The 52,331-nt window shown below is 67.7% G+C and carries 56 protein-coding genes, 1 pseudogene and 2 riboswitches (1 of these 59 cut by a window edge); of the genes and pseudogenes, 28 read left to right on the top strand and 29 right to left on the bottom strand.

Annotation, left to right across the window (positions count from 1 at the left end; genetic code table 11):
* Positions 1 to 22: 22 nt before the first annotated feature.
* Complete coding sequence (locus AC1RSI_RS06945) at positions 23 to 727, bottom strand: Coq4 family protein (RefSeq protein WP_447941441.1); 705 nt, start codon at positions 725 to 727, stop codon at positions 23 to 25.
* Positions 728 to 802: 75 nt separating this feature from the next.
* On the opposite strand from AC1RSI_RS06945, the gene AC1RSI_RS06940 reads away from it, so the two are divergent.
* Together AC1RSI_RS06940 and AC1RSI_RS06935 are read left to right on the top strand one after the other, a co-directional pair.
* On the top strand, positions 803 to 1,417 hold the full coding sequence (locus AC1RSI_RS06940) for a TetR/AcrR family transcriptional regulator (RefSeq protein WP_008261603.1): 615 nt from the start codon (positions 803 to 805) through the stop codon (positions 1,415 to 1,417).
* Positions 1,418 to 1,497: 80 nt separating this feature from the next.
* Positions 1,498 to 2,472 carry a bile acid:sodium symporter family protein gene (locus tag AC1RSI_RS06935; RefSeq protein ID WP_154726669.1) on the top strand — a complete coding sequence of 325 codons (975 nt, stop codon included), beginning with the start codon at positions 1,498 to 1,500 and terminating at the stop codon, positions 2,470 to 2,472.
* On the opposite strand, the gene AC1RSI_RS06930 is transcribed toward AC1RSI_RS06935, so the two are convergent.
* Complete coding sequence (locus tag AC1RSI_RS06930; RefSeq protein WP_154726670.1) at positions 2,465 to 2,875, bottom strand: hypothetical protein; 411 nt, start codon at positions 2,873 to 2,875, stop codon at positions 2,465 to 2,467. The genes AC1RSI_RS06935 and AC1RSI_RS06930 overlap by 8 nt on opposite strands.
* Before the next feature lie 178 nt (positions 2,876 to 3,053).
* Here AC1RSI_RS06930 and AC1RSI_RS06925 point away from each other — a divergent pair, with 178 nt between their 5' ends.
* The gene (locus AC1RSI_RS06925) at positions 3,054 to 3,704 is read left to right on the top strand and encodes a cyclic nucleotide-binding domain-containing protein (RefSeq protein ID WP_154726673.1); all 651 of its coding nucleotides are present in this window, start codon (positions 3,054 to 3,056) and stop codon (positions 3,702 to 3,704) included.
* Between the two features lie 31 nt (positions 3,705 to 3,735).
* On the opposite strand, the gene AC1RSI_RS06920 is transcribed toward AC1RSI_RS06925, so the two are convergent.
* Entirely contained in the window at positions 3,736 to 5,394 is a 1,659-nt protein-coding gene (locus AC1RSI_RS06920; protein WP_372705451.1) for an amino acid ABC transporter ATP-binding/permease protein, read from the bottom strand.
* Positions 5,395 to 5,396: 2 nt separating this feature from the next.
* Entirely contained in the window at positions 5,397 to 7,001 is a 1,605-nt protein-coding gene (cydD, locus tag AC1RSI_RS06915) for a thiol reductant ABC exporter subunit CydD (protein ID WP_154726666.1), read from the bottom strand.
* Between the two features lie 198 nt (positions 7,002 to 7,199).
* Here cydD and AC1RSI_RS06910 point away from each other — a divergent pair, with 198 nt between their 5' ends.
* The 10 genes from AC1RSI_RS06910 to AC1RSI_RS06865 all read left to right on the top strand — a co-directional run bounded on the left by AC1RSI_RS06910 (position 7,200) and on the right by AC1RSI_RS06865 (position 18,247).
* The gene (locus tag AC1RSI_RS06910; protein ID WP_035308384.1) at positions 7,200 to 8,792 is read left to right on the top strand and encodes a cytochrome ubiquinol oxidase subunit I; all 1,593 of its coding nucleotides are present in this window, start codon (positions 7,200 to 7,202) and stop codon (positions 8,790 to 8,792) included.
* A gap of 27 nt (positions 8,793 to 8,819) precedes the next feature.
* On the top strand, positions 8,820 to 9,968 hold the full coding sequence (gene cydB / locus AC1RSI_RS06905) for a cytochrome d ubiquinol oxidase subunit II (RefSeq protein WP_035308352.1): 1,149 nt from the start codon (positions 8,820 to 8,822) through the stop codon (positions 9,966 to 9,968).
* 19 nt (positions 9,969 to 9,987) lie between these two features.
* Positions 9,988 to 10,134 carry a cytochrome bd-I oxidase subunit CydX gene (cydX, locus tag AC1RSI_RS06900; RefSeq protein WP_008259678.1) on the top strand — a complete coding sequence of 49 codons (147 nt, stop codon included), beginning with the start codon at positions 9,988 to 9,990 and terminating at the stop codon, positions 10,132 to 10,134.
* Positions 10,121 to 11,500: an oxygen-independent coproporphyrinogen III oxidase gene (gene hemN, locus AC1RSI_RS06895; protein WP_154726665.1), complete on the top strand. Its 1,380-nt coding sequence runs from the start codon at positions 10,121 to 10,123 to the stop codon at positions 11,498 to 11,500. Before cydX ends, hemN begins: the two co-directional genes overlap by 14 nt.
* Before the next feature lie 122 nt (positions 11,501 to 11,622).
* Complete coding sequence (locus AC1RSI_RS06890; RefSeq protein ID WP_154726664.1) at positions 11,623 to 12,288, top strand: OmpW/AlkL family protein; 666 nt, start codon at positions 11,623 to 11,625, stop codon at positions 12,286 to 12,288.
* A gap of 152 nt (positions 12,289 to 12,440) precedes the next feature.
* Positions 12,441 to 13,385, top strand: a complete 945-nt coding sequence (locus AC1RSI_RS06885) for a DUF808 domain-containing protein (RefSeq protein WP_008264144.1) — start codon at positions 12,441 to 12,443, stop codon at positions 13,383 to 13,385.
* A 77-nt stretch (positions 13,386 to 13,462) separates the two neighbouring features.
* The gene (locus tag AC1RSI_RS06880) at positions 13,463 to 15,172 is read left to right on the top strand and encodes an alkaline phosphatase family protein (RefSeq protein ID WP_154726663.1); all 1,710 of its coding nucleotides are present in this window, start codon (positions 13,463 to 13,465) and stop codon (positions 15,170 to 15,172) included.
* 149 nt (positions 15,173 to 15,321) lie between these two features.
* On the top strand, positions 15,322 to 16,767 hold the full coding sequence (gene pyk / locus AC1RSI_RS06875) for a pyruvate kinase (RefSeq protein WP_035308358.1): 1,446 nt from the start codon (positions 15,322 to 15,324) through the stop codon (positions 16,765 to 16,767).
* 71 nt (positions 16,768 to 16,838) lie between these two features.
* Entirely contained in the window at positions 16,839 to 17,876 is a 1,038-nt protein-coding gene (locus tag AC1RSI_RS06870; RefSeq protein WP_008258884.1) for a DNA adenine methylase, read from the top strand.
* 62 nt (positions 17,877 to 17,938) lie between these two features.
* Positions 17,939 to 18,247, top strand: a complete 309-nt coding sequence (locus AC1RSI_RS06865; protein ID WP_291755937.1) for a hypothetical protein — start codon at positions 17,939 to 17,941, stop codon at positions 18,245 to 18,247.
* 16 nt (positions 18,248 to 18,263) lie between these two features.
* Here AC1RSI_RS06865 and rnhB read toward each other — a convergent pair whose 3' ends face one another.
* The 7 genes from rnhB to AC1RSI_RS06830 form a co-directional block, all read right to left on the bottom strand.
* Positions 18,264 to 18,905 carry a ribonuclease HII gene (rnhB, locus tag AC1RSI_RS06860; protein ID WP_154726661.1) on the bottom strand — a complete coding sequence of 214 codons (642 nt, stop codon included), beginning with the start codon at positions 18,903 to 18,905 and terminating at the stop codon, positions 18,264 to 18,266.
* The gene (locus AC1RSI_RS06855) at positions 18,898 to 19,506 is read right to left on the bottom strand and encodes a DNA-3-methyladenine glycosylase I (protein WP_154726660.1); all 609 of its coding nucleotides are present in this window, start codon (positions 19,504 to 19,506) and stop codon (positions 18,898 to 18,900) included. Before AC1RSI_RS06855 ends, rnhB begins: the two co-directional genes overlap by 8 nt.
* A 203-nt stretch (positions 19,507 to 19,709) precedes the next feature.
* Complete coding sequence (locus AC1RSI_RS06850; RefSeq protein ID WP_035308360.1) at positions 19,710 to 20,468, bottom strand: 3-oxoacyl-ACP reductase; 759 nt, start codon at positions 20,466 to 20,468, stop codon at positions 19,710 to 19,712.
* Positions 20,469 to 20,477: 9 nt separating this feature from the next.
* The gene (gene ygfZ / locus AC1RSI_RS06845; protein WP_154726659.1) at positions 20,478 to 21,281 is read right to left on the bottom strand and encodes a CAF17-like 4Fe-4S cluster assembly/insertion protein YgfZ; all 804 of its coding nucleotides are present in this window, start codon (positions 21,279 to 21,281) and stop codon (positions 20,478 to 20,480) included.
* Between the two features lie 57 nt (positions 21,282 to 21,338).
* Positions 21,339 to 22,274 carry an alpha/beta hydrolase gene (locus AC1RSI_RS06840; protein WP_291753151.1) on the bottom strand — a complete coding sequence of 312 codons (936 nt, stop codon included), beginning with the start codon at positions 22,272 to 22,274 and terminating at the stop codon, positions 21,339 to 21,341.
* A 29-nt stretch (positions 22,275 to 22,303) separates the two neighbouring features.
* The gene (locus AC1RSI_RS06835) at positions 22,304 to 22,984 is read right to left on the bottom strand and encodes an SdpI family protein (protein ID WP_035308365.1); all 681 of its coding nucleotides are present in this window, start codon (positions 22,982 to 22,984) and stop codon (positions 22,304 to 22,306) included.
* Positions 22,981 to 23,286 (bottom strand): metalloregulator ArsR/SmtB family transcription factor, encoded by a 306-nt coding sequence (locus tag AC1RSI_RS06830; RefSeq protein ID WP_035308367.1) that lies wholly within the window; start codon positions 23,284 to 23,286, stop codon positions 22,981 to 22,983. Before AC1RSI_RS06830 ends, AC1RSI_RS06835 begins: the two co-directional genes overlap by 4 nt.
* 146 nt (positions 23,287 to 23,432) lie before the next feature.
* On the opposite strand from AC1RSI_RS06830, the gene AC1RSI_RS06825 reads away from it, so the two are divergent.
* The 3 genes and pseudogenes from AC1RSI_RS06825 (at position 23,433) to AC1RSI_RS06815 (ending at position 26,882) form a co-directional block, all read left to right on the top strand.
* On the top strand, positions 23,433 to 25,607 hold the full coding sequence (locus AC1RSI_RS06825; RefSeq protein WP_035308370.1) for a TonB-dependent receptor: 2,175 nt from the start codon (positions 23,433 to 23,435) through the stop codon (positions 25,605 to 25,607).
* Positions 25,517 to 26,703 (top strand): annotated as a pseudogene (locus tag AC1RSI_RS06820) (PepSY-associated TM helix domain-containing protein). Before AC1RSI_RS06825 ends, AC1RSI_RS06820 begins: the two are co-directional and overlap by 91 nt.
* Positions 26,700 to 26,882: a hypothetical protein gene (locus AC1RSI_RS06815; protein WP_035308374.1), complete on the top strand. Its 183-nt coding sequence runs from the start codon at positions 26,700 to 26,702 to the stop codon at positions 26,880 to 26,882. The pseudogene AC1RSI_RS06820 and the gene AC1RSI_RS06815 overlap by 4 nt, the downstream one beginning before the upstream one ends.
* Positions 26,883 to 26,888: 6 nt before the next feature.
* On the opposite strand, the gene erpA is transcribed toward AC1RSI_RS06815, so the two are convergent.
* Positions 26,889 to 27,206 carry an iron-sulfur cluster insertion protein ErpA gene (gene erpA, locus AC1RSI_RS06810; protein WP_035308391.1) on the bottom strand — a complete coding sequence of 106 codons (318 nt, stop codon included), beginning with the start codon at positions 27,204 to 27,206 and terminating at the stop codon, positions 26,889 to 26,891.
* Between the two features lie 142 nt (positions 27,207 to 27,348).
* Between erpA and AC1RSI_RS06805 the strand changes: the two genes are divergently transcribed.
* The 5 genes from AC1RSI_RS06805 (at position 27,349) to scpB (ending at position 31,986) form a co-directional block, all read left to right on the top strand.
* Positions 27,349 to 28,539 (top strand): deoxyguanosinetriphosphate triphosphohydrolase, encoded by a 1,191-nt coding sequence (locus AC1RSI_RS06805; RefSeq protein ID WP_008264115.1) that lies wholly within the window; start codon positions 27,349 to 27,351, stop codon positions 28,537 to 28,539.
* 80 nt (positions 28,540 to 28,619) lie between these two features.
* On the top strand, positions 28,620 to 29,402 hold the full coding sequence (locus AC1RSI_RS06800) for an SPOR domain-containing protein (RefSeq protein ID WP_447941442.1): 783 nt from the start codon (positions 28,620 to 28,622) through the stop codon (positions 29,400 to 29,402).
* On the top strand, positions 29,399 to 30,448 hold the full coding sequence (gene nagZ, locus AC1RSI_RS06795; RefSeq protein ID WP_035309008.1) for a beta-N-acetylhexosaminidase: 1,050 nt from the start codon (positions 29,399 to 29,401) through the stop codon (positions 30,446 to 30,448). The genes AC1RSI_RS06800 and nagZ overlap by 4 nt, the downstream gene beginning before the upstream one ends.
* A gap of 54 nt (positions 30,449 to 30,502) precedes the next feature.
* Complete coding sequence (locus AC1RSI_RS06790) at positions 30,503 to 31,324, top strand: segregation and condensation protein A (RefSeq protein WP_154725562.1); 822 nt, start codon at positions 30,503 to 30,505, stop codon at positions 31,322 to 31,324.
* The gene (gene scpB, locus AC1RSI_RS06785; protein WP_008262461.1) at positions 31,321 to 31,986 is read left to right on the top strand and encodes an SMC-Scp complex subunit ScpB; all 666 of its coding nucleotides are present in this window, start codon (positions 31,321 to 31,323) and stop codon (positions 31,984 to 31,986) included. The genes AC1RSI_RS06790 and scpB overlap by 4 nt, the downstream gene beginning before the upstream one ends.
* A 20-nt stretch (positions 31,987 to 32,006) precedes the next feature.
* Here the strand turns inward: scpB and ispH are convergent, their stop codons facing one another.
* A complete protein-coding gene (gene ispH / locus AC1RSI_RS06780; RefSeq protein ID WP_008261647.1) occupies positions 32,007 to 32,978 on the bottom strand; it encodes a 4-hydroxy-3-methylbut-2-enyl diphosphate reductase in 972 nt (323 codons plus the stop codon).
* 237 nt (positions 32,979 to 33,215) lie between these two features.
* Here ispH and AC1RSI_RS06775 point away from each other — a divergent pair, with 237 nt between their 5' ends.
* The 5 genes from AC1RSI_RS06775 to AC1RSI_RS06755 all read left to right on the top strand — a co-directional run bounded on the left by AC1RSI_RS06775 (position 33,216) and on the right by AC1RSI_RS06755 (position 35,805).
* Positions 33,216 to 33,575 (top strand): AtpZ/AtpI family protein, encoded by a 360-nt coding sequence (locus AC1RSI_RS06775; protein WP_008261665.1) that lies wholly within the window; start codon positions 33,216 to 33,218, stop codon positions 33,573 to 33,575.
* Positions 33,576 to 33,581: 6 nt separating this feature from the next.
* Positions 33,582 to 34,367 carry a F0F1 ATP synthase subunit A gene (locus AC1RSI_RS06770; protein WP_008262197.1) on the top strand — a complete coding sequence of 262 codons (786 nt, stop codon included), beginning with the start codon at positions 33,582 to 33,584 and terminating at the stop codon, positions 34,365 to 34,367.
* 57 nt (positions 34,368 to 34,424) lie between these two features.
* On the top strand, positions 34,425 to 34,649 hold the full coding sequence (locus AC1RSI_RS06765) for a F0F1 ATP synthase subunit C (RefSeq protein ID WP_008261286.1): 225 nt from the start codon (positions 34,425 to 34,427) through the stop codon (positions 34,647 to 34,649).
* Positions 34,650 to 34,717: 68 nt separating this feature from the next.
* A complete protein-coding gene (locus tag AC1RSI_RS06760) occupies positions 34,718 to 35,290 on the top strand; it encodes a F0F1 ATP synthase subunit B family protein (RefSeq protein WP_008263958.1) in 573 nt (190 codons plus the stop codon).
* Entirely contained in the window at positions 35,290 to 35,805 is a 516-nt protein-coding gene (locus AC1RSI_RS06755; RefSeq protein ID WP_008258724.1) for a F0F1 ATP synthase subunit B, read from the top strand. Before AC1RSI_RS06760 ends, AC1RSI_RS06755 begins: the two co-directional genes overlap by 1 nt.
* A gap of 76 nt (positions 35,806 to 35,881) precedes the next feature.
* Here AC1RSI_RS06755 and AC1RSI_RS06750 read toward each other — a convergent pair whose 3' ends face one another.
* The 6 genes from AC1RSI_RS06750 to gcvT form a co-directional block, all read right to left on the bottom strand.
* The gene (locus AC1RSI_RS06750; RefSeq protein ID WP_035309002.1) at positions 35,882 to 36,352 is read right to left on the bottom strand and encodes a DUF6789 family protein; all 471 of its coding nucleotides are present in this window, start codon (positions 36,350 to 36,352) and stop codon (positions 35,882 to 35,884) included.
* 133 nt (positions 36,353 to 36,485) lie between these two features.
* A complete protein-coding gene (locus AC1RSI_RS06745; protein WP_154725560.1) occupies positions 36,486 to 36,890 on the bottom strand; it encodes a hypothetical protein in 405 nt (134 codons plus the stop codon).
* Positions 36,891 to 37,246: 356 nt separating this feature from the next.
* Positions 37,247 to 38,815, bottom strand: a complete 1,569-nt coding sequence (gene gcvPB, locus AC1RSI_RS06740; protein ID WP_008261196.1) for an aminomethyl-transferring glycine dehydrogenase subunit GcvPB — start codon at positions 38,813 to 38,815, stop codon at positions 37,247 to 37,249.
* 12 nt (positions 38,816 to 38,827) lie between these two features.
* Positions 38,828 to 40,174 carry an aminomethyl-transferring glycine dehydrogenase subunit GcvPA gene (gcvPA, locus tag AC1RSI_RS06735; protein WP_154725559.1) on the bottom strand — a complete coding sequence of 449 codons (1,347 nt, stop codon included), beginning with the start codon at positions 40,172 to 40,174 and terminating at the stop codon, positions 38,828 to 38,830.
* 145 nt (positions 40,175 to 40,319) lie between these two features.
* Positions 40,320 to 40,685, bottom strand: a complete 366-nt coding sequence (gene gcvH / locus AC1RSI_RS06730; RefSeq protein ID WP_154725558.1) for a glycine cleavage system protein GcvH — start codon at positions 40,683 to 40,685, stop codon at positions 40,320 to 40,322.
* 10 nt (positions 40,686 to 40,695) lie between these two features.
* Positions 40,696 to 41,811: a glycine cleavage system aminomethyltransferase GcvT gene (gene gcvT / locus AC1RSI_RS06725; protein WP_154725557.1), complete on the bottom strand. Its 1,116-nt coding sequence runs from the start codon at positions 41,809 to 41,811 to the stop codon at positions 40,696 to 40,698.
* Between the two features lie 55 nt (positions 41,812 to 41,866).
* Positions 41,867 to 41,956: riboswitch (glycine riboswitch) on the bottom strand.
* 4 nt (positions 41,957 to 41,960) lie between these two features.
* Positions 41,961 to 42,059: riboswitch (glycine riboswitch) on the bottom strand.
* A 167-nt stretch (positions 42,060 to 42,226) separates the two neighbouring features.
* Between gcvT and AC1RSI_RS06720 the strand changes: the two genes are divergently transcribed.
* Positions 42,227 to 43,198: a class 1 fructose-bisphosphatase gene (locus AC1RSI_RS06720; RefSeq protein WP_008259819.1), complete on the top strand. Its 972-nt coding sequence runs from the start codon at positions 42,227 to 42,229 to the stop codon at positions 43,196 to 43,198.
* Positions 43,198 to 43,830 (top strand): nicotinamidase, encoded by a 633-nt coding sequence (locus AC1RSI_RS06715; RefSeq protein ID WP_008261932.1) that lies wholly within the window; start codon positions 43,198 to 43,200, stop codon positions 43,828 to 43,830. The genes AC1RSI_RS06720 and AC1RSI_RS06715 overlap by 1 nt, the downstream gene beginning before the upstream one ends.
* Positions 43,831 to 43,837: 7 nt before the next feature.
* On the opposite strand, the gene AC1RSI_RS06710 is transcribed toward AC1RSI_RS06715, so the two are convergent.
* The 10 genes from AC1RSI_RS06710 to xseA form a co-directional block, all read right to left on the bottom strand.
* Positions 43,838 to 45,139, bottom strand: coding sequence for a Y-family DNA polymerase (locus AC1RSI_RS06710; RefSeq protein ID WP_035308993.1), 1,302 nt, complete (start codon positions 45,137 to 45,139; stop codon positions 43,838 to 43,840).
* A gap of 116 nt (positions 45,140 to 45,255) precedes the next feature.
* A complete protein-coding gene (locus AC1RSI_RS06705; protein ID WP_154725556.1) occupies positions 45,256 to 46,281 on the bottom strand; it encodes an adenosine deaminase in 1,026 nt (341 codons plus the stop codon).
* Positions 46,278 to 46,700 carry a type II toxin-antitoxin system VapC family toxin gene (locus tag AC1RSI_RS06700; RefSeq protein WP_255343284.1) on the bottom strand — a complete coding sequence of 141 codons (423 nt, stop codon included), beginning with the start codon at positions 46,698 to 46,700 and terminating at the stop codon, positions 46,278 to 46,280. Before AC1RSI_RS06700 ends, AC1RSI_RS06705 begins: the two co-directional genes overlap by 4 nt.
* A gap of 5 nt (positions 46,701 to 46,705) precedes the next feature.
* On the bottom strand, positions 46,706 to 46,945 hold the full coding sequence (locus tag AC1RSI_RS06695) for a FitA-like ribbon-helix-helix domain-containing protein (protein ID WP_008261351.1): 240 nt from the start codon (positions 46,943 to 46,945) through the stop codon (positions 46,706 to 46,708).
* Positions 46,946 to 46,991: 46 nt separating this feature from the next.
* A complete protein-coding gene (locus AC1RSI_RS06690; RefSeq protein ID WP_008262807.1) occupies positions 46,992 to 47,753 on the bottom strand; it encodes a PIN domain-containing protein in 762 nt (253 codons plus the stop codon).
* Between the two features lie 121 nt (positions 47,754 to 47,874).
* Positions 47,875 to 49,677 (bottom strand): arginine--tRNA ligase, encoded by a 1,803-nt coding sequence (gene argS / locus AC1RSI_RS06685; protein WP_035307677.1) that lies wholly within the window; start codon positions 49,675 to 49,677, stop codon positions 47,875 to 47,877.
* A complete protein-coding gene (locus tag AC1RSI_RS06680) occupies positions 49,677 to 50,354 on the bottom strand; it encodes a hypothetical protein (protein WP_008260559.1) in 678 nt (225 codons plus the stop codon). Before AC1RSI_RS06680 ends, argS begins: the two co-directional genes overlap by 1 nt.
* Positions 50,355 to 50,422: 68 nt before the next feature.
* Positions 50,423 to 50,989: a DUF3035 domain-containing protein gene (locus tag AC1RSI_RS06675; RefSeq protein WP_154725554.1), complete on the bottom strand. Its 567-nt coding sequence runs from the start codon at positions 50,987 to 50,989 to the stop codon at positions 50,423 to 50,425.
* Between the two features lie 174 nt (positions 50,990 to 51,163).
* Positions 51,164 to 51,670, bottom strand: coding sequence for a signal peptidase II (gene lspA / locus AC1RSI_RS06670; RefSeq protein WP_154725553.1), 507 nt, complete (start codon positions 51,668 to 51,670; stop codon positions 51,164 to 51,166).
* A gap of 349 nt (positions 51,671 to 52,019) precedes the next feature.
* On the bottom strand, positions 52,020 to 52,331 hold the final stretch of the coding sequence (gene xseA / locus AC1RSI_RS06665) for an exodeoxyribonuclease VII large subunit (RefSeq protein ID WP_154725552.1). 1,158 nt of this gene lie beyond the right edge of the window; only the last 312 of its 1,470 coding nucleotides appear in the window; the start codon falls outside the window, past its right edge; the stop codon is at positions 52,020 to 52,022.

The following is a 52,331-nucleotide window of genomic DNA, read 5'->3' as shown; positions in this document are numbered from 1 at the left end:
AGACCTCAGGAATGAGGGGTCCTTATTCGACGCCGATCACACCGCTAACGGGGTCCCTTTTCCACGCCGATCCACAGTCCAGCGCCGGCAGCCAGGCCGCCCGGCGGCCCCGAAGCCAGGCCTGAAGAACGGCGCGCGCACACGGGTGGCCCGTGCGGGCCCGGGCGGCTTCGATCGCAACACCGGCCGCGATGAGACCAAAGCCCGCGCTTCGCGTCTGCGGGAGAGAGAAGGCGACCACACAGGCTTCTCCGAGCGCGTCGGTGCGATAGCCGGTGAGAACGTGCCAAAGATCGTGCACGTCGCGCAGTCGACGGGCATACCAGGCGTAGGGGTGAGCGGCTTCGATCTCGGAGTCCGCGACCTTGCGACTTTCCCCGGCCAGACCGTAGGCCGAGAGGTTCCGCTCGTCGATGAAGTCCAGATAGGCGCGGCCGACCGTGCCCTGCGGGAGCGACTCCAGCCACGCCCGATCATGCAGCCGGTCCGCCAATTCCACCATCATATAGGCCTGCCGAGCGCCTTCAGGCTGTTCGAGCATCTTCTCATAGCCCCGGCGGACGGAACGCCCGGCCAGAGCGTTCATGATCTCGAACACCTGAGTCGTGTCTTCCTTGTCGGCGATGAGACGGCGCAAGGCGCGAAGCGCCCGGAGCGGCTCGACGCGTCGGGGACGCAGCCGGCTGGGCGTGCGGGTTTGCGGATCGAATTTGGCGTCCGCGACCATTAGTTCGGCTGTCACTTGCTCTCTCCCAGGACTGAGCTTAACCAGTTGCTATCTACATGGATGTAACTAACACTGATGTCAATAGAGCGCGTTCGTCGTCGTCGTCGCACCCCTGATGAAGCTCGTCTGGAGGCCCTGGTCTGCGCCCGTGCGCGACTGCTGTCCGGAGGGCCGGACTCCGTCACCCTGAAGGCCGTCGCCGATGACCTCGGAATGACCCACGCCAATCTGATCCATCACTTCGGGTCGGCCGAGGGGCTTCAGTCGGCCTTGATGGGTTCGATGGTGGCGGATCTGTCTCGCGACCTCGAGGCGGCGATCGCGCGCCTGCGTACCGATGAGGGGGCGCCGCTGGAATTGGTCACCGCCGTATTCGACGCCTTCGCCGAAGGCGGGGCGGGCAAGTTGGCGGCCTGGATCGTGCTGAAGGGCGATCTCTCACATCTCGAACCCGTTCGGGACGCCGTCAACGGGCTGGTCCACGTGATTCAGGAGAAACTGGGCGACCCGTCCGACGCCAGCCGGGACCGACTGTCTTCGGCGGTCCTCTTCATCGCGCTGAGCGCGTTCGGCGAGGCCCTGATCGGAACTCCGCTCAGGAACATGCTCGACCAGGACGAGGACGCCAGTCGGCGGGTGGTGGCGGGGCTGTTGCCCTATTTTGTCGCCCGATCCGAGCGTGCGAACTGAACGATCAGAATCGGTTCGCCTCCGATGACGATCTGATGCGGGGCTTGCCGTTCGCCTGAGGCGCGGCCTAGGACCGGGCCATGAACGCGTTGCGCCGATGGATCGACCCTTACCTGCTGATGCTGATCGGCACGGTGGTTCTGGCCGCCCTGGCTCCGGCTCGCGGCGCGGGCGCGAACGTCGCCGAAGGGGCGGCGACGGCGGCCATCGGCCTGTTGTTCTTCCTCTATGGCGCGCGTCTGTCGCCCGGCGCCGTCTGGGCGGGACTGTCGCATTGGCGGTTGCAGGGGATGGTGCTGTCCTCCACCTTCCTGCTGTTCCCGCTGATGGGCCTGGCCGTGTTCTGGGCGACGGGGCCGTGGTTGGCTCAGGATCTGAGGATCGGCCTCTTCTATCTGTGCCTGCTGCCGTCGACGGTCCAATCCTCCATCGCCTTCACCGCCATCGCGCGGGGCAATGTGCCGGCCGCCCTGTGCGCCGCCTCGGTGTCCAATCTGGCCGGAGTGGTCATCACGCCCCTGTTGGTGATGCTGCTGCTGCCCGTGGGCGGCGCGGGCGTGTCGCTGTCGTCCATCGAAGGCATCGCCTTGCAGATCCTGGCGCCCTTTGTCGTCGGGCAGGCCGCGCGGCCCCTGATCGGCGGCTGGCTGACGCGGCACGGCCGTCTGACCTCGGTGGTGGATCGGGGTTCGATTCTGCTGGTCGTCTATGTCGCCTTCAGCGCCGGGGTGGTGTCCGGGGTCTGGACCCGCCTGTCTCATCTGGACCTGGGGCTGGTGGTGGTTCTGGACGTTCTGATCCTGGCGGTCGCTCTGGCGGTTACGACCCTGGTCAGCCGGCGGCTGGGCTTTTCGCGCGAGGACGAGATCGCCATCGTCTTCTGCGGCTCGAAGAAGAGCATGGCCAGCGGCCTGCCCATGGCCGCCATCCTGTTTGCGGCGCAGAGCGTCAGCCTGATCGTCGTTCCCCTGATGCTGTTTCACCAGATCCAGCTGTTCGCCTGCGCCGTCCTGGCGCGACGCTACGGCCAGGCTGCGCAGGACGGGATCAGATGACGCGGTGAAGCACGGCGGCGTCGGAGATCTGGCGCATGACGGCGTCATAGCCCGGCGCGTCGATTCGGCTGGAAAGGCCGATGGAGCTGCACCCCTTGCGCGCCAGATCGCAGGCGGCGGAGACGAGCGGTTCGATCAGCTTTTCCGGCCGCAACAGATCGAAGGCGACCAGGGTGTCGACCATGAACTGCCGCTCGCCCGAGGACGTCGTCGAGATGGAATAGGCCAGTATGGCCCGGACGCAATCATTCGCCACGGCCGCGATGACCCCGCCGACGGCCGGGGCCGAATCCACGACAGCGCGCCAGGATTCCAGAGTCAGACTGGGGTTCCCCATGTGGGCCAACACATAGGCTTGGTCGGCTTCGTCGCTGTTCAGGCGGCGATACTGGAGGGCGCTCATTTTCGCCGCCATAGGCCATGGACGAAATGGCCGCCTTGATCTCCATCAATCCGTTTGCGTGCGTCGGTGACGAAGTCTAACCTCCTTCGTCATGCTCGAACTCCGATCCCTGCCCACGGACTGCGCCAAACGCCGACAGGAGTCGGTGTGTTCCGCTTGTGGCGCGCGGGCCTTCAGCGTGTGCAGCAGCCTGGATTCCTCCGATCTGGCCGGTCTCGACGCCATCGCCGAACGGGTGACGCTGAAGGCGGGCGAGGCCCTGATCCGCGAAGGCGATCCGGCGGTCCATCTGTTCAACATCACCTCGGGTTCGGTGCGGATCTACAAGCTGCTGCCGGATGGGCGGCGCCAGATCACGGGCTTCCTGTTCGCCGGCGACTTCGTCGGTCTGGCCACGGGCCAGGACTACGCCTTTTCCGGCGAGGCCATTGAGGACGCGACCCTGTGCCGGTTCCGCAAGGCCGACTATCGCGCCCTGATCCGCGAGCGACCCTTGCTGGAAGAGGCCCTGCTGGATCGGGCGACCCACGAACTGGCGGCGGCGCAGAATCAGATGTTGTTGCTGGGTCGCAAGACGGCCCAGGAACGGATCGCCTCCTTCCTGCTGGACCTGCCGACGCGCGATCCCCTGCGACCGTCGACCGAGGATCAGGTCCGGCTTCCGATGACCCGGTCTGAAATCGCCGACTATCTGGGTTTGACCATCGAGACCGTCAGCCGGGTTCTGACCAAGCTGAAGACGACCGGCGTGATCCGTCTGTTGTCGCTGAACGAACTGCGGATCGAACAGCCCGACCGCCTTCGCGACATCGCCGAAGGCGAAGTCTGAAACCCGTTTCGTCGTCCAGCCATAGAACCGTCTAGACCGGCGCCAGCTGACGCGTGACGGTCAGGCGGACCTTTCCGTCTTCGGCGATCCCCTCCACCCGGATGACCCGGTCGCACAGCTGTGTCGGGGCGGGGCGGTGGCTGACGACGATCAGGCCCTGGCCCGAGTGTTTCAGACGCCGGTCGAGCGCGGTCAGCACCTGGGCCTCGGTCGTCGGGTCCAAGCCTTCGGTCGGTTCGTCCAGCACCAGCCAGGGCGCGGACCGAAGATAGGCGCGAGCCAGCCCCAGCCGTCGCCGCTCGCCGCCAGACAGTCTCTCGCCATTGGGGCCGACGCGGGCGTCCAGGCCGGCCGGATCGGCGCGGACCCGTTCGGCCAGGGCCGCATCCTCCAGCGCGCGCCACAGCGCGCCGTCTTCGGCGGGGCCAGCCAGCAGCAGATTGTCGCGGATCGTGCCGTCGATCAGGCGGATGTCCTGGGCGGCGTAGGCGAACAGGGGGCGGCGGTCGTCCGGGGCGACGCCGGCGATGTCCAATCCGCCCAAGCGCGCCTCGTCCGCCAGGGCGTCGCGCAGGCCGACCAGTCGTTCAGCCAGCGTGGTCTTGCCCGACCCGGACGGGCCGATCAGGCCCAGGCGCATCGGCGGGGCCATTTGAACGCCGTCCGCCGACAGGACCAGGCTCGCCTCCGAGGGGGCGGGCGAGGACGCAAGCGACGGGGCCGAGGCCAGGGCGTCCAGCCGCCGGGCGGCTTCGACGGCGGCGCCGTTCTGTTGCAGGGCGCCGACCAGTCCGGCGGCGGCCTCGATCCCCATGACGGCGGCCAGGGCGGCGAGGGCCGTCATCGGCAGGGCGGCGCCCAGGGTGGCGGGCACGACTGCGGCGACGGCCAGGCCCGTGACCGTCGCCTGCCAGGCGGCCATCCAGCCGCCGGCCTGGCTGAGGACGATCTGGCTTCGGTCGAGACGGGCGGCGGCCTGGGCAGCCTCGCCGGCCGCCCAGCGGTCCAGGCCATAGGCCTTCAGTTCCGGAGAAACGGCTTCCAGGGCGGTCAGCCGATCCTTCAGAACGCCCGTGGCGATCTGAACCTCTCGTCCGGCGGGGGCGGCCAGGCGACGGGCGATCAGCACCGAACCCGCAGCGCTCAGTCCCATGGCGAGCAGCAGCATCAGGCCCGCCATGGGGCTGGCCATGCCGGCCAGCAGGGCGGCCGAAACGGCGCCCGCACCCAAGGCCCAGGGCGCCGACAGACGCACGAACAGGGTCTGGACCGCATCCACGTCCTGCACCAGTCGGGCCGAGGCCTCGCCGGACGACAAGGCCAGGGCCTGGGCGGGCGGGGCGGAGGCGAGGGCGTCGAACAGTTGCGGGCGCAGCCGCGCCAGGGCTTTCAACGCAGCCTCGTGACCGGCGACCCGTTCGATATAGCGGGCGCCGGTGCGCAATATGGCCAACATGCGAATGGTCGCGCTGGGCATCATATAGTTGAAGGCCTGGACCGCCGCCGATCCGGCGACGCCGGCGATGGCGGCGCCCGTGATGAACCAGCCCGAAAGACCTAGCAGGCAGGTGGCCGCCACCGCGACGAACGCGCCGCCGGCTGCGGCGATGCGCAGGCGGCCGCGCTGGGCGCGCCGCTGGGCCGCGATCAGTTCGCCGATGCGCGAGGGCGAGGTCGTGTTCACAGTCATGGTCACAGGCGCACCACGCGGTCGGCCATGGCCGCGACAGCGGCGGAATGGGTGGCGATCAGGGTCGTGCGGCCGCGCGTGGCTTGGCGGATCAGGTCCAGCATGGCCTCTTCGGAGGCCGGGTCCAGATTGGCCGTCGGCTCGTCCAGCAACAGGATAGGCGCGCGTTTCAGAATGGCGCGGGCCAGGCCCAGCCGCCGACGTTCGCCGCCCGACAGGCCGCCGCCGCGTTCGTCGATGGGCCGGTCCAGATCGCCGAACAGGCCGGCCTCGCCAGCGGCCACCAGGATACGGCCGGGACAGGCGGACGGGTCGGCCAGGCGGATATTGTCACCGAGACTGCCGGGTACGACGATGGGGTTCTGGCTGGCCCAGGCGATCTGGCCGGCGAAATCGCCCGCCTCGCTCAGGCGCGCCCCACCGACCTCGACCTCGCCGGCCGTCAGGGGCGACAGACCCAGGAACAGATGCAGCAGGCTGGACTTGCCGGAGCCGCTGGCGCCCACCAGGGCCACGATCTGACCGGGACGGACCTCCAGGTCGAAATCGGCGATCACCGGCGCGGCCTCGCCATAGGCGATGGCGACCTTGGTGAAGCGAATCGCCGGCGCCTCCTCGGGCAGGATGTGGCGATCCCGCGTGGGGCTTTCCGGCGTGACCAGGGCGGGCACGGCGGATTCGGCGGCCTGGCGGTCGTGATAGGCGGCGGCCAGTCGGCGCAGCGGCTGATAGACTTCGGGCGCCAGGGCCAGAACGAAGAAGGCGCGCGGCAGGTCCAGCGTTTCAGGCGCAGGGAAGGGCAGAAGCTTCAGCAGGTTGAAACCGCAGTAGACGGCGATCAGGGCCACGGCCAGGGCCGAGAAGAACTCCAGCACACCGGACGACAGGAAGGCGATCCGCATCACGCGGTTGGTGCGGCGTTCCAACTCGTCGGAGGCGCGGGCGATGTCGGCGGTGGTGCGGGCGCGGGCGTCGAAGGCCAGAATGGCGGGCAGGGCGCGCACCCGGTCGACGAACAGACCTGACAAACGCTCCAGCGCCTGGAACTGGCGGCGGCTTTCACCCGCCGCAGCCGTGCCAGCCAGGATCATGCCGAAGATGAAGGGCAGCAGGGTGAACAGAAATATGCCGGCCGAAAAAGGGCTGGCGACGGCGGCCACGGCGATGATCAGCAGGGGCGACAGACCCGCCGCCATCTTCAGAGGCGTGAACCGCGACACATAGCCGTCCAGCGCGCCGACGCCCTCGACCACGGCGGTCAGCCGGTCGTCGGCGCGGCCGCCGCGTCCGAACAGGTCGGCCAGCAGCCGGTCGCGCACGTCTGTCTTGATCGACCGGCCCAGGCGCGCGCCGACCACCACCGCCGCCTGGCCGATCAGGCCTCGCGCCATCAGACTGAACACGGCCAGCAGCAGCCAGGGCAGGGCGGCCAAGGGCGAGGATCCGAAGGTCGCGACCGTCATGGCCAGGCCGCCCGCGAAACCCACGGCCGGCGCCACGTCAGCGACGGCCAGAAGCCCCGCCAGGATCGTCAGTCGACGCCAAGGCGCCGCCGTCTGTTTCAGCCAGGCCGCAGGGGAGGAGGCTGTGATCGGCGCCGATGTCATTTGCGGACTCCAGCCGTGGGACGGCCCCAAAAGCCATTGGACAAACCGTCGTTGGGCGAAATGTCCAAGGACGATCAGTCCACTACGACCTGGGGCTACAGAGGGCTTTGATCGAAATCAAGGCGACCGCCCCGCCTTCGTTTAAGGGCGTATGAAACGTCGGTCGTCGGGGCCGGCTACAAGGAGCCTTGAGCCATGATCGACCTCGCGGTCGTCGACCTATCCAGGCTGCAGTTCGCGCTGACAGCCCTTTATCACTTCCTCTTCGTGCCCCTGACCCTGGGGCTGTCGTTCATGCTGGTCATCATGGAGTCGATCTATGTCATGACCCGCCGGCCGATCTGGCGCACGATCACCCGCTTCTGGGGCGTGCTGTTCGGCATCAACTTCGTGCTGGGCGTCGCGACCGGCATCACCATGGAGTTCCAGTTCGGCATGAACTGGAGCTATTACAGCCACTATGTCGGCGACATCTTCGGGGCCCCGTTGGCCATCGAAGGGCTGATGGCCTTCTTCCTTGAAGCCACCTTCGTCGGGCTGATGTTCTTCGGCTGGGAAAAGCTGAAGCCGTCGGCGCACCTGTTCGTCACCTTCATGGTGGCGCTCGGCACCAACCTGTCGGCTGTGTGGATCCTAGTCGCCAACGGCTGGATGCAGAACCCGGTGGGCTCGGCCTTCAATCCGGACTCCATGCGAATGGAAGTCACGGACTTCATGGCCGTGGTCTTCAACCCGGTGGCCCAGGCCAAGTTCGTCCACACCGTCAGCGCCGGCTATGTCTGCGCCTCGGTCTTCGTTCTGGGCGTCTCGGCCTTCTATCTGCTACGCGGCAAGCACGTCGGCTTCGCCAAGCGCTCGATGACCGTGGCCTCGGCCTTCGGCCTGGCGGCTTCGCTGTCCGTCGTCGTCCTGGGCGACCAGTCGGGCTATAACCTGACCGATAACCAGAAGATGAAGCTCGCTGCGCTCGAGGCCATGTGGCACACCGAGCCTGCGCCGGCTGGCCTGACCCTGATCGGCATTCCCAGCATGAAGGATCGCGAAACCCACTACGGCGTCCATGTGCCGTGGGTCATGGGTCTGATCGCGACCCGCACCATCGACAAGCCGGTCGAAGGCATCTTCGAACTGGTCGCCACCGCCGAGGACCGTATCGAATCCGGCGTCATCGCCTATGACGCCCTGGAGAAGGTCAAGGCCGATCCGGCCGATCCCGTCGCTCGCGGCGTGTTCGAAACCCATCGTCGCGACCTGGGCTATGGTTTGCTGCTGAAGCGTCACGTCGCCGATCCGCGCATGGCCTCGCCTGAGCTGATCCAGAAGACGGCGTGGGAAACGGTGCCGAACGTGCCGGCCCTGTTCTGGAGCTTCCGCATCATGGCCGGCATCGGCATGTTCATGATCCTGTTCTTCGCCACGGCCTTCTACCTCTGCACCGTGCGCAAGCATCAGACCCGCTGGTTCCTGCGTCTGGCCGTCCTGTGCCTGCCGCTGCCGTGGGTGGCCATCGAGTTCGGCTGGATCCTGGCCGAGTTCGGACGTCAGCCCTGGGCGGTCGAAGGCGTGCTGCCGACCTTCCTCGGCGCCTCGTCCCTGAGCGTGCCCCAACTGTGGGCGACCATCATCGGCTTCACCGCCCTGTACGGCGCCCTGGCTGTGGTCGAGGTCCGGTTGCTCCTCTACGCCATCAAGAAGGGGCCGTTCCACGAGCAGGAACTGTTCGGCGAACCTACGCCTGAAGCCCCGGCCCAATCGCCCAGCCAGCGCCCCGCCGCGCCCGCCGTGGCCTGACCCAGAGAGATTTTAGGACATCCGACCATGGATCTTCCCCTCGACTTCGCCACCCTACGTCTGATCTGGTGGGGGCTGCTCGGCGTACTGCTGATCGGCTTCGCCCTGACCGACGGTTTCGACCTGGGCGTCGGCTCGCTCCTGCCCTTCGTCGCCAAGACGGATGAAGAGCGCCGTATGGTGATCAACACCGTCGGCGCGACCTGGGAGGGCAACCAGGTGTGGTTCATCCTAGGCGGCGGCGCCATCTTCGCCGCTTGGCCCTTCGTCTACGCCGTCAGCTTCTCCGGCTTCTACCTGGCCATGTTCCTGGTCTTGTCGGCCCTGATCCTGCGGCCCGTGTCGTTCAAGTATCGCTCCAAGCGTCCGTCGCCCAAGTGGCGGTCCTTCTGGGACTGGGCGCTGTTCACCGGCAGCTTCGTTCCGGCCCTGGTGTTCGGCGTCGCGGTCGGCAACGTCCTCTTGGGCGCGCCCTTCCGCCTGGATAGCGACCTGCGCTCCTTCTACGAGGGCAATCTGCTGGGCCTGTTCACCCCCTTCAGCCTGATCGCCGGCCTGTTGTCGGTGGCCATGCTGCTGCTGCACGGCGCGGCCTGGCTGTCGATCAAGGCTGAAAAAGGCCCCGTGCTGGACCGGACGCGCCTGATCGGCACCGTCGCCGGCGTCCTGGCTCTGGTCCTGTTCGCGGCCGGCGGCCTCTATATGGCCTACGGCGGCGTGGGCTTCCGGATCGCCGGCGCCGTTGACATGCAGGGCTTCTCCAACCCGCTGCGCACGACGGTCGAAGCCGCGCCGGGCGCCTGGCTGGACAACTACAGCCGCTATCCGTGGATGATGATCGCCCCGACTCTGGGCTTCGTCGGCGCGGTGGTCGGTCTGGCGGGCATGTGGCTTCGGTCGGCCCCCCTGGCCTTCGGCGGTTCCTCGCTATCGACCGTGGGCATCATCTCCACCGTCGGCCTGTCGATGTTCCCCTTCATCCTGCCCAGCTCGGTCGATCCCCAGTCCAGCCTGACCGTCTGGAACGCCTCGTCCAGCCACCTGACCCTGTTCATCATGCTGATCTGCACGGCGATCTTCCTGCCGCTGGTCCTGATCTACACGACCTGGGTCTATTCCGTCCTGTGGGGCCGCACCTCGACCGCCGCCCTCAAGACCAACCCCGACCTCTACTGAGCTCAAGGAGCATCAAGCCATGTGGTATTTTTCCTGGATCCTGGGTGTCGGACTGGCGGTTGGCTTCGGCGTGCTGAACGGCCTGTGGCACGAGTTCCACCTGTTCGACGAGGGCGACGAGGGCCTGTCGGTCGATGCGTCGAAAGAGGTCGATGTCCCTCTCTAGCCCCACCGGCGCGCTGACGACGCGCGAGCTTATCGCCCGCTACGACGCCCACGCGCCGCGCTACACCTCCTATCCGACGGCGGCGCAGTTCACGCCCGCCGTCGGGGCCGCCGATTGGGGGGCGTGGCTCGGCGCCGCGCCCCTTGATCGTGCGGCGTCGCTGTATCTGCACATCCCCTTCTGCAAGCGGCTGTGCTGGTACTGCGGCTGCAACACCCGGGCGATGAACCGCGTCGGGGTCATGAGCAGCTATGTGGACCTGCTGCTGAAGGAAGCCGATCTCGTGCTCGAACGGATCGGCCGCCCTGTGCGGGTCGGTTCGATCCACCTGGGCGGCGGCACGCCCAACATGCTGCCCCCCGAGGAGCTGGAGCGGCTGTTCGCCGGTCTGGCCGCCCGGTTCGACCTGGGCGACTGTTTCGAGATCGCCGCTGAACTGGATCCCGAAGTCCTGACCCAGGGCTGGGTCGAGGCGGCCGGCCGTATCGGTCTGAGCCGCGCCAGCCTGGGGGTTCAGGACCTGTCGCCCAAGGTGCAGGCGGCGGTGAACCGGCCGGAATCCTTCGAGACCATCCGCTGGGCGGCCGAGGCGCTGCGCGGCCAGGGGGTCACGTCACTGAATCTGGATCTGATGTACGGCCTGCCGCTTCAGGGGGCCGAGCATGTCGTCACGACCGTGGCGCAGATCGCTGTCTTGCGGCCCGAACGGATCGCCCTGTTCGGCTACGCCCATGTGCCGTGGATGAAACCGCACCAGAAACTGATCAAGGAAGCCGATCTGCCTGGACCCGAGGAGCGCTTCACCCAGAGTCAGGCGGCGGCGCGGTATCTGGTGCAGAAGGGTTGGCAAGCCATCGGTCTGGACCATTTCGCCCTGCCGCATGATTCCATGGCCGCGGCCGTCCGCGCCGGTCGGCTGCATCGCAATTTCCAGGGCTATACGACCGACGAGGCCCCGGTGCTCATCGGCCTGGGCGCTTCTTCGATCAGCCGCACCCCCCAGGGCTTTGTCCAGAACCATGCGCAGGAGCGGGATTGGCGCGCGGACGTCTCCGCCGGAACCTTGCCGGTCGCGCGCGGCGTGGCCCTGAATCCGCGCGACGCCTTTGTGGGCGAAATCATCGAACGCCTGATGTGCGACTTCACGGTCGACGTGGCCGAGATCGCCCGCATGCGCGGTCGTGATCTTGCGGAAGTCGCTGCGGTCTGGCCGAGGCTGCAGCGGTTTCAACTGGACGGCTTGATCGAGGTGAACGGGACGACCGTGACCGTCACGGATCTGGGCCGGCCGTTCGTTCGCGCCGTCTGCGCCGCCTTTGATCCGGGCGCCGCCGACATCGAGAAACGCCACGCCCGCGTGGTCTGAATGGACAGATTGTCCAACCCTTGGCGGGGTTTGCGCTAAATCAAGGCCGAGGCGGGGCAGGGGGCGCATTTCCCCGTCAAGACGCTCGGACAAGTCGCATGAGGCGGCAGCGGGCGTCGGGGATGAGCAAGATGAAACTGAAAACCCTGATCCTCTCAGCCGTCGCCGCCGCCGCCTTCGCTGCGCCGGCCCTGGCGCAGAGCCCGGCCGCTTGGGAGATGCCCAAGAAGGGCGACTGGATCATCACCGGCCGCGTGACCGATGTCTTCTCTGAGGCTGACAACGCCATCACCACGGCCGCCGGCGTCGATTCCGGCCTGAAGGTCGATGTGGGCGACAGTGTCATGCCGACACTGGGCTTCACCTACTTCCTGACCGACCATCTGGCGGTCGAGGCGATCCTGGGCACGACCAAGCACGAAATCCGCGCCCAGGGCGGAGCCACCGACGTCGCCGTGCACGAAACCTGGGTTCTGCCCCCGGTCGTGACCCTGCAATACCGCCCGCTGACCGAGGGTCGTTTCAGCCCCTATGTCGGCGCGGGCGTCAACTACATGCTGTTCTACAGCGGTGAAGACAAGAACGGCTTCAAAGTCGATCTGGACGACAACTTCGGCTACGCCCTGCAGGCGGGCGCCGACATCGGCATTCAGGGGCCGTGGAACCTGAACGTCGACGTCAAGAAAGTCTGGGTCAATATCGACGCCGACGTCAACGACGGCGCTCTGAAGAGCGATGTGGATCTGGACCCGTGGGTCGTTTCTGTGGGGGTAGGCCGTAAGTTCTAAGAAAAATCGACATCGGAAATGCGTTCGAAATGGAAGCCCCGCCGGTTCGCCGGCGGGGCTTTCGCTCTTGTGCGGATGCGCTCGACAAAACGGGCGGCGCGCCCTAGGCGGGAGGCGAGCCGTTTGTTGCGGCGCAATCTCGGGATTTCCGCATGCCTTCCGGTCTGATCGCCCTGCTCGATGATGTGGCGGGGATCGCCAAGATGGCGGCGGCGTCGATCGACGACGTCGGGGCGGCGGCGGGCAAGGCCTCGACCAAGGCCGCCGGGGTCGTGGTGGACGATGCGGCGGTGACGCCGCGCTATGTCACCGGCCTGTCGCCCAGCCGCGAACTGCCGATCATCGGCAAGATCGCCCTGGGTTCGTTCCGCAACAAGCTGATCTTCATCCTGCCGGCCGCCCTGCTGCTGAGCGCCTTCGCTCCCTGGGCCATCACGCCGCTGCTAATGTGCGGCGGGGCCTATCTCTGTTTCGAAGGGGCGGAGAAGTTGATGGAGGCCTTCGGGCACGGCGGCCACGCTGACGCCGCCCCGGTCGTGGGCGACCCGGCGACCCTGGAGAAGACGACGGTGGCGGGGGCGGTTCGGACCGACCTGATCCTGTCGGCCGAGATCATGGCCATCGCCCTGGCCGACGTCTCCGCCCAGCCGATCCTCACCCAGGCGGCGGTTCTGGCCGTGGTCGGGATCGCGATGACGGTCGCGGTCTATGGGGCTGTCGGCCTGATCGTGAAGATGGACGACATCGGCCTGCATCTGGCCGAGCGCCCCAACGGCGGGGTGCGCGCCCTGGGCCGCGGCCTGGTCAAGGGGATGCCGGTGGTGATGGACGCCCTGTCGGCCATCGGCACGGCCGCCATGCTGTGGGTCGGCGGCGGCATTCTGGTTCACGGAACCCATAAGCTGGGCCTGCACTGGCCGGCCGAACCGCTTGAGCATCTGGCCCATGCGGTCGGGGCCGCGACCGGTCCGCTTCATGGGATCGTCAGCTGGTTCGTGACGGCCCTGGGGTCGGCGATCATCGGCGTGATCGTCGGCGGCCTGATCGCCGTGCTGGTCCATCAACTGGGCCGGCTGCGGGCCAAGCCCGCGCACTAAATCTCCCAGGGCCGTAGCTGTCACGCTGTTGCAATCCCGGCCCGCTAGACCCCGACGCCTGTCTCCGGAGTAAGCTCATGTCCCTGTCGCGCACCGCCCTCGCGGCCCTGGCCGCTGTTTCGCTTGTCGGCGCCGCCGTTCCAGCGATGGCGCGACAGAGCCAGACGCCGACCCCGGCTCCACAGGCCTCCGTTGCGGCCCTGACGCCTCCGAAGCTGATCGTCACCATCGTGGTGGACCAGTTCAGCGCCAATCTGTTCGACCAGTACCGCGGCCGCTACACGGGCGGCCTGCGCCGGATGGCGGACCAGGGGCTGGTGTCGATCAACGGCTATCAGACCCACGGCCTGACCGAGACCTGCCCCGGCCACTCGACGGTTCTGACCGGCATGCATCCGACCGAGACCGGAATCCCGGCCAACGACTGGATCGACGGCAAGACCGGCAAGGAAGTCTATTGCCTGGCCGCGCCCGCCAACCACCTGGCGAACGGACGCGACGACGTCGACAACGGCCCGGTCGGCCCAGAACAACTGCGCGCCACGACCCTGGGCGACTGGCTGAAGGCCGTCAGCCCGCAAAGCAAGGTCTTCGCCGTCTCGGGCAAGGACCGGGGCGCGATCAACCTGGCCGGCCATCAGGGGCAGGCCTTCTGGTTCACCGAGGGCTTCGGCCTGACCACCTATGTCGAGCCGGGCGAGACGGCGCAGGCCAAGCTGGCGCCCGTGGCGGACTTCAATCGCGACTTCCGCCTGGGCATGAGCTTGGCGCCGGTCGCCTGGGATTACACGAATGACCAGTGCCGGGCGCTGGCCGGGGACTGGACCATTCGCGGCCAGACCTTCCATTCGACCCTGCCGCCGGCGGGGCTGAAGTTCGACACCTCGCCCCTGCTGGACGAGCAGACGCTGAAGGCCGCCGAATACCTGCTGGACACCCAGAAGCTGGGCCAGGGCGCGGCGACCGACATGCTGGGCGTCAGCCTGTCGGCGACGGACCGGATCGGCCACATGTACGGCACCCAGGGGCCGGAGATGTGCGAGCAGATGCACCGGCTGGACGCGGCCCTGGGCGAGTTCCTGGACCGGCTGGCCCAGGTTCCCGGCGGCGCCCTGGTGGTGCTGACGGCGGACCATGGCGGTTCGGACTTCGTCGAGCGGCTGCACGACCACGGCTATCCCCACGCGCGCCGCGCCGACCTGTCGGAGATCCAGGGCGTGAATGACGTCCTGAAGGCCCGCTTCAATCTGGACGCCGATCCGCTTCAGGCGGGCGGCAGCGGCCTGATGGTCGCAGACGCCCAGCATCGGTCGCTGCCCGATCCGCTGCGCACCCAGGTGGCCGAGGCGGCCGTCGAACTGCTGCGCGCCCTTCCGGACGTCGGTTTCGCCGAAACGCGCGACCGTCTGCTGGCCGAACCCCTGCCGGACAGCCGCGAGCCCGAGATGATGAGCCTGCGCGAGCGGATGCGTCTGTCCACCGTGGCGGCGCGGTCGCCCGACATCCAGTTTTCCTTCGCCCAGAACGTCGTTGCAGGCGGCCGCGTCGGCAGCACCCTGGCCGGCCACGGCAGCCCGTTTGAATATGACCGCCGCGTGCCGATCATCTTCTGGTGGCCCGGCGCGACCGGCGAAGAGCGCTTCCTGCCTATCCGCACCATCGACATCGCCCCCACCCTGGCGCATGTGATCGGGGTGGCGGCGCCCAAGGTCGAGGGGCGCTGTATCGACCTGAACGGCTTCGCCGTGGCCGACTGCCCGGCGACGGAGACGACCCCGGCGCGATAAACTCCTGTTTCGCGTCGTAAACTCGTGTTTCCCAGCGGGGGCGTGACCTTACGTCGGGGACGTTTCATCGGCAGAAGGGGGCAAATCGTCCAACCGTCCCTTTCGGGGCGTGATTTGGGCGGCCTCGGAAGCGAACAGGAAACGTCCCCATGAACAGAGCCCGCCGTGCCCGCATCGTCGCGACCCTGGGTCCCGCGAGCCGCGCCCCCGGCACGGTCAAGGCCCTGGCCCAGGCCGGGGTGGACGTCTTCCGCCTGAACTTCAGCCACGGCACGCACGAGGACCACGCCGCCGCCCTGAAGGCCGTGCGTGGGGCCGAGATGGCGCTGCAGCGTCCGTTGGGCGTTCTGGCCGACCTGCAGGGGCCCAAACTGCGGCTGGGCCGGTTCAAGGACGTCGAGATCGCCGTCAAGCCGGGCCACAAGATGCGGTTCGACCTGGACCCGACGCCCGGCGATGAAACCCGGGTGCAGATGCCGCACCCCGAGATCTTCAAGGCCCTGCGCACCGGCATGTTGCTGCTGCTGGACGACGGGCGGGTGCGGCTGCGGGTCAACGACCGGACCGACGACTGGGCCGATGTGACGGTCGAGAGCGGCACGAAACTGTCGGACCGCAAGGGCGTGGCCGTGCCCGAGGCGGTCATCCCCGTATCGGCCCTGACCCCCAAGGACCGCGAGGACCTGGCCTTCGCCCTGCGTCAGGGCGTGGACTGGGTGGCCCTCAGCTTCGTGCAGAAGCCCGAGGACATGGCCGAGTTGAAGCGGATCGTGAACGGTCAGGCGGCCTGCCTGGCCAAGATCGAGAAGCCGGCGGCCCTGGCCGATCTGGAGGCCATTCTCGACTATTGCGACGGGGTCATGGTGGCGCGGGGCGACCTGGGCGTCGAACTGGACCCCGAGGACGTGCCGGTGGCGCAGAAGCAGATCGTCCGCGCGGCCCGTAATCGCGGGGTGCCGGTGATCGTGGCGACCCAGATGCTGGAGTCGATGACCAGCGCCCCGTCGCCGACCCGCGCCGAGGCCACCGACGTGGCCAACGCGGTCTATGAGGGCGCGGACGCCCTTATGCTGTCGGCCGAGACGGCGTCGGGCGACTATCCGCTGGAATCCGTCGAGATCATGAGCCGGATCATCGAACGGGTCGAACGCGATCCGATGTGGCCCAAGCTGATGGGCGCCGAACACGCCGGCATGGACGAGCATGACGTCGACGCCCTGGTCGGGGCGGCGGCCATGGCCGCCAGCGCGCCGTCGACCGGCTGTCTGGTGGTCTTCACCACCTTGGGCGGCACCGCCCGGCGGATGGCGCGCGAGCGGCCGCTGAAGCCGATCCTGGTGCTGACGCCCAATCCGAATACGGCCCGTCGCCTGGCCCTGGTCTGGGGGCTGGAGCCGCGCCTGGGCGACCAGCCCGATTCGCTGGAAGCCGTCACCGACGACGCCGTGGAAGGGGCGGTCCGATACGGTTTGGCCGAGCCCGGCCAACGCATCCTGATCCTGGCGGGCACGCCCTTCGGCGCGCCCGGCGCCGCCAATCTGCTGCGTCTCGCCCATGCGCCGGCGGCCAAGGCCAAGGGGCGCAAGAAGGGCTGAGGGGGGCTTTTTCGGAAGGCTGGCGCGGGCGAACTATAACGCTACTGTGCGCTGATGAATCGGCGGCCCGAATGATCAAATACATCGGCTCCAAGCGCGCCCTGCTGGGGCATGTGACCGGCGTGGTCGCGGGGCTTCTGCCGCAGGGCGGCCAGGTCTGCGACCTGTTTTCCGGCACGGCCCGCGTGGGTCACGCCCTGAAGAAGCAGGGGTTCCAGGTCTGGTCGAATGATCACAACGCCTATGCGCACATCCTGGCGACGGCCTATGTCCAGGCGGATCGCGAGCGCTGGGTCGAGCGGGCGGAGACGGTGCTGGGCGAGTTGCGGGCGGTCACGCCCCAGGCCGGCTGGTTCACCCAGGCCTTCTGCCACGACGCCCGGTATTTTCACCCGGACAATGGCGCGCGCATCGACGCCATGCGCGACCGGATCGAGGCCATGGGTCTGGAGCCTGAACTGAAGGCCGTCGCCCTGGTCAGCCTGATGGAAGCGGCCGACCGGGTGGATTCCACCGCCGGGGTTCAGATGGCCTATATGAAACAGTGGGCCCCGCGCGCGCTGAAGCCGCTTGAACTGCGCATGCCCGATATCCTGCCTTCGGTGGGCGGCGTCTGTCGCGCGACCCAGGGGGATGCGGTCGAAATGGCTGAACAGGTCGAGGCGGACCTCGTCTATCTCGACCCGCCCTATAACCAGCACTCCTATCTGGGCAACTACCATTGCTGGGAAAGCCTGGTCCTGTGGGACCGGCCGGAAACCTACGGCGTCGCCAACAAGCGGGTGGATGTGAGGACGCGCAAGAGCGCCTTCAACAGCCGGCCCGGCATCGGCCCGGCCCTGCGGTCCGTGATCGAACGGTTGCGCGCCCCCAACCTGATCGTCAGTTTCAACGACGAAGGCTATCTGAGCCGGGCCGACCTGGTCGAGATGCTGTCGTCGCGTGGCCATGTTCAGGTGGTCGAAATCGCCCACCCCCGCTATGTCGGCGCCCGGATCGGCATCCATAATCCCAAGGGGGTCAAGGTGGGCCAGGTGGGCCGGCTGAAGAACGTCGAACACCTGTTCGTCGTCACGGATCGGCCGGTCGAGCTTCCCGTGGCCGCCTGATTACAAATGGATTTTGGCAGATTCTGTCGGGAACCCGACACAGCCGGTGTCGTTGAAGAGACATGCAACCGCTCGTTTCTCACACCCCGGCCTCCACGCGCGAAGAGGATTACCGCCTGCGGTCCGCGCCCGAGCCGAAGTCATGGATTTCGGCTGAACCGATCATAGAGATTTCGTCGGATCGGCTGGCGTCGCGCATCTATACCCACAACGCCGAACGGTATGGACGGCGCGAGCCGGTGGCGGTCGAGACCGCTCAGGATGACGTGGAGCCCAGCCTGGGGCAGCCGCCACACTGGATGATGATGTTGGCGGGCGCCGCCGTCGCCGCCCTGATGGGCGCATTGCTCGGCGGCTTCATGCACATCTGACGCGCGGTTCCGCGCTTCAGATCTGTTCCAGCAAAGCCTTGATGGGCGACCAGCCGCGTCGGTGGGCGGGGCACGGACCCAGTGTCTTCAACGCCGCCTGATGAATGGGGGCGTTGTAGCCCTTGTGCCGCGCAAAGCCGTAGCCGGGATACTGCGCGTCCAGATCGATCATCAGCCGGTCGCGCGCCGTCTTCGCCAGGATCGACGCCGCCGCAATCGACAGGGACAGGCCGTCGCCGCCGACCACGGTTTGAATCTCGCACGGCAGTCTGAACCGGTAATTGCCGTCCACCAGAGCCGCCGCCGGCTGGACCGCCAACTGCTCCACCGCCCGACACATGGCCAGGCCGGTGGCGTGCAGGATGTTCAGGTCCTCGATCTCCTCCACCGAGGCGAAGCCGACGCCCCAGGCGACGGCGCGGGCCTTGATCTCGGGCTCCAGCGCCGCGCGGCGCTTTTCCGTCAGGACCTTGGAGTCGTCGATGCCCGGCGGCAGATCGTCGGGGTTCAGGATCACCGCCGCCGCCGACACCGGCCCCGCCCAGGGCCCACGCCCCGCCTCGTCCACGCCGCAGACGGGGCCGTTGACGCGCTGGATCAGCACAGTCTCAAGCGCCAGGGTGGGGAAGGCTTTCGGATTCGCAGGGGCTCTAGCCATGGCCCGCCATCGCACGAACCTGGGCGTGACGGAAGCAGGTCGTCTGGTGGTCGTTGACCATGCCCACGGCCTGCATGAAGGCGTAGACGATCACCGGGCCGCAGAAGTTGAAGCCGCGCTTCTTCAGGGCCTTGGCCATGGCGACGGACTGTTCGGTCTGGGTCGGGGCCTGGCGGTAGTCGGCGAAGGGGGTGTGGATCGGTTCGCCGCCGACGAAGGACCAGAGCCATTCGGAGAAGTCTTCGCCCCCATTCTGGGCCTGCTCGCGCATCTCAAGCCAGATCTGGGCGCCGCGGATGGCGGCGTTGATCTTGGCGCGCGAGCGGATGATGCGGGCGTCGCCCAGCAGACGCTGGACGTCGGTCTCGTCATAGCGGGCGACGATTTCGGGGTCGAAACCGTCGAAGGCGTCGCGGATGCCTTCGCGTTTGCGCAGGATGGTGATCCAGGCGAGGCCGGCCTGGAAGCCGTCGAGGACCAGCTTCTCCCACAGGGCGCGGGAATCGCGTTCCGGCACGCCCCATTCGGTGTCGTGGTAGGCGATGTAGAGCGGGTCGGTCCCGCACCAGCCGCAGCGGCCCGAGGTATGTGAGTCGGTCATGCGGCGATGTTGCCAGTTTGTTCGAAGTGGGGGAAGGGGCGCGACCCTCTCCCGCTTGCGGGAGAGGTGGCCCGGCGTCCGCGCAGCGGACCAGGGTCGGAGAGGGAAGTCTTACTCAGAAAGAGGACATCCCCCATCGTCAGGCGTGTCGCTTCGCGCCACGACCTGACACTTCCCCCGCAAGCGGGGGAAGGTCTTGCGGCTCAGTCGCGCACCAAACCCCCGTCCACCACCAGGTTCTGACCCGTCACCGCCCGGCTCCAGGGCGAGGCGAAGAACAGGGCGGCGTCGGCGAATTCCTCCGGCGTCGTGACCGACCGCAGCGGGGTCATGCCGGCGATCAGATCGAAGACAGCGTCCGGCGTGGCGGCGCTGGCGTCGGTGGTGCGCAGCAGGCCGCCGGAGATCATGTTGACGGTGATCCCGTCGGGGCCCAGGTCGCCGGCTGCGGTGCGGGTCAGGGACAGGAGCGCGGCCTTGGCGGCGGTGTAGTCATGATAGGGCACGACCGGGTTCTGGAACAGGTTGGTGCCGATGTTGATGACGCGGCCGAACTTGCCGGCGGCCATGCCCGGCGCCGTCGCCTGGATGGTGTTCAGGGCGCCGCGCACGACGGTCGAGAACTGGGCCGCCAGTTCGTCCCAGCCGATGTCGGTCATCTGCGACCGGGCGTCGCCGTTGAAACTGTAGTCCAGGGCGTTGTTGACCACGGTGGTGACGGGGGCGCCGAAATGGCCTTGCGCGGCGGCGACCAGGGCGTCGACGGCGGCGCGGTCGGTCACGTCAGCCTGGAGGGCGACGGCGCGGTCGCCGATCTCGGCCGCCAGGGCGTTCGCGGCCTCGCCGCTGGCGCGCCAGTTGATGATCACGCGCGCCCCTTCACGCGCGAAGGCGCGGACGGCGGCGGCGCCCACGCCGCGCGCGCCGCCGGTGACGAGGACGATCTGGTCGGCGATCTTCATGGGAGGGTCTCAGTCGGTTGAGGAGGGGAGGACGTCCTGACCCATCCAGGCGGGTTTGCGCAAGCGCACGGGGCGGCCCTCTACCGTCAGGTCGCCGTCGAGACGGTCGATGCGCAGCAGGGCCATTGCTGAACCGTCGCGGCCGGACAGCACCTCGCCCGCACGCAGTTCCCCCTTCAGCACCTCGGCGCCGAAGGGGGGCGGGGGGCCGTCGAAGTCCAGGGCCAGCATGCGGTTCTTGATCGAGCCCCGCCGTTTCATCCGCGAGGTGGTCTCCTGGCCGACGAAACAGCCTTTCTGGAAGTCGATTCCGTTCAGCAGGTCGAAATCGGCCTCGATCGGATAGGTCTTGTCCTGGGGGGCGTCGGCGGTCGGATCGGGGACGCCGACAGATAGACGGTGGGCGTCATAGTCGGCCTCGGTCGCGTCCGCAGCCGCTTCGCCGTACAGGCGGCAGCCCATCAGGGGCGTGCGGGGGTCGGGAATGAAGCCGGCGGGCGCGTCCGGCCAGGCGGCGAAAACCGGGCGGTCGTCGGCGGCGACCTGGACCTTGGCGCGGAGCTTGTACATCGACAGCCGCTGGATCAGGGCCTCGCGGCGCTCGGCGGCCACGTCCAGCAGAACCCCTTCGGCCTCGCCCAGGATGAACAGGTCGAACAGCAGCCGGCCGGGCGGGGACAGCAGGGCGCCGAACCGCAGCTCGCCGTCGCCCAGCGTCTCCACATCCTGGGTCAACAGATTGTGCAGGAAGGGCCGGGCCTCCTCGCCCGTGATTGAGATGAGGGCGCGGGAGGAGAGGCGGGCGATGGGCATGGCGCCAAGATAGGGACGCGGACCCCTGGGCTCCAGACCTGTTGTCGCCGCAAGCCGTCAGTGGGGCGTTCGGGCCTGGATGAAGGCCGCCACATCCTCGACCACGCCGGGCGCCAGGGGCAGGTCGGGGGTGGAATAGGCGGCGATGTTTGCGGCCCGGTCGGCGGGGGCGGTCTTCAGTACATGATTGACGCCGTCCCACAGCTTCAGGGTCGCCTGCGGATCGGCGGCGGCCAGGGCCTGGGCGTCCGCGACGCCGACCTGGATGTCGGTGGTGCCCTGTCCGATGAAGACCGGGCCTGCATAGGCGGCGATCAGGGCGGCGGGGTCCAGCGGCAGCCACGAGATCAGATAGGGCTGGACCGACGGACGGAACAGGGCGGCCAGGGCGGGCGGCGTATCGGCGACGGTGCGGCCGGCTTCCAGTTCGGTCAGGGCGGAAAAGGCCTGGGCCTTCATCGGTTCCGGCAAGGCGGCCAGCTGTTCGCGAATGACCGCGCCTGCCGGACGACCGGCGCCGGACAGCAGGATCAGGCCGCAGACCTTGCTGGATTCGGGGTCGTCGCCGCCTTCGACGGCCTTCAGGGCGATCAGGGCGCCCTCGCTGTGGCCGATCAGCCAGGCGCAGGGCTTGCCGGCGCGGCCGGCGGCCTCGGCGGCCCAGGCGCGGGCGTCGGCGACATAGGCGTCAAAGCGCAGATCGAACTCATCTCCTCCGGCCGCCGCGCTCTGGCCGACGCCTCGCTTGTCGATGCGAAGAGTGGCGATTCCCTGCGCCGCCAGCCCGTCCGCCAGCAGGCGGTAGGTCGAAGCTGAGACGCCCATGGGGCTGTTCCCATCCCGATCCGTCGGGCCGGAGCCGGGCAGGATGACCCCGACGGCGCTCGCATTCTCGGGCGTCAGCAGGGTTCCGTGAAGCGGCGCGGGTTGGGCGGGCAGGGCGATCTCGGTCGAGACCGGGCCGGCGAGCAGGGCGAGGGCGAGGCTGAACATGGCGGTCTCCTTGACGGGGCGGATCGGGTTCAGAAGGGCTGGCGGTCGGGATCGCTGCGCCAGACGCGCCAGCTCTCGAACACCGAGAGGGCGGCGACGATCAGGGCGGCGATGATCAGGGACAGGGCGCCCAGCGGCTGAGGCGCGAGCGGCGCGGCGATCAGGCCGATGAGGCCCAGCAGGAAGAACAGGCGTCCCGCCAGTCGGTTGGACCGGTCCCAGGCCAGGCGGCTCTTGTAGCTCCAGGGCGTGCGGACCCCGACCACCGGATTGGGCGCGACCCGGCCGAGGAAGGCGCCCAGGACCAGAAGGATCAGCGACACCCCTGCCATGGTCACCACCGGCCCGGTCTCGACCGTGGCGTTGCCCAGGCCTGTCCAGCTGATCAGCAGGCCGATAGCGGTGAAGACGAACAGGGTGATGCCTTGGCCGATCCGCAAGGAACGGCCGCGCGAGGCGTCGCCTTCTGACACGGCGCGCAGGGCGCCCAGGCCCAGTCCCGCTGTGGCGATGAAGCCGATCAGGGTCATCCCGCCGAGGAAGGTCGCGAACTCGACCCGGCTGCCCCACCGATCCACCTGGAACTGGCCGTTCCAGTGCATCGGCATCGGCGTGGTCGGGCCGTTGAGGCCGACATGCAGGGCGAAGGCCGCCTGGACCGCGAAGACGGCGAGGGTCAGATAGTCCAGCAGCGACAGGCGATCCTTCATCGACGGGGCTCCTTTTGGGCCACGGGCAGGACTTGGGCGGTCTCGCCCGTTCCGGCGATGTCCATCAGAAAGGCCATGGCCTCTTCCACCGCCGAGATCTCCAGCCGGTAGCGAATGGTCTGGCCCTCGCGCTCGGGACTGACGAGGCCGGCCTCCTTCAGGGCGTTGAGATGACCGGTGATCGTGGGCCAGCTCATGTCGAAGCCGGCGGCGATGTCACCCGACGCCAGGGGGCCGGCGCGCAGCATGGCGATGATGCGGCGGCGCACCGGATGCGACAGGGCTTTGAACAGGGCGTTCATAGGCCTCACCCTAATTAGGAAGATAACTAATTGCAAGTCGGGTGCGGCAAGACGCGCGGCCACGAGAAGGCGTTCGCCATTGCAAAGCAATCGCATCGGGGCGTATGCAGCCGCCACTCCCTGATTTTGAGAATATTTTGCAAGTCATGACCCGCCCGACCCGCCGTTTCGCCTGCGCCTCCAGCCTGCTGGCCCTTGCCGTCGCCGCGCCCGCCCTGGCCCAAGAGGCGCCGCCGGCCGCGCCTGCCGAACTGGACGAGATCGTCGTGACGGGATCGCAGGTGCGACTGACCTCGGCCTATGCCGGCGGGCAGGTGGCGCGAGGCGGCCGGGTCGGCCTGCTGGGCAATATGGACGTGATGGACACGCCCTATTCGACCAGCAACTACACCGAGAAACTGATCCGCGATCAGCAGGCGCGCGGCATCGGCGACGTGCTGCAGAACGATCCGACGGTGCGGGTGTCCAAGGGCTTCGGCAATTTCCAGGAGCTGTATGTGATCCGGGGCTTCCCGGTCTTCTCGGACGACATGAGCTACAACGGCCTGTACGGTGTGCTGCCGCGACAGTTCGTGGCGGCCGAACTGATCGAGCGGGTCGAGGTGTTCCGCGGCGCCAGCGCCTTCCTGAACGGCGCCGCGCCGGGCGGGACGGGCGTAGGCGGCGCCTTCAACCTGACGCCCAAGCGCGCCGGCGAACCCCTGACGCGCCTGACGGCAGGGGTGTCGGGCAATGACGAGATCTACGCCGCGGCCGATCTGGCCCGTCGCTTCGGCACCGAGGAAGAATGGGGCGCGCGCCTGAACCTGGTCAGCCGCGACGGCGAGGGCTCGGTGGAGAACGAGAACGGCCAGCTGCGCGTCGTCGGCCTGGGGCTGGACCGCCGGGGCGAGCGCGCCCGCTTCTCGGCCGACCTGGGCTGGCAGGACCACCGCATCGATGCGCCGCGTCCCAGCGTGACGCCGGGGGCCGCCATCCCTGACGCCCCGTCGGCCGACAAGAATTTCGCGCAGCACTGGACCTATACGGACGAGGAGCAGCTGTTTGGCGCGGTGCGCGGCGAGTTCGACCTGACCGACAGCGTGACCGCCTGGGCGGCCTTCGGTGGGCGTCAGGGCAAGGAAGACAACAGCCTGGCCAATCCGCGCGCTGACGCCGCTGGCGCGATCCGCGGCTATCGCTTTGACAACATCCGCGAGGACACGGTCTGGTCCGGCGATATCGGCGTGCGCGCCGACCTGACGACCGGGCCGGTCGAGCACCGTCTGGTGGCCTCGGCCTCGCAGATCCAGTCGAAGTCGAAGAACGCCTGGGCGGCCTCGAGCTTCAGCGGCTATGCGTTCGGGACGCTGAGCAACCCGACCCTGTCGCCTGCGCCGGCCATCACCAGCGTATCGGGCGATCTGGATGATCCGAACGTGACCGAGCGGGTCAAGCACACCAGCGTCGCCGTGGCGGACGTGCTGTCCTTCCTGGACGGCCGCGTCCTGGCGACGGTCGGCGTCCGCTATCAGGAGATCGAGACCAAGTCCTACGCCTATGCCGACGGCGCCTTCGGGTCTGGCTATTCCAGCGATGCGACCACGCCGGCCTTCGCCCTGGTCTACAAGCCCAGCGACAAGATCTCGCTATACGCCAACTATGCCGAAGCCCTCGTGCCCGGCACGACGGCGCCGGCGGTGGTCAATGGCGTGACGGTCGCGAACGGCGGCGAGGTCCTGTCGCCCTTCCGCGCCGAACAGGCCGAGGTCGGCGCCAAGTATGACGCCGGGTCGTTCGGCGGTACGCTGAGCGTCTTCCGCACCACCCTGCCAAGCGCCTATTTCGATCCCGACACCGCCATCTACTCCGACGGCGGCGAGCAGGAGAACCAGGGCGTCGAGCTGACCGTCTATGGCGAGCCGGTCGCCGGCCTGCGCCTGATCGGCGGGGCGACCTGGCTGGAGGCCGAGATCAACCGCTCGCTGACCGCCGCGAACGCGGGCAAATCCGCCATCGGCGTGCCGGACTTCCAGATCAACGCCAATGTCGAATGGGACGTGCCGATGGTCAGCGGCCTGACGCTGGAGGGCCGTGCGGTCCATACCGGCGCGCAGCCCGCCAATGCGACCAACACGCTGGAGCTGGAAGAATGGACCCGGTTCGACGCCGGCCTGCGCTACGCCTTCGTCGCCGGCGGCAAGGATCTGACGGTGCGGGCGCGGGTCGAGAACATCGCGGACGAGGACCAGTGGGTCGCCGTCGGGGGCTATCCGGGTTCGAACTATCTGACCCTGGGCGCGCCGCGCACCTTCCGCCTGTCGGTCTCGGCGGAATTCTGATCGGATGAAGACGCGGACGGTCCGCGCCTGGTCCTGGACGCACAAATGGTCGAGCCTGGTCTCCACGCTCTTCCTGCTGATGCTGTGCGTCACGGGCCTGCCGCTGGTCTTTTCCCATGAGATCGAAGAGGTCTTGCTGGAGCAGACCTGGACCCCGGCCGATCCGGACGGGCCGCGTCTGACCCTGGATGAAGTGCTGGCGGCGGCCCTGGCGCGCCACCCCGGCGAGGTCCCCGCCTTCATGAGTTTCGACGAGGATCGGCCGGTGGTGAACGTCACCAGCGTCGATCCGAACGGCCCGGCCGGGCGCTACAGTTTCGAGCCGATCGACCAGACCAGCGGTGCGGTCGCCCCGCCGGTGGCCGGCCATCCGGTCATGGAGTTCCTGCTCCAACTGCACACCGACCTGTTCCTGGGCCTGCCGGGCATGCTGTTCCTGGGCCTGATGGGTCTGATGCTGATCGTGGCGGCGGTGTCGGGGGTGGTGCTGTACGCTCCCTTCATGCGGCGGCTGCCGTTCGGCACGGTGCGCGCAGCCAAGGCGGCGCGGACGCGGTGGCTGGACTATCACAACCTGCTGGGCGTGGTGACCGCGGCCTGGCTGTTGGTCGTGGGGGCGACGGGCGTGGTCAACACCCTGGCCACGCCGATCCTGGCCTATTGGAAGAATACGGCGCTGAAGGAACTGACCGTCGCCTATGACGCCCCGGCGCCGACCGGCGAGCGAGCCTCGCTGGATGCGGCGGTGGAGCGGGCCAAACAGGCGCTGCCGGGCAAGACGCTGCAGTTCGTGGCGTTTCCGGGGACCGACTATTCGACCGACCACCACTACGCCGTCTTCTTCCACGGCGACACGCCGCTGACGACCCATCTGACCACGCCGGCCCTGATCGACGCCCGGACCGGGGCGCTGGCGGCCGTGGCCCCGACGCCCTGGTATGTGAAGGCCCTGTCGCTGTCCCAGCCGCTGCACTTCGGCGACTATGGCGGGCTGGGGCTGAAAATCCTGTGGGCGCTGCTGGACCTGGCGACCATGGTCATCCTGGGGTCCGGCCTCTACCTCTGGCTGGTCAAGGGACGGCGGAAACCGGCATGAGCCGCAAGGATCTGACTATCTGGGCCATCTTCGGCGCGCCCGTCGCGGTCTTCGTGCTCAGCCTGACGGGGCTGATCGGCGCCCTGCTGGGAGACGGCGTCTGGGATGCGGTCTTTTCGGCCCTGCTGGCCTCGACAGTGATCGTCACCGTCTGGGCCTTGATCCGGCGCCGACGCTGACCGCGGTCAGATCGAGAAGCTGACGCCGCAGCCGCAGCTGGAGGCGGCGTTTGGATTGCGGACCACGAACTGGGCGCCGGCCAGTTCGTCGACATAGGCGATCTCGGAATTCTTCAGGAAGGGGACCGAGACGGGGTCGATCAGGGCGGTCTGGCCGTCGGCCTGGATTCGCAGGTCGTCGTCCTCGGCCGTCTCGACCAGTTCGAACCGGTACTGGAAGCCCGAACAGCCGCCGCCGTCCACCGCCACGCGCAGCATCAGGGTCTTGCCCTCGGCCGCGCTCAGTTTGGCCAGGCGTTTGGCGGCGCTGGCGGCCAGGACAATGCCTTCCGGCGCGCGCGTGGCGACGCTGAAGGCGGGTGTGGACGGTTCTGTGGATTGGACGGTGCTCACGGCTGTCTATATGAGGCGCGCAAGGGCGTTCGCAAAGGGCCGCCCGCATCAAAGCAGCCTCAAAGTTGATGACTTGAGCCAGACACCTCTCGCCCCGTACGCCGAACGCGCCGATCTGACCAAGGGCCGCCGCTTCTTCGAGCCGCCCAGCCGGACCCGCACGGCCTTCGCGCGCGATCGCGACCGGATCATCCATGCGACCGCCTTCCGCCGCCTGAAGGAGAAGACCCAGGTCTTCGTGGCGCACGAGGGCGATCACTACCGCACCCGCCTGACCCATTCGCTGGAGGTGGCGCAGATCGCCCGGTCGCTGGCCCATGCGCTGAGGCTGGACGACGACCTGGCCGAGACGGTGGCCCTGGCCCACGACCTGGGCCACCCGCCCTTCGCCCACGCCGGCGAGGACGAACTGGTGATCCAGATGACCGACCACGGCGGCTTCGACCACAACGTCCAGAGCTTCCGCGTCGTCACCGAGCTGGAGAACCGCTATCCGCAGTTCGACGGCTTGAACCTGAGTTGGGAGACGGTCGAGGGGGTCATCAAGCACAACGGCCCGGTGTCGCACCGGCTGGACGAGCCGGCCTGGTCGGTGGTGCGGCCCTACAGGACGGGCGGGGAGGCGGGCTGGGATCTGCGCCTGGGCACCTTCGCCTCGCTGGAGGCCCAATGCGCGGCCATCGCCGACGACATCGCCTACAACAACCACGACGTGGACGACGGGGTGCAGGCGGGGCTGATCACCCTGCAAGACCTGGATCAGGTGCCGTTGATCGGACCCATGCTGGCCGAGGTGCGGCGCGACTGGCCGGCCATCGACGACCGGATGCTGCGGATCGAGGCCGTGCGGCGGATGATCGGCGTCATGGTCGAGGACGTCCTGGCCGAGACGGCCCGGCGGCTGGAAGAGGACCGGATCGGTTCGACCGAGGATGTCCGCACGGCGACGCGGACCATGGTGGATTTCTCGCGGTCCATGCACGCGGACCTGGCCGTCCTGCGCAAGTTCCTGTTCGAACGGATGTATCGCCACTACCGGGTCAACCGAACCCGCAGCCAGGCGCGGCGGGTGCTGTCGCAGCTGTTCGAGCTGTTCATGGCCGAGCCGGAGGTGATGCCGCCGGAGTGGGCCGTGCCGGCGGCCACCGAAGACCGAACCCAGAGGGCGCGCGCGGTGTGCGATTACATCGCCGGGATGACCGACCGCTACGCGATAGAAGTCCACCAGAAACTGTTCAGCCTCGACCTGGCCCTCGATCTGTGATTCGAAAGACGGCGGCGGGGCGTTAAACTCATTATTCGGCGCGCCGATTCGCAGCGCCGGACCCACGGCGGAGTGCGACCATGTCTTTCGATGACGAAAACCGACCGGGCCGGGGCGCCTATACGCCCCCGACCGACGACGACCTGCCCTTCCGTCGCAACTCCTATGATCCGCGCAGCGGCCGCAATGTCGGCTCGGGCGGGGGCAAGGTGCCGCCGGTGACTTTGATCATCAGCGCGGTGGTCCTGCTGGTCCTGATCATCGCCGTGATCTTCTTCTATCGTTCGGGCATGCGCGCCTCGACCGACGCGCCGCCCGCCGTGGGCCAGCCCGTCGGCGAGATGAAGACCGCTCCGCCCGTGGACGCCCAGCCGGTGGATCCGGCCGACGGGGTGCGGGTCTATCGCGACGAGGCCGAGACGACCGACGCGCCCGTCACCTTCACCCCGCCGCCCGAGGCGCCCCAGCCGCGTCCGGCCGCGCCGCCCGCCGCCGCCCCGACCGGACAGGGCTTGCCGCCGGCCAAGGCCGCCCCGGCTGCAACCCCGGCCGCCCCTGCGCCCCGTCCGGCCGCCCCGGCCTCCGCAGCGGCGACGCCTGCGCCGGCCGCCGGCGCCGCCACGGGTTCCGCCTCGGTCCAGATCGGCGCCTTCTCCTCCACCGAGATCGCCGACCGCGAATACGCCGCCGTCGCGGGTCGCTTCGGCCAGTACGCCTCGGGCGCCCAGAAGCGGGTGACCGAAGTCACCTCGTCCAGCGGTTCAACCCTGTACCGCACCGCCTTCTCGGGCCTGTCGCGCGAGCGGGCGGTCGCCTTCTGCAACGCCCTGAAGGCCGCCGGACGGGATTGCATCGTTCGGTGACCTCCGCCGCCATCTACGGCTGTTCGGGCCACCGGCTGACCGACGACGAACGCGCCTTCTTCGCCGAGGCGCGGCCCTGGGGCTTCATCCTGTTCCGGCGCAATATCGACACGCCGGAACAGGTGCGGGCCCTGACCGACGAACTGCGCGCCGCCATCGGCGACGCCGACGCGCCCATCCTGATCGATCAGGAGGGCGGGCGGGTCCAGAGGATGGGACCGCCCCACTGGCCCAAATACCCCCCCGCGAGCGCCTATCTGGAGGCGGCCGGAGATATCGACGCCGCCCGAGAACTGGTGCGGTTGGGTGCGCGGCTGATGGCGCACGACCTGCGCGAGGTGGGAATCAATATTGATCTGCTGCCGGTGCTGGACGTACCTGTGCCAGGCGCCCACGACATCATCGGCGACCGCGCCTATGGCCGCGATCCGCAGACCGTGGCCCTGCTGGGTCGCGCGGCGGCGGAAGGATTACTAGCGGGCGGGGTGCTGCCCTGCGTCAAACACATGCCGGGCCACGGTCGCGCTTTCGCCGACACCCACAAGGACTTGCCGACGGTCCATGCCGATCTAGAGACCTTGGACGCCTGGGATTTCGCGCCGTTCAAAGCCCTGTCCGACATGCCGATCGGCATGACGGCGCACATCGTCTTCACCGCCATCGACGCAAAACGCCCCGCCACCCAGTCCAAGAAAGCGATCCGACTGATCCGCGAGCGTCTTGGCTTCGGCGGTCTGCTGCTGTCGGACGACCTGGTGATGAACGCCCTGTCCGGCAGTCTGACCCAGAGGGCGCACAAGGCGCTTAAGGCGGGATGCGACGTCGTGATCCACTGGAACGGCGACATGGATGAGATGCGTCAGGTCGCCGAGGGAGTCGGACCGCTGAAGGGCGGGGCGCTTCGCCGGGCCGAGGCGGCGATGGCGCGGATCGTGCGGGTTCCAGAACCCCTTGATCCGGTCGCGGGCCACGAACGCTTCTTCCGGGCGATGGCGGGCAAGACGGACGCCGCCAAGGGGCCGGACGTGGGCGAGGCGCAGGCATGAGCCGCCTGGACCCGATCGGCCCCAAGCCGCGCGAAGCGCGGTAGGCCGACAAGGATGACCGACGCCTTTCAGCCCAATCTTGATTTCAGCGCCGCCGCCGAGGCCGAGGAGCGCGAGGCCTTCGTCGTCGATCTGGACGGCTACGAGGGGCCGCTGCACGTCCTGCTGGCCCTGGCGCGAACCCAGAAGGTCGATCTGCTGAAACTGTCGATCACCCGGCTGGCGGAACAATATCTGGCCTTCGTGCACGAGGCGCGGCGCAGGAATTTCGCCCTGGCGGCGGACTATCTCGTGATGGCGTCCTGGCTGGCCTATCTGAAGTCTCGCCTGCTGTTGCCGCGCACCGAAAAGGACAAGGGCGAGGAGCCGCCGGCCGAGGCCATGGCCGCCGCCCTGGCCTTCCGGCTGCAAAAGCTGGAGGCCATGCGCAAGGCGGTGGACCAGCTTTTGGCGCGGCCCCAGCTGAAGCGCGACGTCTTCACCCGCGGCGATCCCCAGGCGACGGTGATCGTCCCCTCCGACCGGATCGACGCCAGCCTGTATGACCTGATGAGCGCCTATGTGACCCAGCGCCGCCGCGAGGAGGGGCGGCGCTATTCGCCCGGCCAGCGGGTCGAGGCCTTTCCGCTGGAGGCGGCGCGCGACTGGCTGCGCGAGATCATGCCGCGCCTGGCCGACTGGACCCCGCTGGACCAGGTGGCGCCCCATCCCGAAGACCCGGACGGCCCCAGCCAGGCCAGCTATACCGCCTCGACCCTGTCGGCCAGCCTGGAGCTGGTGAAGGAGGGGGCCATGGACATCCGCCAGACGGCGCCCTTCGCGGAGCTGTATCTGAAACGCCGTGGAGGCGGACATCCGCTGGAGCTGACGCCGTGAGCGATCTCTCCTTCCAACCCGACGATGGCGAGATCGAGCGCCGGGTCGAGGCGCTGTTGTTCGCCGCCGCCGGGCCGCTGAGCGCCGCCGAGATCGCCGGCCGTCTGCCCGAAGGCGCCGACGTCGCCCGCGCCCTGTCGGGTCTGCGCGCCCGATACGAGGGGCGGGGCGTGGAGCTGGACTGCGTCGCCGACCGCTGGCGGTTCCGCACGGCGGCGGATCTGGCCTTCATGATGACCGAGGAGCGAGAGGAGCCCCGCCGCCTGTCCAAGGCCGCGCTGGAGACCCTGGCCATCATCGCCTATCACCAGCCCGTCACCCGCGCCGAGATCGAGAGCGTGCGCGGCGTCACCCTGTCGAAGGGCACGCTGGACCTGCTGCTGGAGATGGGGTTCGTGCGTCTGCGCGGGCGCCGACGGACGCCGGGTCGGCCCGTCACCTACGCCACCGCAGATCGGTTCCTTGAACATTTCGGCCTGGCGACCCTGTACGACCTGCCGGGCGTGCAGGAAATGAAGGCGGCGGGCCTGCTGGACCTGTCGCTGCCCGTCGGCTTTGAACTGCCGGATCCCGGACGAGGCGCGGACGTCGACGAGGACAGTCTGACGAACGAAAACGACGCGCCGGAGTTCGCGCAGGACTTTGTCGGCGAGGAACGCTAGGCGGGATCGATAGAGGGGCGTCAGGTCGTCAGCAGCCGAGGCAGCTTGAAGGTCACTGTCTCGCGCGCCCCCCCGTCCTCGGTGACGGTGGCGTCGAACCGTTCCGCGATGGCGTCCACCAGGGCGGCGATCAGCGGTTCGGGGGCCGAGGCGCCGGCGGTGACGCCCACCGTCTGGACCCCGTCGAACCAGCTCCAGTCCACCTGGGAGGCGTCGTCGACCAGCCGGGCGTCACGGGCGCCGGCGCGCATCGCCACCTCGACCAGCCGGGCCGAGTTGGACGAGTTCTTGGACCCGACCACCAGCACCAGCTCGCACCCTTCGCCCAGCACCTTGACCGCGTCCTGGCGGTTGGTGGTGGCGTAGCAGATGTCTTCCTTGTGCGGGTCGGGCAGTTCGGGGAAGCGCCGCTTCAGCACCTTCAATATGCCCGCCGTGTCGTCGACCGACAGGGTGGTCTGGGTCGCATAGGCCAGGGGGGCGTCGCCGGGCCGTTCGAACGATTCGGCGTCGGCCTCGGTCTCGATCAGGCTGATGGCCCCCGGCGGCAGTTGACCCATGGTGCCGATCACTTCCGGATGGCCGGCGTGGCCGATCAGGATGATATGGCGGCCCGCGTCATGATGACGCTCCGCCTCCACATGGACCTTGGACACCAGGGGGCAGGTGGCGTCGAGGAACAGCAGTTGTCGCGCCTGGGCGTTGGCGGGAACCGACTTGGGCACGCCGTGCGCCGAGAAGACGACCGGCCGGTCGTCCGGGCATTCGTCCAGCTCCTTGACGAAGATCGCGCCCATGGACTTCAGCCGCTCGACGACATGGCGGTTGTGCACGATCTCGTGCCGCACATAGACGGGCGCGCCGTATTTCTTGATCGCGCGCTCGACGATCTGGATCGCCCGGTCCACCCCGGCGCAGAAACCGCGCGGCGTCGCCAGCCGCACCGCGATGGGGCGGCGTTCGGGCGAGGGGGCGGGGACGTGCATGTTCATGGCCGCAACCTAGTCGTTCGCGCGACATATCGCCATGCAGGGCGACCGAATCCCTGGTCTTGAACAGCGACGCATCGCCACGGTCAGGCCTTATCCGGCGAAAATCGAGTTCGAACAAAGATTTAACCTCCGTTCACGACGCCTTGACCTCTTGGCCGCTCACGATTAGTTTCCGCGCCGAATTCAGACCCGCCCAAACACATTGTTTGAGCGCTGAGAGCACAGGTCCTGTCCCCCATGTCGGAATCGCGCGAAGAGGCGATCAAACGCCTCCAAGACAGCGCATCCGCATTGGAGGCGCGGACCACGGTGGAGAAATCCGCCGAGCTGACCGGCCATCAGGTGTCGGGTCAGGCCTACAAGATCATCGCCGAGCTTCTCGGCGGCGTCTTCGTGGGTCTTGCGGCGGGTTTCATCGCGGACTGGGTCTTCGGGACCCGTCCGTGGGGTTTGATCGGCGGGGTCCTGTTGGGCTTCGCCTTGTCGATTTACATGGCGCGTCGCACAGCCAACCGGCTGATGGCGCAGGCCAAGGCGTTAGGTACGTCGGCTCCGGCCGATCCTTATGTCGAGGCCGACGAAGACGGGGAACGATAGGGCTTCATGGCCGATCCGATTCATCAGTTTCAGATACAGAAGGTCATCGATCTTCCTGACGTGACCCTGCCCGTTCTGGGTACGGTCGATTTGGCCGTGACCAATTCGCACATCGCCATGACGGCCGCCTTCGTCGTGATCGTCGGCTTCCTGGCCGCCGTGACCTCGAACGCCCAGGTCGTGCCCGGCCGATTGCAGGCCGCAGGCGAGGGCGTGTTCGGCCTGATCGACAATCTGGCCGATTCCATCATCGGTCATGAAGGCCGCAAGTATTTCCCATTCGTCTTCACCCTGTTCATGCTGATCCTGGGCATGAACATCCTGGGTCTGTTCCTGACCTTCACGGCGACGTCGCAGCTGGCCATCACCGTTACCTTCGCCCTGATCACTTTCGGTCTGGTGCTGGTGGTCGGGTTCGCCAAGAATGGCCTGGGCTTCTTCAAGCTGTTCTGGCCGATGGGCGCGCCGCTGGCGCTGCGTCCGGTCGTCGGTCTGATCGAGTTCGTCTCCTTCCTGCTGCGTCCTGTCACCCTGGCGCTTCGTCTGTTCGGCAACATGCTGGGCGGCCACGTGGCGCTGAAGATCTTCGCCGGCTTCGTCGTCTCCCTGGGCCTGCTGGGTCTGGGCGGCGGCGTCGGCCTGCTGGCCTTCCCGGTCGCGGCCCTGTCGCTGGGCATGGTCGTCGCCCTGACCGCCCTGGAGTTTCTCGTGGCCTTCCTTCAGGCCTTCGTCTTCGCCGTTCTGGCCTGCATCTATCTGAATGATGTGGTCAACCTGGATCACGCCCACTAAGGGCAGGACCAGTCTCTTCACCCCAACCACCAACGACTTAAATCTAGGAATACAATCATGGACGCTGAAGCCGCCAAGTACATCGGTGCCGGTCTCGCAACCCTGGGCATGATCGGTTCGGCCCTGGGCGTGGGCAACATCTTCGGTCAGTTCCTGGCCGGCGCCCTGCGCAACCCGTCGGCCGCCGCCGGCCAGGTCGGCAACCTGTTCGTGGGCGCCGCCCTCGCCGAAGCCCTGGGCATCCTGGCCTTCGTGCTCGGCATCCTGATGATCTTCGGCTGATATCAGCCGATACCGGCGCGCGGGGCTCGCCCGCGCGCCGTTTCATCTGATCCTGCAGCAGACGGTTCATGGCCAGCACCCACACCAATCATGCGGTTCCGGCTTCGGTCGAAGCGGACCTGCACGCCGAGACGGCGACCGCCGCCGAGCACGGCTCGGGCGGCCTGCCGCAATTCCAGTTCGAACACTGGGCGGGACAGATCGGCTATCTGCTGATCCTGTTCGTCATCCTGTATGTTCTGGTCTCCAAGGTCTTCGCGCCGCGCCTTCGCAAGGTGATGGACGAGCGGGCCGATACGATTTCCAACGCCGTCGCCACCGCGCGTCAGGTTCAGGCCGAGGCCGCCGACCAGGCAGCTCAAGCCCAGGCTGAAGTCGCCAAGGCCCGCGCCGACGCCCGCGCCATGGCCGCCGCCGCCAAGGCCCGCGTGACCGAAGACGCCGCCGCCCGCCAGGCTGCGGAAGAAGCCGTCGTCAACGCCCGCATCGCCGAGGCCGAGACCGCCATCGGCAAGACCCGCGACGCGGCCATGGCCAATGTCGCCGTGATCGCCTCCGACGCCGCCGCCGCCATGGTCGAGCGCCTGACCGGCAAGGCCGCCACCTCGGGCGAGCTGGCTACGGCCAAGGGAGCCGTCTGATGAACCTGATCTTCGAACACGGCATCTGGAGCTTCGCCAATGCGGAGATTTGGGTCGGGATCGGCCTGCTGATCTTCTTCGGCATCCTGATCGCCGCCGGCGTGCCCAAGATCGCCGCCGCCCAACTGGACGCCAAGGGCGCCAAGATCCAGGCCGACCTGGACGAGGCCGCCCGTCTGCGCGCCGAGGCCGAGGCCCTGCTGGCCCAGATCCGCAAGGAAAAGGCCGAGGCCGAGGCTCAGGCCGCCGAGATGATGGCCCAGGCGGAAGCCGACGCCCGTCGTCTGGAAGTCGAATCCAAGGCCAAGCTGGAAGAGACCCTGGCCCGTCGCCAGAAGATGGCCGAGACCCGCATCGCCCAGGCGGAGGCCCAGGCCTCGGCCGAGGTCAAGGCGGCCGCCGCCGACCTGGCCGCCAAGGCCGCGGAACAGATCCTGGCCGCCCGCCTCGCCGGCGGCGCCAAGGACCCGCTGCTGGACGCCGCCATCGCCCAGATCGGCGATCGCCTGAACTGAGGCCGGCCGGCTTAGCCGAACGAAAAAAGGCCCCCGGCGTCGCTGGGGGCCTTTTCTTGTGTCTAATGCCCCGCTGTCAGTGGGCGGTGGCGCCGCCCATGAAATGGGCCGCCTGGCGCTTCTCGCGTGTCACCAGTCGGGCGTAGACATTGCCCAGCACGATGCCGAACACCGCATGGGTGATCAGCAGCCAGCCGATGGTGCCGAAGCCGGCGGCGGCCGAGAAGGTCCGGTAATCGCCCAGCATCAGGATGGCCCCCATCATCACCACCCAGGCGCCGACGGCGAAGACGATGCCCTTGGTCTCGGGGGTGTCGGTGGGCAGGCGGGGACACATCAGACCGAACAACGGCCCCAGGATGAAGACGCCGCTGAAGGCGTGGATCGCCCAGCCGACGGCCATGTTTCCAGGCATGCCGATCATGGTGGCGATGACCCCCTGGAACGGGTCGAACCAGTTCAGGAACAGGTTGGGTATTTCAAGCAAGGAAACGGCGACGGTCGCGGCGACGCCCGCGATCATGCCCTTTTGTACGCGTGACATCATGACCTTAGCGCCTCCCAACGCATTTGGTGGTTCTCTGATAACGCCCAGACAGAATACGCCTGTAGAGGGAGAAGGGCGTTCACGATGATGTGGTTAGCAGTTGCGACAACGCAACCGCGAGACGGTCTGTCAACTAGCGGAAAAGCTTCCGGAAATAGCGACGAAGCATCTTCCGCAACCGCGTCAGACGTCGGCGGGGTCTCTTAAGCACGACCTTCTCGGCGCGCAGGGCCTGCTGCCAGAAGACAGGAGCGAACTCCGGCTTTTTGCGCATGAGCCGCCGGAACGGATAGACCCATTTGGGCCGGGCGTATTGGGCACGAATGAACAGCCGCTTGGCCCAGAAGGAGCTCTTCAGGATCAGCATCAGGCCGACGGCGATGACGGGAATGCCGCCTGGACCCGGCAGGGGCGCGATCAGAATTCCCAGAAGCACCACGAACAGCCCGCCCGCCATCAGCGCCCATCGCTTCAGCGCGCGAAGCGTACGGCTGCGCGCGCGGTAGGACGGAAGGCGGATCGCGGTTGCGAAGGTCAAGTCGGCGCCAGACAGAGAGGAGGGAGGTCCTGTGACAACGATCGTCACGACCGCCCGATCCCGACTCGGGAGAGGAAAGAGCGACCGTGGCCAGCCTGCCACAGGCTCGTTAAGACCGTGTGTCCATGGCCGATCCGTGTCTACGGCGTGAAGCTTTGGTCATGATTGATCAAGGGCTTCTGGCTGTTGCCTCCAGGACACAATAGGGGGAGGTCACCCCTCTTCAACCTTCGTCATCCTCGCCCTTGCGGCGAGGATCCATACTCCCGGTGTTTCCGCAGAATGCGCCTTCGTCTGGCGCTGGGAGTATGGATCCCAGGGACAAGCCCTGGGATGACGGGGCCTATCCGTCGCCCTTACGCCGCCTGGTTCGACCCTGCCGGCGCGGTCCAGCGCAGCACCGGCGAGCGGGCGGCGCGGGTTTCGTCCAGGCGGCGCAAGGGGGCGTGGAAGGGCGCGCCCTTGAAGCGATCGACGTCGCCGGCTTTCGCGGCCTCGGCCAACAGGCGCATCGCGTGGATGAAGCGATCCAGTTCGGCCTTGGACTCGGTTTCCGTCGGCTCGATCAGCATGGCGCCGTGGACGACCAGCGGGAAATACATGGTCATCGGGTGGAAGCCCTCGTCGATCATCGCCTTGGCGAAGTCGAGCGTGGTGATGTCCGTGCCCTTCAGCCATGCGTCGTCGAACAGGGCCTCGTGCATGCAGGGGCCATCGGGGAAGGCCGCCGACATCAGGTCCGACAGCCGGGCCTTGATATAGTTGGCGTTCAGCACTGCATCCTCGGCGACCTGACGCAGGCCGTCGGCGCCATGCGACATCATGTAGGACAGGGCGCGCACATACATGCCCATCTGGCCCTGGAAGGCGCACAGGCGGCCAAAGGCCTGCTCGGCCTCGTCTTCCTCGCGCTCGATCAGGCGATAGCCGTTGTCATCATGCACGACCCAGGGGGCCGGGGCGAAGGGCGCCAGGGCTTCCGACAGGACCACCGGACCCGCGCCCGGACCGCCGCCGCCGTGCGGCGTCGAGAAGGTCTTGTGCAGGTTGATGTGCATCGCATCGACGCCCAGATCGCCCGGACGAACCCGGCCGACGATGGCGTTGAAGTTGGCGCCGTCGCAATAGAAGTATGCGCCGGCCGCGTGCGTCAGGCGGCTGATCTCCAGGATGTCGCGCTCGAACAGGCCGCAGGTGTTGGGGTTGGTCACCATGATGGCGGCGACGTCGTCGCCCAGCTTGGCGGCCAGGTCGGCGACGTCCACGCGGCCGTCCTCAGTCTGGGCGACCTCGACGACGGTGTAGCCGACGAAGGCGGCGGTGGCCGGGTTAGTGCCGTGGGCGCTGGTGGGCACCAGAACCTTGCGGCGCTTCTCATGCTGGCCCGAGGTCTCGTGGGCGGCGCGGATGGCCATCAGGCCGCACAGCTCGCCGTGCGCGCCCGCCTTGGGCGACAGGGCGACGGCGGGCATGCCGGTCAGGGTCTTCAGCCAGTGCGCCAGCGTGTCCATCAGCTCGAGCGCGCCCTGCACCGTCGAGATCGGCTGTAGCGGGTGGATGTCCGAGAAGCCGGGCAGGCGGGCCATCTTCTCGTTCAGGCGCGGGTTGTGCTTCATCGTGCACGAGCCCAGCGGATAGATGGCCAGGTCGATGGCGTGGTTCTTCTGGCTCAGGCGCACATAGTGGCGCATGGCCTCTGGCTCGGACAGGCCCGGCAGGCCGATCGGATCCTTGCGGACCAGGTCGCCCAGGTCAGAGCCGTCCGTCTTGGGCTCGGCCAGATCGACGCCGGTCTTGCCCCAGCCGTCGCCTTCGAAAATCAGGGCTTCGTTCTGCAACAGGCCGCGGCCGCCGGTCAGGGTGGCGGGCTTGGTCGTCACGGCGTTCGGAGCGGTCGGACGGCCGACGGTGTTCATGGTGCTCATGGTCGTTATCCCTTACGCGCCGAGGACTTTGGAGAGCGACTTGGCGAGGATCTGGATGTCGGCATCCAGCGTCGTCTCGGTCGCGGCGACCAGCAGGACGTCGTCCATGCCGGCTGCGGGGGCCAGGCGGCTGTAGGGCACGCCGGCCAGGATGTGGTGGCCGGCCAGTTGATCGACCACCTCGGCCGCGTTCTTGGGCAGACGCACCGCGAACTCGTTGAAGAAGCGCGAGGTCAGGATTTCGACGCCCGGAATGGCGGCCAGGGCGTCGCGGGTGGCGACGGCCTTCTCGTGGTTCAGCAGGGCCAGTTTGCGCAGGCCCGTCTCGCCCAGCAGGCTCATGTGAATGGTGAAGGCCAGGGTGCAGAGGCCGGAATTGGTGCAGATGTTCGACGTCGCCTTGTCGCGGCGGATATGCTGCTCCCGCGTCGACAGGGTCAGGACGAAGCCGCGCTCGCCGTCGGCGTCCACCGTCTCGCCGGTCAGGCGGCCGGGCATCTGACGGATCAGCTTCTCGCGCGTGGCGAACAGGCCGACATAGGGGCCGCCGAAGTTCAGGGCGTTGCCGATCGACTGGCCCTCGGCGGCGACGATGTCCGCGCCCATCTCGCCGGGCGACTTCAGCAGGCCCATCGACACCGCCTCGGTGACCACGACGATCAACAGGGCGCCGGCGGCGTGGGCGGCCTCGGCGATCTTGGTGACATCCGTCGCCGTGCCGAAGACGTTCGGGGTCTGAACCACGACGCAGGCCGTGTCGGGACCGATCTGGTCGATCACGGCGGCCTCGGCGTCGACGGCGGCGGCCAGGACCTGGGTCTCGACGCCGACGGCGTGGACCACGGTTTCGGTCGCCTTGACGTAGTGGGGGTGCACGCCGCCCGAGATCACCGCCTTGTTGCGGCGGGTCACGCGGGTCGCCATCAGCACGCCCTCGGCCATGGCGGTCGAGCCGTCATACAGGCTGGCGTTGGCCACCGGCATGCCGGTCAGGTTCGCGACCTGGGTCTGGAACTCGTACAGGTACTGCAGGGTGCCCTGGGCGATTTCCGGCTGGTAGGGGGTGTAGCTGGTCAGAAACTCGGACCGCTGGATCACATGATCCACCGTCGCCGGGACATGGTGCTTGTAAGCCCCTGCGCCGCAGAAGAAGGGCACCGCGCCGGCCGTCGCGTTCTTGGCGGCCATGGCGGACAGGGCGCGTTCGACCTCCATCTCGCCGGCCACGCGGGGCAGGTCCACCGGCCCGTCCAGTCGCGCCGCCTCGGGCACGTCCACGAACAGGTCGTCGATCGATTTCGCGCCGATGGCGGCGAGCATCGCCGTGCGGTCGTCGGGCGTCAGGGGGAGGTAGCGCATGTTCTATTCCGCTCATCCCGGCGAAAGCCGGGACCCAGTGTTTTGGGCGATCGGTCGCGTCGATCTAAAGAAGAGCCGCTCATCCCACGCACCCTGCCTCGCGAAAGACCTGGGTCCCGGCTTTCGCCGGGATGAGCGGATGAAGTCAAAGCGTCTTCAGGAACTCGTCGTAAGCGGCCTGGTCCATCAGGGCGTCCAGCTCCGAGGCGTCGGACATCTTGATCTTTGCGAACCAGCCGTCGCCTTCCGGGGCGGCGTTGACGGTTTCCGGAGCGGTCGACAGGGCGTCGTTGGCCTCGACCACTTCGCCCGAGACGGGGGCGTAGACGTCGGAGGCGGCCTTGACGCTTTCGACCACGGCGAAGCTGGCGCCCTTGGCGACGGTCTTGCCGACCTCAGGCGTTTCCACGAACACCACGTCGCCCAGGGCGTCGGCGGCGTGCTTCGAGATGCCCACGGTGGCGATGTCGCCGTCCAGGCTGACCCACTCGTGATCCTTGGTGAACTTCATGATCTAATCCTCAGACGGTCTTCGGTTTGCGGTAATAGCGTTGCGCCACGAAGGGCATGGCGACGACTTCGGCGGCGGCGGACTTGCCGCGCACGACGACCTTCAACTCCGTACCCAGCGCGGCATACGCCGGCGGCACGAAGCCCATGGCGATGTTCTTGCCCAGCGTAGGGGAGGGGCCGCCCGAGGTGACCTTGCCGATGACGTTCCCGTCAGCGTCGGCGATCTCGGCGCCTTCACGGGCCGGGGCGCCTTCCTTGACGATCAGGCCGATGCGGACGCGTGAAGGACCGTCGGCCAGTTCCTTCAGGATGCGGTCGGCGCCGCTGAAGTCCGCGCGCTCCTTGCGCGACTTGGACAGGGCGAAGGTCAGGGCGCCTTCGACCGGGCTGGTGGTCGGGTCGATGTCATGGCCGTGCAGCGGCAGGCCGGCTTCGAGCCGCAGGCTGTCGCGGGCGCCCAGGCCGATCGGCTTGACGCGGGCGTCTTCCAGGATGGTGTTCCAGACGCGCTCGGCCTGGTCCGCAGGCACCGAGATCTCATAGCCGTCCTCGCCGGTGTAGCCCGAACGCGAGACATAGCAGTCGACGCCGAACAGCATCAGCCGGGCGCATTCCATGAAGCCCATTTCGGTCAGGAGCGGCTCGTGGGCGGCCATGACCTCGGCGGCTTCCGGTCCCTGGATGGCGATCAGGGCGCGGTCCAACACCGTCAGTTTGGCGTCGCCTTGAAGATTCGCCTCCCAGAAGGCGAAGTCCTCGTCCTTGTTGCCGGCGTTGACGACGACGAACAGGCCGTCATGGTCGGGACGGCCGGCCATCAGATCGTCGATGATCCCGCCGTCCTTGTTCAGCAGCAGCGAATACTTCTGCTTGCCGGCCTTCAGGATTTCATAGTCGCCGGGCACGAACCGCTCGAACTGGGCGGTCGCGTCCTCGCCGGTGATCTTGCACTGGCCCATGTGCGACACGTCGAACAGGCCGGCGTGTTCGCGGGTCCAGCGGTGCTCGGCCAGGACGCCCTCATACTGGACCGGCATGTCATAGCCGCCGAAGCCCACCATCCGGGCTCCCAGAGCGCGGTGCGCGGCGTTCAGGGGCGTGGTCTTCAGGGCTTGGTCGGTCATGGTTCAGGCTTTCACGGTCGCGTTTGGTGGCGGAGCTCCGCCGTCTTCGCGCCCCCGCTGTCCTGAAGCCTGAGAGATTCCGGCGGTCAGACCACCTTGCTCCGTCGGCGCGCCCTGATCCCGAGAAGGGGGCGACTTTCCAGCGTCCGTATGCTGTCGCGGTCCGTTTGCCTGAGCGTTTCCGGGGCGGTTGCGCCTTCGGCGTCGGGGGCCGGCCTGCCGGTCCCGAACTCTCCCGCGAGAGCATCCGACCTAAGCCACCGACTCCGGGCCCAAGTCAAGCGTTGGCGGCTTTCGGAGGCCGTCCGGCGGCGTCATTGTCGCCGTTCGCATCGCCTGTTGTTGAGTCGCCCTTGCCCTCGCGCCGTTGGCCCGCCAAGAACGGGAACCGCCTCAGCCGCACCGGACCGACCGCATGACCGCCGACCGCACCCGTCTCGACGCCCATATCGCCGCGCTCGACGCGCCCGAGGGTCTGAAAGCGGTGCTGACCGTCGTCGCCGCCACCTGCGCCGACATCAGCAAGGTCGTCGCCGGCGGCGCCCTGGCCGGGGCTCTGGGCGCCTCGGGCCAGATCAATGTCCAGGACGAGGAGCAGAAGAAGCTCGACGTCATGACCAACGACATGCTGACCGACGCCCTTCTGGCCAGCCCCGCCGTCGCCGGCGTCGCCTCCGAGGAAATGGACGAGGTCCAGCCGGCGACCCATTCGACCGGCCAATATCTGGTCCTGTTCGACCCGCTGGACGGGTCGTCCAACATCGACATCAACGCCATGGTCGGGACCATCGTCTCGGTGCTGAAGTCCACCACGCCGACGCCGACCGAGGCCGACTTCATGCAGCCGGGCCGCAACCAGGTCGCGGCCCTCTATGCCCTGTACGGTCCCCAGACCATGCTGGTCCTGACCACGGGTGCGGGCGTGAAGGGCTTCACCCTGTCGAACGACGGCGACTGGATCCTGACCCACGACGACATCGCCATATCGCCGGACACCAAGGAGTTCGCCATCAACATGTCAAACCTGCGCCACTGGTCCGAGCCGGTGCAGACCTATGTGGGCGACCTGCTGAAGGGCGACGAAGGCCCGCGCGGCAAGAACTTCAACATGCGCTGGGTAGCGGCCATGGTCGCTGACGTCCACCGCATCCTGATGCGCGGCGGGGTCTTCCTGTATCCGTGGGACAAGCGCGAGCCGAACAAACCCGGTAAGCTGCGCCTGATGTACGAAGGCAATCCGATGGCCTTCCTGGTCGAACAGGCCGGGGGCAAGGCGACGACGGACGGGACGCAGCCCATCCTGGACATCCAGCCCGAGCATCTGCACCAGCGCATCCCCGTCGCCCTGGGTTCGGCCAACGAGATCGACGCCTACGCGGGCATGTGATGCAGATTTTCGAGACCGACGCTCTCCTGGTTATCGACCCGCAGAACGACTTCTGCGAGGGCGGCGCTTTGGCGGTCGCGGGCGGGGCGGGGATCATGCCCCTGATCAACCGGCTGGCGGACCGGTTCGACCGGGTGATCCTGACCCAGGACTGGCACACGCCGGACCAGATCAGCTTCGCCTCCAACCACCCCGGCGCGGCCCCCTTCACCGAGATCGAGGTCGCCTACGGCCGCCAGATGCTGTGGCCCGATCACTGTATCCAGGGCGCGCCCGGCGCCGACTTCCATCCCGACGCGGCACCCACGGTGCAAAAGGCCCTGGCCGTGATCCGCAAAGGCTACCACCCGGCGGTCGATTCCTATTCCGGCTTCTTCGAGAACGACCATCGCACCCCGACGGGCCTGGCCGGCCTGCTGCGCGACCTGGGCGTGACCCGGGTCTTCCTCGCGGGCCTGGCCTTCGACTACTGCGTCCGCTTCACCGCGGAGGATGCGGTGCGCGAAGGCTTCGAGGCCGTGGTCATCTCCGACGCCAGCCGCGCGATCGCGCCTGAGACGGCGGCGGCGGCGCGGGACAGTTTCCGGGCGCTGGGGGTGTCGGACATTGAGGCTGCGGCCCTGCTGGGTTGATCTCAGCTCACTCCCAGAAATCCTCCGCCTCCGGAATGCGGGTGAAAGCGATCTTGGCGCCGATGAATTCGGGCAGGCCCGCCTTGGGACCGATGCTGACGGTGTCCTTGCCATAGCGGCGATTGAGGGCGTCCAGCGCCTGGGACAGGCGCAGGGACGGGGCCTCGCCGCCCTGATCCGGCCCGGTATCGAACAGGTCCGTCTCGAAGGCGTCACGGGATTTCAGCCCGTGAACCCCGACACCCACATAGCTCAGCCGTCCGGCCTCCAACTCAGGCTCGACCTTGCGCCACAGGACATCCAGCGCGGTCAGCAGGGCGAAGGTGTCCTGCGTCGGCGCGACGGGGCAACTCATAGCCGCCGTCTCCCAGCCTCGCCGGTCGCTTCTGGGCGTCGCCTTCGGTCCCATGTCCAGATGCAGGGTCAGGCTCGCCCCCGTCAGGCCCATTCGCCGCAGCCGCGCCCCGCATTTGACCACCAGCCGCCGCGCCACGGCGCGCGCCTTGTCCGGGGTCCGCATGGCCTGGGCCAGGACGTGGCTGTGGCTGATGGAGGCCGGGGGCTTCTCCGGCGTCGGCTCGCTGTCCAGGCCATGCAGGCCACGCCAGATGCGTTCGCCCTCGATACTGTTCCAGACCGCGCGCGCCTGCCGGGCGCTCATGGTCCACAGGCCTGCGGTGTCCGCGACGCCCGCCGCCTCCAGCCGCAGTCGCATCCGCGGGCCTATGCCGGGATATTTCGACAGCGGCAGGTCCAGCAGCGGGCCGGGCAGTTCGTTCGCTCTCAGGATGGTCAACCCGGCCGGCTTCTTCATGCCGCAGGCGGTCTTGGCCAGGAACCGCGACGGGGCCAGCCCGATGGACGAGCGCAGACAGTCGCCGACATTCTCCAGGATGCCGGCCTGAATCCGTCGAGCCAGGGCGACGGCGTTCGCCTCCTGCCGTTCGGGGCCGAGCAGTTCGCACGAACATTCGTCGATGGAGCCGACCTTCCACACAGGCACGTGGCGGTCGATCTCGGCCATGATCTTCTTGTGGACCGCGACATAGAGGTCCGGCCGCGCCTCGGCGACGATCAGGCCGGGGCACAGTTTGCGCGCCTCTGACACCCGCATCCCCGTGTGGACGCCCCAGGCCTTGCTTTCATAGCTGGCGGCGATGGCCCCGGTGTATTCGCTCATCGCTGGCCGGACGATGACAGGTCTGCCCTGCCAGTCCGGGTTCATCTGCTGCTCGACGCTGGCGAAGAAAGCGTTCAGATCGACGAACAGCCAGCGTAGGCCCGCGCTGTCTTCGTTCGCCTGTTCCATAAACGGAACATATCAGGAACATTTAGCGTCGGGAAGATAAAGTGATGTTTGGCGCACTCTTTGATCCGTCATCCTCGGCACAAGGCCGAGGATGACGGGTGGGGGATGGGATGGCGTCAGACCGCCGCGTAGGCATCCACCTCAGCCAGGAACGCCGCCTTTTCAGTCTCGCCCAGGAACGACCCCTCGAAACTGTTCTGCGCCAACAGCGTCACCTGATCCCGCGTCAGCCCCACCGCCGCCGCCAACCGGCTGTAGTTGTCGTTCACATACCCCCCGAAATAGGACGGGTCGTCCGAGTTCAGGGTGACGTGCAGGCCCCGACGCAGCATCTCCGGCACGGGGTGGTCCTTCAGGTCATTCACCACGCACAGTTTCAGGTTCGACAGGGGGCAGACGGTCAGGGTCATCTGCTCGCGCGCCAGTCGCTCCACCAGGGCTTCGTCCTCCATTGAGCGATTGCCGTGGTCCATCCGGTCGATGTGCAGCAGGTCCAGCGCCTCGTGGACATAGGCCGGCGGGCCTTCCTCCCCGGCGTGGGCGCACAGTTTCAGGCCCAGCTCACGCGCGGCGGCGAAGACGCGCTGGAACTTGGAAGGCGGATGACCGACCTCCGACGAATCCAGCCCCACCCCGATGAAATGATGCAGATAGGGCTTGGCCGCCTCCAGGGTCGCGAACGCCTCCTCCTCGGTCAGGTGGCGCAGGAAGCTGAGGATCAGCCCCGAACTGACGCCCAGTTCCGCCTTGGCCCGGTCCATCCCCGCGATCAGCCCCTCCACCACCACGCCGAAGGCCACGCCCCGGTCGGTATGGGTCTGGGGATCGAAGAAGATCTCGGCGTGGCGCACATTATCGGCGGCCGCCCGCTGGAAATAGGCGAAGGCCAGATCCTCGAAATCCTTGCGCGTCAGCAGCACGGCCGCCCCGGCGTAGTAGATGTCCAGGAAGTCCTGCAGGTTCGAGAAATCATAGGCCGCCCGCACCGCCTCGACGCTGTCATAGGGGATGGACACCCCGTTGCGCTGCGCCAGTTCGAACATCAGCTCCGGCTCCAGCGAGCCTTCGATGTGCAGGTGCAGCTCCGCCTTGGGCAGGCCGGCGATATAGGCGTCGAGGTCGGTGTCAGGTGCCAGATTCATAGGTCATTCTTTCGTGCATAGTCATCCAGACCCATGATCTCGATGTTTGTCGCGTCGGACGCCCGCGTCTTGGCGATGAGTTTCTTGTCCGCCGTCAGAAGGGGCGCGCCCAACTGTTCGGCGTGGGCGATGTAGAAGCAGTCATAGGCCGGATGGTCCAGCGCGATCGCCAATTCCACCGCTCGTTCGATCAGCCTGCGACCGGGCTCTACATCCAGGTTCATGGTTTCGATCAGTGTGACCGCCTGCATCGCCTGATCGCGAGTGATGTCGCCCATCCGACAGCGCTTCCAGATGATGTTGGCGCATTCCGACAGGATCAGATCAGGCGCCGACCAGGGCTGAGCGCGCAGGGCGGCGACGGCGATGGGGCTGTCGGGTTCATAGAGCGCGACCTTGATCGCCACGCTCGCGTCCACGACGATCAACGAGAATCCCGATCTTCGCGGATCAGGATTTCGGAGGGCGTGCTGAGCTTTCCCTTGGTGGCGTCGCGAAGGGCGGCGGCGCGGCGCTCCCACTCCGCGTCGATACGAGGCGTCAAAGCCTTGCGAAGGATCTCGCGATGCTCCGCCTCGGCCGAGCGATTGTTTTCCTGGGCGCGCTTCTTCAGGGCGATGGCGATGTCATCGTCGATGTTGCGGACGTGGAGGTTGACGGGCATGGTCGCTCCTTGTGCTAGCACATATAGCATGAGGCCCTCGTCGCCACTAGGCGTTCGACACCACCAGCCGCAGATGTCCAGCCTTGGTCTTCCCTGCGTCGTCGGTCGGCGGTGGATCGGGCGGCGGAGGCAGGCTGGGCCGGGCGCTCCAGGCCTCGGGCCGTTCGATCCAGCCCTTGGCCGTCTTCAGTCGGTCGGGCAGCATCGACTGGGCCAGCAGATTGGAGCCGATCCCGACCAGTTCGTCGGTCCAGTTGGCGATCTGGCGGTTGTGAAGCCGGCCGGGTGGGGCGACGCTGACGATCCGCTTGTCCGGATAGGCCTCGCGCACGAACCGCACCGTGGCCGCATGGTCCCCGTCGGTGGTCAGCAGATAGACGCTATCGACCCGGTTCGCCGCCACATCGTCCGCCACCGCCAGGGCCAGGTTGACGTCGCTCTGCTTCTCCGTCGCCGAACTCCAGCCGTGGCCACAGGCGCGGCAATGTTCGCCGTGGACGACGAAATGGCCCATCAGACAGCGCACGCGCCGGGCTCTCAGCGCCGTCTCATAGCGGAACTGCGCCTCCATCCGCGCCCGGGCCTGGGGCTTGTGTGCGCTGACCCAGACGACGCCAGTCAGCCGCTCCATCGGATCGATCAGCCCCCGCCCCAGGGCCCGCAGATCCAGCCACAGCCATTCGCGCCGCTTCTGGTCCAGCAGGGCGTGAAACAGGTTATAGCCGTCGACATAGAGGACGGCGCGGCGTTTCAGGAACGGCGGCGTGAAATCGCCGGGACCGAAACCACGAATGGCCCCATCGGCCATGCGAATGCGCCCGTGATGCTGACCGTAGGGTTTCCCCATCCGTCGTCCGCCCCCTGTCCCCCGTAAAGGTTAATCAGAGGAGCGCAGCGGAGTCCGCGTCTTTCAGGTCACAGAACGGCGGTCACATCCGTTCGGGCGTCTCGATCCCCAGCAGGGTCAGGGCCGTCTCGAGCTGACGCAGGGCCGCGGCCGACAGGGCCAGGCGCGAGGCGCGCGTCGCCTCGTCCGGCGCGACCAGCACCGGGCAGGCGGCGTAGAATTTCGAGAAGGACTGGGCCACCCGATAGGCGTGCTCGGCCACCAGATGCGGCATCCGCTTGTCATAGGCGTCCGACACGGCGGTCGAGAAGGCGTCCAGCGTCAGGGCCAGATCGCGTTCCGCCTGCTCGGCGATGACGATGGCGCCGGGCGTCGCGCCCTGTTCGGCGGCCTTGCGCAGCAGGGATTTGATCCGCACCGACTGGTACAGCAGATACGGGCCGGTCTTGCCCTCGAAGCTCATGAACCGGTCCAGGTCGAAGACGTAGCTGGTGGTGCGGGCGTTCGAAAGATCGGCGAACTTCAGGGCGGCGATGGCCACCTTGTGCGCGATGGCTTCGAATTCTTCCGGCGAAAGGTCGTCGCCCAGCTTGGCTTCCTTCAGCCGCTCGCGCGCCTTGTCCGTCGCCTGATCGATCAGGTCGCGCAGCTTCAACACCCCGCCGGCCCGGGTCTTGAACGGCTTGCCGTCCTGGCCGTTCATGGTGCCGAAGCCCAGATGCTCCAGCGCCCCTTCGGCGGCGTATCCGGCCAGATAGGCGGCGCGGAACACCTGTTCGAAATGCTCGGCCTGGCGTTCGTCGACCACATACAGGGCCAGGTCCGGCGCCAGGGCCTTCTTGCGGTCCAGGATCGTGGCCAGGTCGGTCGTGCCGTACATGGCCGAGCCCTCCGAGCTGATCACCAGCAGGGGCGGGGGCGAGGGGGCCTCGATCACCGAACCGTCGGCCAGCTTCTTCTTGCGGGTCTCACCCGGCTTGGCGACATGCACCACCTGGGCGCCGTCGTCCTCGACCAGCAGACCAGTCGCCTTCAGATGCGCCAGCATTTCCGGCATCTGCGGATCGGCGTCGCTCTCGCCGTTCCACAGGTCGAAATCGACCGACAGGTCGCCGTATTCGCGCTTCAGCGCCTCGCGGCTGACCGCCACGAAATGCCGCCACAGCGCGCGATAGCCGGGACGTCCGTTCTGCAGCTCCGCCGTCGCCTTGCGCGCGCGGTCGCGGAAGGTCGGGTCTTCCTTGGCCTTGCCGGCCGCCAGCGGATACAGCCGGTCCAGATCGGCCAGAGTCACGGGGCTGTCGGCCGGGAAGGGGCCGTCGCCCTCGACCAGGAAGCCTTCCGCCAGGCCTTCATCGCCACAGGCGACGATCAGCAGCCCCATCTGGAAGCCCCAGTCGCCGAAATGGGCGTCGCCGGTGACGTGGTCGCCTCTGAACCGGAACAACCGCTTCAGGCTCTCGCCGATGATGGCGCTGCGCAGATGGCCGACGTGCATCGGCTTGGCCACGTTTGGACCGCCGTAGTCGATGACCACCTTGCGCGGATCGGCCACCACGGCGGCGCCCGCATGCTCGGCGTCGGCGGCCACCTCTGCGGCGCGTTCGGCCAGCAGCGCATCGGCCAGCTTCAGATTGATGAAGCCCGGTCCCGCCACCTCGACCGAGGCGAAATGAGGATCGGCGGTCAGGCGTTCGGCGATCCTGCTCGCCAGTTCGCGCGGGTTGGCCTTCAGCGCCTTGGCGGCGGCCAGGGCGCCGTTCGACTGGAAGTCGGCCAGGTCGGGGCGGTCGGATGGGGTGACGCGAGCCAGGGCCGCATCCACGCCTTCGGCGGCGAAGGCGGCGGCGACCGCTTCGCTGAGGACGGTCTTCAGATCAGCCATTATTGGTTCGGCGCAGAGGCTTGGGCCGGCACGCCGGCGTTGACGCGGAAGCGGCTGCCCGAGCGGTTGAACTCGGCCATTTCCGGCGTGACGTCGAAGCCGATCAGGACTTCGAAATTGCCGCCGCTGGTGTCGATACCCGCGCGGGGGATCACGATGGTCCGCTGTTCATGAACCGAGGCGGTGCGTTGGCCGTCGAAATCCACCGGCAGGTCGAAATATTCCTTGGCCAGGATGGCGTTGTTGCGCTCGGTCACGGCGACCCAGTAGCGATAGGTCTTCTGGTCGCCCGCCGCCTTTTCGCCACGGCCCAGCTCGAACAGGATGTCCATATCCAGGCGGATCGGATCGGCCTCGCGGTATTCGCAGTCGGCGGACACGCCTTCGATCTCGCCGGTGTAGCCGACGTTGGAAACGGCCGCGCGGCCGCCTTCCAGCTCGACGTAGCGGGCGGCGTCGTACAGCACCTTCACAAAGGGGCAGGGGCCGGCGTTGGCGCGACGGCGCAGGGGCGCGATGCGCGGCGCGCGGCTGGAGGGCGCATTTTCAGACCCATCGGCCTGCTGGCCGCTGGAACCGCGATCACGCTGGCGCTGCGAGGTCTGCGCCTCGGCGGCGACGGGCAGGACAGCGGCCGCAATGGAGACGGCGGCCAGGGCGGAGAGCACGCGACGCATCAGTTATCTTCCGACAGCGAGAGGACCAACGCCGTGGCAGGCGTCCTTAGAAAAGAGGCGAAGAGGTCTTAGAGACCGGGCAGCTTGAAGCCGCCGCTGCGACGCGGGGTGATGGTGATGGCCTGTTGGCCGCCGGTCAGGGCCTGAAGACGCGCGGCCTCGGTCGTGGCGTCGATCGTCGTCTGACCTTCCGAGGTCTGGCGAACGGTCGGCGCCTGGGTCGATGCGTCATCCTTGCGCCAGAACATCAGGCGGTTGGCGAAGCTTTCGTCCTTATGTGCGATGTCGCCGAACTCGTCGTCGACGACGTAACGGGCCAGGGGATCGGCCTGGTCGGCGCCGGCCTGGGCGACCAGAACCTGCTCGCCCGGGGTGCGGGTGACGGCCTGGCGCTGACCCAGCAGAATCTGACGGGCGGCGCTTTCAGGCGCGAGTTCCTGCGGACGCGGCTGGCCGGGTGCGGGCGGGCGAAGGCCGTACTCGGGCGGGACGCTGAGCGGGGCGGTGGAGACGGTCACGAACTCGTCCGGCACGACCTTGGTCAGGCCGATGCCTTGCTTGATGCTGCCGCAGGCCGAAACGGCGAGCGCGGCGGTGGCGGCGAGGGTCAGTACGGCGACGCTGCGAATACGCATGGGTTCAGGCTCTGATCGGCTGATGCTCGAAACGCCTCTACGGGCGCTCTTGGCATAGTGAAGAGGGGGTGATTACGACTTTTCGGGGGCCGCGCCAACCTTCGAGCCTGATCGGCGGAGACGGCGATCCCGCCGAGGCCGTGAATCAGGCTCTGGATCGGACGAAAGCCGGGCTCAGGCTTTCGCGGCTCGGTCGGACAGGAAGCTGTCCAGAATCAGCAGAACGACGCCGATGGTGATGGCGCTGTCGGCGATGTTGAACACCCAGGGGAAGACGCCCGTGCCCGACACGTCGATGAAGTCGACGACATAGCCGAACCGGATCCGGTCGATCACATTGCCCAGGGCCCCGCCCATGACGAAACCTATTGCGGTGATCAGCAGGCGCCGATCCGACTGGGTCGCCCACCAGGCCAGGCCGGCCGAGACGATGACCGAGAAGATCGTCAGCCCCCAACGCGCCTCGCCCCCGCCGAACAGGCCGAAGCTGACCCCGGTGTTCTGCACGAAGGTGAAGCGCAGGATCGGCGGAATCACCTCGGCGAACACATAGCCGACGGGGATCTGGCTGACCGAGGCCACGTCCGGCAGGCTAAGAATCCAGGCCTTGGTCAGCTGGTCCAGAACGATGATCAGAACGGCGATGCCGTAGGCGGCCAGGGCGATGCGAGTGATCTTCATGCGGCGGCGGTTAGCAGGAAGCGGCGCCGGGGCGAAGCGGAAAACCACTGAGGCCCGAACTTCACGTCGGCGAATTCACGGTCAGAAAAGAAAAATGGCGCGCAGGACGATTCGTGCGGCCATCGGCGTTTGCCGGGCGAAAACGACGATCAACTCGCCTGAGATGAGGACCGGTTAGAATGGAGCCATGATCCGGCCGCCGCTCATTGATGTCGAAACCGTGCCGTCAGAGAACATGCCGGGCCCTAGGCTTGGCACGATTGGCGCCCTGTCACCCTGTTTTCGCGCCAAGCGCCGATTGGCAGGTTGGCGCTTTGTCACCCTGTTTTTACGACAAGCGCCAACGGATTCAGAACAGGTCGCCCTGGCTTGGCGTCGGCGGTTTGGGCCTTGGCGCGGGCTTGGGCGGAGGGGGCGACGCGACCCGTCCATCCCCCCCGTCGATGGTCGCGCCCCGCGCGCCGTCGCCGAACACCAGCCGCACCGCCTGGCCGGGCTCCAGTCCCGCCGCCGCCGTGATCCAGTCGCCCTTGGCGTTCTCGACCCGGGCGAATCCGGGCTTGGGCCGGCCGGGATCCAGCGTCGCCAGCGCCCGCGACAGGGCGTTCAACCGGTCCTGGTCGCGGGTCAGCCGCCGCTCGACCGTGGGCTTGAACCGGGC

This window comes from Brevundimonas sp. GW821-FHT10E09 (assembly GCF_058809375.1).
The sequence above is the reverse complement of the archived record's forward strand: the minus strand, read 5'-3'. Positions and strand labels throughout refer to the sequence as shown.

Excerpts from the sequence above, each read along its gene's own strand:
- AC1RSI_RS06935 (WP_154726669.1), top strand. The coding sequence starts at position 1,498 with ATGAACGCGTTGCGCCGATGGATCGACCCTTACCTGCTGATGCTGATC.
- AC1RSI_RS06775 (WP_008261665.1), top strand. The coding sequence starts at position 33,216 with ATGTCGGAATCGCGCGAAGAGGCGATCAAACGCCTCCAAGACAGCGCA.
- lspA (WP_154725553.1), bottom strand. The coding sequence starts at position 51,670 with ATGAAGATCACTCGCATCGCCCTGGCCGCCTACGGCATCGCCGTTCTG.
- cydD (WP_154726666.1), bottom strand. The coding sequence starts at position 7,001 with ATGACATCGGCGCCGATCACAGCCTCCTCCCCTGCGGCCTGGCTGAAA.
- AC1RSI_RS06825 (WP_035308370.1), top strand. The coding sequence starts at position 23,433 with ATGACCCGCCCGACCCGCCGTTTCGCCTGCGCCTCCAGCCTGCTGGCC.
- AC1RSI_RS06945 (WP_447941441.1), bottom strand. The coding sequence starts at position 727 with ATGGTCGCGGACGCCAAATTCGATCCGCAAACCCGCACGCCCAGCCGG.
- gcvPB (WP_008261196.1), bottom strand. The coding sequence starts at position 38,815 with ATGAGCACCATGAACACCGTCGGCCGTCCGACCGCTCCGAACGCCGTG.
- AC1RSI_RS06870 (WP_008258884.1), top strand. The coding sequence starts at position 16,839 with ATGATCAAATACATCGGCTCCAAGCGCGCCCTGCTGGGGCATGTGACC.
- argS (WP_035307677.1), bottom strand. The coding sequence starts at position 49,677 with ATGGCTGATCTGAAGACCGTCCTCAGCGAAGCGGTCGCCGCCGCCTTC.
- AC1RSI_RS06885 (WP_008264144.1), top strand. The coding sequence starts at position 12,441 with ATGCCTTCCGGTCTGATCGCCCTGCTCGATGATGTGGCGGGGATCGCC.
- AC1RSI_RS06690 (WP_008262807.1), bottom strand. The coding sequence starts at position 47,753 with ATGGCCGATGGGGCCATTCGTGGTTTCGGTCCCGGCGATTTCACGCCG.
- AC1RSI_RS06880 (WP_154726663.1), top strand. The coding sequence starts at position 13,463 with ATGTCCCTGTCGCGCACCGCCCTCGCGGCCCTGGCCGCTGTTTCGCTT.
- AC1RSI_RS06760 (WP_008263958.1), top strand. The coding sequence starts at position 34,718 with ATGGCCAGCACCCACACCAATCATGCGGTTCCGGCTTCGGTCGAAGCG.
- AC1RSI_RS06680 (WP_008260559.1), bottom strand. The coding sequence starts at position 50,354 with ATGCGTCGCGTGCTCTCCGCCCTGGCCGCCGTCTCCATTGCGGCCGCT.
- gcvPA (WP_154725559.1), bottom strand. The coding sequence starts at position 40,174 with ATGCGCTACCTCCCCCTGACGCCCGACGACCGCACGGCGATGCTCGCC.
- AC1RSI_RS06695 (WP_008261351.1), bottom strand. The coding sequence starts at position 46,945 with ATGCCCGTCAACCTCCACGTCCGCAACATCGACGATGACATCGCCATC.
- AC1RSI_RS06865 (WP_291755937.1), top strand. The coding sequence starts at position 17,939 with ATGCAACCGCTCGTTTCTCACACCCCGGCCTCCACGCGCGAAGAGGAT.
- AC1RSI_RS06715 (WP_008261932.1), top strand. The coding sequence starts at position 43,198 with ATGCAGATTTTCGAGACCGACGCTCTCCTGGTTATCGACCCGCAGAAC.
- AC1RSI_RS06930 (WP_154726670.1), bottom strand. The coding sequence starts at position 2,875 with ATGAGCGCCCTCCAGTATCGCCGCCTGAACAGCGACGAAGCCGACCAA.
- rnhB (WP_154726661.1), bottom strand. The coding sequence starts at position 18,905 with ATGGCTAGAGCCCCTGCGAATCCGAAAGCCTTCCCCACCCTGGCGCTT.
- gcvH (WP_154725558.1), bottom strand. The coding sequence starts at position 40,685 with ATGAAGTTCACCAAGGATCACGAGTGGGTCAGCCTGGACGGCGACATC.
- AC1RSI_RS06840 (WP_291753151.1), bottom strand. The coding sequence starts at position 22,274 with ATGTTCAGCCTCGCCCTCGCCCTGCTCGCCGGCCCGGTCTCGACCGAG.
- AC1RSI_RS06750 (WP_035309002.1), bottom strand. The coding sequence starts at position 36,352 with ATGATGTCACGCGTACAAAAGGGCATGATCGCGGGCGTCGCCGCGACC.
- AC1RSI_RS06940 (WP_008261603.1), top strand. The coding sequence starts at position 803 with ATGTCAATAGAGCGCGTTCGTCGTCGTCGTCGCACCCCTGATGAAGCT.
- AC1RSI_RS06815 (WP_035308374.1), top strand. The coding sequence starts at position 26,700 with ATGAGCCGCAAGGATCTGACTATCTGGGCCATCTTCGGCGCGCCCGTC.
- AC1RSI_RS06675 (WP_154725554.1), bottom strand. The coding sequence starts at position 50,989 with ATGCGTATTCGCAGCGTCGCCGTACTGACCCTCGCCGCCACCGCCGCG.
- AC1RSI_RS06800 (WP_447941442.1), top strand. The coding sequence starts at position 28,620 with ATGTCTTTCGATGACGAAAACCGACCGGGCCGGGGCGCCTATACGCCC.
- AC1RSI_RS06790 (WP_154725562.1), top strand. The coding sequence starts at position 30,503 with ATGACCGACGCCTTTCAGCCCAATCTTGATTTCAGCGCCGCCGCCGAG.
- AC1RSI_RS06705 (WP_154725556.1), bottom strand. The coding sequence starts at position 46,281 with ATGAATCTGGCACCTGACACCGACCTCGACGCCTATATCGCCGGCCTG.
- AC1RSI_RS06720 (WP_008259819.1), top strand. The coding sequence starts at position 42,227 with ATGACCGCCGACCGCACCCGTCTCGACGCCCATATCGCCGCGCTCGAC.
- pyk (WP_035308358.1), top strand. The coding sequence starts at position 15,322 with ATGAACAGAGCCCGCCGTGCCCGCATCGTCGCGACCCTGGGTCCCGCG.
- AC1RSI_RS06835 (WP_035308365.1), bottom strand. The coding sequence starts at position 22,984 with ATGAAGGATCGCCTGTCGCTGCTGGACTATCTGACCCTCGCCGTCTTC.
- AC1RSI_RS06770 (WP_008262197.1), top strand. The coding sequence starts at position 33,582 with ATGGCCGATCCGATTCATCAGTTTCAGATACAGAAGGTCATCGATCTT.
- AC1RSI_RS06710 (WP_035308993.1), bottom strand. The coding sequence starts at position 45,139 with ATGGAACAGGCGAACGAAGACAGCGCGGGCCTACGCTGGCTGTTCGTC.
- AC1RSI_RS06830 (WP_035308367.1), bottom strand. The coding sequence starts at position 23,286 with ATGAACGCCCTGTTCAAAGCCCTGTCGCATCCGGTGCGCCGCCGCATC.
- AC1RSI_RS06920 (WP_372705451.1), bottom strand. The coding sequence starts at position 5,394 with ATGACTGTGAACACGACCTCGCCCTCGCGCATCGGCGAACTGATCGCG.
- AC1RSI_RS06765 (WP_008261286.1), top strand. The coding sequence starts at position 34,425 with ATGGACGCTGAAGCCGCCAAGTACATCGGTGCCGGTCTCGCAACCCTG.
- AC1RSI_RS06755 (WP_008258724.1), top strand. The coding sequence starts at position 35,290 with ATGAACCTGATCTTCGAACACGGCATCTGGAGCTTCGCCAATGCGGAG.
- AC1RSI_RS06890 (WP_154726664.1), top strand. The coding sequence starts at position 11,623 with ATGAGCAAGATGAAACTGAAAACCCTGATCCTCTCAGCCGTCGCCGCC.
- AC1RSI_RS06850 (WP_035308360.1), bottom strand. The coding sequence starts at position 20,468 with ATGAAGATCGCCGACCAGATCGTCCTCGTCACCGGCGGCGCGCGCGGC.
- cydX (WP_008259678.1), top strand. The coding sequence starts at position 9,988 with ATGTGGTATTTTTCCTGGATCCTGGGTGTCGGACTGGCGGTTGGCTTC.
- ygfZ (WP_154726659.1), bottom strand. The coding sequence starts at position 21,281 with ATGCCCATCGCCCGCCTCTCCTCCCGCGCCCTCATCTCAATCACGGGC.
- hemN (WP_154726665.1), top strand. The coding sequence starts at position 10,121 with ATGTCCCTCTCTAGCCCCACCGGCGCGCTGACGACGCGCGAGCTTATC.
- gcvT (WP_154725557.1), bottom strand. The coding sequence starts at position 41,811 with ATGACCGACCAAGCCCTGAAGACCACGCCCCTGAACGCCGCGCACCGC.
- AC1RSI_RS06855 (WP_154726660.1), bottom strand. The coding sequence starts at position 19,506 with ATGACCGACTCACATACCTCGGGCCGCTGCGGCTGGTGCGGGACCGAC.
- cydB (WP_035308352.1), top strand. The coding sequence starts at position 8,820 with ATGGATCTTCCCCTCGACTTCGCCACCCTACGTCTGATCTGGTGGGGG.
- ispH (WP_008261647.1), bottom strand. The coding sequence starts at position 32,978 with ATGAACATGCACGTCCCCGCCCCCTCGCCCGAACGCCGCCCCATCGCG.